The sequence below is a fragment of the Azospirillum sp. Sh1 genome, assembly GCF_008365135.1.
GTDB lineage: Bacteria > Pseudomonadota > Alphaproteobacteria > Azospirillales > Azospirillaceae > Azospirillum > Azospirillum oryzae.
On the sequence record NZ_VTTK01000006.1, the window covers coordinates 57,341 to 115,011 of the forward strand.

Here is a 57,671-nt window from a genome sequence, read left to right on the forward strand (position 1 = left end):
ATGGCGGCGGTCATCGAGCCCTACATCCTTCCGCACGATCTGAAGAACTGCAAGATCGCCAAGACGGTGGACCTGATCGAGAAGGGCAACTGGAAGCTCACGATGGAGAACAATCGTGAATGCTACCACTGCGTCAGCAACCATCCGGAACTGACCATCCCGCTGTTCGAATACGGCTTCGGCTTCGCCCCCGACGGCACCAACCCGAAGCGGATGGAGCATGCCGCCAAGTACGACGCGCTGGTACAGTCCTGCCACACCAGCTGGGAAGCCGCCGGTTTTCCCAGCCGCGAGGTCGACCGCCTGACCGACACCACCGGCTTCCGCGCCGAGCGCCTGCCGCTGGACGGCGCCGGCGAGGCCCACACCAAGGACACCCGCAGCGCTTCCAAAAAACTGCTGGGCTCGATCACCGAGCGCAAGCTGGGCGCCCTGTCCTTCTGGACCCAGCCGAACTCGTGGAACCACTTCATGAGCGACCACATCGTCACCTTCTCGGTGTTCCCGATCGGTCCCGACCGCAATCTGCTGCGCACCCGCTGGCTGGTCCACAAGGACGCGGTCGAGGGTGTCGACTATGACCTGAACCGTCTGACGGAGGTTTGGGAGGCGACCAACCAGCAGGATGCCGATCTGGTCGAGATCTCGCACAACGGCGCCCTCAGCCCCGCCTACGAGCCGGGTCCCTATTCGCCCTACACCGAGCCGCTGGTGGAGAAGTTCACGGAATGGTACGTCGGCCGCATGTCCGAGCATCTGCTGGGCAAGCAGGCGCCGGTGGGCGTCGCGGCCGAATGATGTGACACAGTGGCGATCCCGGCCGGCAAGCCGCCGGGATCGCCCGCTGGTCAAGATTCAGGGCTCAAGGCCCAGGGTTCAGGGCTCAAGGTTCAGGGCTCAAGGAGAGAGATGACGATGCAGCAGGATTCGGCTCCGCCTCCGGTCCGGGATTGGGATCCCGAAATCGACGACACGCTGGTGTGCCGGGCGGTGCGGGACGAGACGCATGACGTGAGGACCTTCGTCTTCGCGCCGCGGAACCCCTGCCTGTTCCGATTCAAGCCGGGTCAGTTCATCACGCTGGAACTGCCCATCGGCGGCGAAACCATTCACCGCAGCTACACCGTCTCCTCCTCCGCCGCGCGGCCGCATCGGCTTTCGATCACCGTCAAGCGCGTGCCCGGCGGTCCGGTGTCGAACTGGCTGCACGACACGCTGAAGCCGGGCGACACGATCCGCGCGGTCGGTCCGCTCGGCGAATTCACGCCGGGGGAGTCCGAGACTCCGCGCAAGTTCCTGTTCCTGTCCGGCGGCAGCGGCATCACGCCCCTGATGTCGATGACCCGGACCTTCGACGATCTGGGCGAGGATCACGACATCGTCTTCGTCCATGCCGCCCGGACGCCTGCCGACATCGTCTTTCGCCGCGAACTGGACGCGCTGACCGGTCCCGGCCGCCGCCTGCGCGTCGCCCATGTGTGCGAGGGCATCGGCACCGAGGCGCATTGGGCCGGCTTCACCGGCCGGCTGTCCCTGCCGATGCTCGGGCTGATCGCTCCCGACTTCAAGGAGCGGGAGGTCTATGTCTGCGGCCCCGGCCCCTTCATGAAGGCGGTGCGCGCCTTCCTGGAGGAGGGTGGCTTCGACATGAGCCGCTATCATCAGGAAAGCTTCAATTTCGAGGAACTGACGGCTGAGCTTGCCGCGGGAGAGCCGCCGGCACCATCCGCACCGGCCCAGTCGGCAGCGCCCACGGACGGCTTCCGTGTTGAGTTCGCGAAAAGCGGCAGGGTGTTCGCCTGTCCGCCGGAGATGGCCGTGGCCGATGCGGCATCGGCCGCCGACATCCGGGTTCCGACCTCCTGCTCGCGCGGGATGTGCGGAACCTGCAAGACGAGGTTGATCTCCGGCACTGTGGAAATGAACCATACCGGCGGCATCCGCAAACGTGAAATCGACCAGGGGTTGATCCTGCTCTGCTGCAGCCACCCGACCAGTGATCTGGTGATAGAGCGTTAGAATCATCGCCAATGAATTGTCTTCCGGGGGCAGGCCGCTGACGCTAGCATTCCGAAGGACGGAAGATGGCCGCCAGACCGGGGCCGTCGGACTGGGAGGGTGTCCTGGTGGGGAAGACAGTGGAATATCGCCGTTTCGGCGGTAGCGGTCCCGCACCCCGGCAGGAGGAACGCGCGTTGTTGTCGGTCGGGTTCATCCTGACCAACAATTTCACACTGACGGCACTTGCCCCCTTCATCGACGCCCTGCGGCTGGCGGCCGACGAGGGCGACCGGTCACGGCAGATCCGGTGCCGCTGGACCATCATGGGATCTCGGGCGGAACCGGTGATGTCGAGTTGCGGCATCGGCGTCGCACGCTGGGAACCGCTGACCGATCCCCGCCGCTTCGACTATGTGGTCGTGGTGGGCGGACTGCTGCACGCCGGCCCGCAGCTGGACGACGAGACGCTGGCCTATCTGCGCGCCGCGGCATCCTATGGCGTGACCCTGGTCGGCGTGTGCACCGGCAGCTTCGTGCTAAGCCGCATCGGCCTGATGAAGAACCGGCGCTGCTGCGTCAGCTGGTACCATCATCGCGATTTCATCGAGGAATTTCCCGATCTGGTGCCGGTGGCCGACCAGCTCTACGTGGTGGACCGCGACCGCATCACCTGTTCGGGCGGCGCCGGGGTGGCCGATCTGGCCGCCTTCCTGATCGAGCGCCATCTGGGCCGCGCCACCGCCCAGAAAACCATGCACATCCTGCTGATCGACAAGGCGCGCCCCGCCAGCCAGTCGCAACCGCAGCCGCCGACGGTCGCGGAGATCACCAACGACCGCGTCCGCCGCGCCCTGCTGCTGATGGAGCAGCACATCAGCGATCCGCTGTCGGTGGAGGAGATGGTCCGCCGCCTGAACGTCAGCACCCGCCAATTCGAACGGCTGTTCCGGCTGGCCGTCGGCACCAGCCCGGCCACCTACTACCGCAGCTTGCGCCTGCGCTACGGCCACTGGCTGCTGCGCAACACCAAGCGTTCGGTCACCGCCATCGCGAACGAGGCCGGCTTCGCCGACTGCGCCCATTTCTCCCGCCAGTTCCGCGAACTGTTCGGCATATCGCCGTCGGAGGTGCGCCGCACCGCCGAGCCGGATGCGGAGGCCGATCCGCATCTCTCGCCTCTCGCCGCTTTCCGGCGCACGAACGGCAACTCCCTGCTGCCCGACCGCCGCCTGTTCGAAGACCCGGCGCCGATGGTCCGGGACAGTGTGGCGACGGACTGAAGGGGGTGCCACCACTCCCAATTCGCCTAAAGAATTCAGATATTTGACGGACCCGCACCGCATCGTTCCGCTCCTGTCGCAAAAAGGTAATTCGCGGTCGCGGGGGGCAACGCGACAATCGCGCCGATGGTGAATTCTTGGCAGGCTCAATACTGGGGATCGTTCCTGCCATGTCCTCACCCGCCGAAGCCCTTCTGAAGCCTCTGCAGATCAAGCATTTGACGATCCGTAACCGCGTGATGAGCACCAGCCACGCGCCGGGTTACGGTTCCGAAGGCAAGCCGAAGGAACGCTACCAGCTCTATCACGAGGAAAAGGCCAAAGGCGGCATCGGCCTGACGATGTTCGGCGGCTCCTCCTCCGTCGCGGTGGACAGCCCGGCGGCGCCGTGGAACCAGATTTCCGTCGCCGACGACAGCGTCATTCCCTTCTTCCGCGAATTCTCCGACCGGGTGCACCGCCATGGCGCGGCGCTGATGATCCAGTTGACCCACATGGGCCGGCGCACCCGATGGGACACCGAGAACTGGCTGCCCACCGTCTCCGCCTCGGCCACCCGCGAACCGGCGCACCGCAACACGCCGAAGGAGATGGAGGATTTCGACTTCAAGCGGATCATCGCCGACTATGCCGCCGCCGCCCGCCGCTGCAAGGAAGGCGGGCTGGACGGCTTCGAGCTGTCGGCCGCCCACGGCCACCTGATCGACCAGTTCTGGAGCCCCTCGGTCAACCGGCGCACCGACAAGTACGGCGGCAGCCTGGAAAACCGCATGCGCTTCGGCATCGAGGTGTTCGAGGCGATCCGCGCCGAGGTCGGCGACGACTACATCGTCGGCATGCGCATGTCGGGCGACGAGCTGATCGACGACGGGCTCAGCCACGAGGACTGCATCGCCATCGCCCGCACCTACGCGGAACGCGGGCTGATCGATTTCGTCAACGTGCTGGGCGGACAGGCGCGCGATCATCTGGCGCACGCCATCTCGCTGCCCAACATGTCCTTCCCGGTTGCCCCCTTCCTGCATCTGGCCAGCGGCATCAAACGCGAGGCGGGCATCCCCGTCTTCCACGCGCAGCGCGTGACCGACCTCGCCACCGCCGCCCGCGCGGTGGAGGAAGGCCATGTCGACATGGTCGCCATGACCCGCGCCCACATCGCCGACCCGCATCTGGTGCGCAAGCTGATGGAAGGGCGGCTGGACGACGTGCGGCAGTGCGTCGGCGCCGGCTATTGCATCGACCGCATCTATGTCGGCGGCGACGCGCTGTGCATCCAGAACGCCGCGACGGGGCGCGAAAGCACCATGCCGCATGTGATCCCGAAGGCGGAACGCAAGCGCCGCGTTGTCGTGGTCGGCGGTGGTCCCGGCGGCCTGGAAGCCGCCCGCGTCTGCGCCGAGCGCGGCCATTCGGTCGTGCTGCTCGAACGCAACACCGCGCCTGGCGGCCAGATCGGCATCGCCGCCAAGGCGACCTGGCGCGAGGCGATGAGCGGCATCACCCGCTGGCTGTCGCAGCAGGTCACCAAGCTGGGCGTCGATGTCCGCCTTGGGGTGGAGGCCGACCGCGCGACCGTCGAGGCCGAGACACCCGACGTGGTGATCCTCGCCACCGGCGGCCGCCCCAACCGCGGCGATTTCAAGGGCGCCGATCTGGCGGTGTCGACTTGGGACATCCTGACCGGCGCGGTCGAGCCGACCGGAACCGTCCTGATGTATGACGGCACCGGCCAGCATCACGGCGCGTCCTGCGCCGAATTCATGGCCAAGCGCGGCGCGCTGGTGGAGATCGCCACCCCCGACCGCATGGTCGCGGAAGAGGTCGGCACCACCAACCAGCCGATCCACCTGCGGGAGCTGTACAAGCTGAACGTGGTGATGACCACCAACCACCAGCTCGTGGAGATCTACCAGGAGGGCAACCGCCGCGTCGCCGTCCTGCGCAACGAATACACCCACGAGGAGGAGGAGCGGCTGGTCGACCAGATCGTGGTGGAGTTGGGCACCCTGCCCAACGACGGCCTCTATTTCGATCTGAAGGACCACTCGCTGAACCACGGCCAGACCGATCTCGACAGCCTGATCGCCGGCCGGCCGCAGCCGGTGCAGGCCAACGGCCATGGCGGCTACACGCTGCACCGCATCGGCGACGCGGTGGCCGGCCGCAACATCCATGCCGCCATCTACGACGCGGCGCGTCTCTGCAAGGACATCTGACACCCCCACCCCCGCCCAGTGCCTCCAGCCAAGCGACAGGAGCCGTCCGACGTGATCGCCACCGCTCTTACCACCGTCGTCCTTGCCGTCCTCGCCATCGGCGCGGCATTGGCCGCCTGGCAGTCACGGCGTTGGCTGGCCGGCCGGCCGGCGGAGGTCGGTGTGGTCGCCGGACTGCGCGCCCTGCCCGGCCGCTATCTGGTCGATGTCCACCATGTGGTGGGGCGGACGCCGTTCAATGCCCGCTTCCACGCGCTGGTGGCCGGCGGCTTCCTTGCGGCGGTCGTGCTGCTGGTGGCGATGGGCGTCGGCATCGCTGGTTCCTGGGCCGGATCGCGCATCGTCTGGCTGCTGCTGGCCGTGGTGCTGGCGGCGATGCTGGCGGGAGCGCTGATGGTCCGGCATCGCCGCCGGGTGGTCCGCCCGCGCGAGCTGTCGCAGGGCCGCTTCGCCCGCCTTCCGCTGTCGCTTCTGGGATTCTCCGGCTGCCTGCTGGTGGTGTCCCTCGACCAGTCGCTGGGCGGCGTGATGCCGGAGGCGCTGGCCCTGATCCTGGTCGCGATCGCCGGGCTGGCGATGGCCGATCTGGTGTGGGGGGTGTGGAAGGGGCCGCTGAAGCACGCGGTGCATGGGGCGCTGCATCTGGCCTTCCACCCGCGCCCGGCCCGCTTCCACGACGGCAAGGGGCGCGACACCGGGCTGAAGCCGCTGCTGCTCGCGCCGTCGGAGGATGCCGGCACCGTCGAGCCGGGCACTCTGGGTGTGGAGCGTCCAGTCGACTTCGCCTGGAACCGGCTGCTCGGCTTCGACGCCTGCGTCCAGTGCGGGCGATGCGAGACGGCCTGCCCCGCCTATGCCGCCGGTCTGCCGCTGAACCCGAAGAAGCTGGTGCAGGATTTCGTCGCCGCCATGGAGGCCGAGGCCAGCGACGCCGCCTATGCCGGCAACCCCCATCCCGGCCGCGGCGTGGGCAAGGCCCATGGCGGCGCGGCTCTGCCGCTGATCGGGCCGGATGCGATGATCCATCCCGACACGCTGTGGTCCTGCACCACCTGCCGCGCCTGCGTGCAGGAATGCCCGATGATGATCGAGCATGTGGACGCCGTCGTCGACCTCCGCCGCTTCCAGACGCTGGAGCTGGGCGCCACCCCCGGCAAGGCCGCCGTCATGTTGGAGGAGCTGCGCGCCACCGACAATCCCGGCGGCCGTGCGCTCTCCCGGCGCTGGGACTGGGCGTCCGACCTGTCGCTGCCACGGCTGCCGGCCGGCGGGTCCTGCGACACGCTGCTGTGGGTCGGCGACGGTGCCTTCGACCTGCGGGTCCAGCGCTCGCTACGGGCGCTCGTCCTGCTGCTGCGCCGCGCCGGGGTGGACTTCGCCGTGCTTGGCGACGAGGAGCTGGATTGCGGCGACGTCGCCCGCCGGCTGGGCGACGAAGCGACCTTCCAGTCGCTGGCGACCCGCAACGTGGCGACCCTGAACGCCCGCCGCTTCAACCGCATCGCCACCGCCGATCCGCACGCGCTGCACACGCTGCGCAACGAATATCCGGCCTTCGGCGGCAGTTGGACCGTCGTCCATCACACCGCCCTGCTGCTGGAGCTGATCACCACTGGCGCTCTGACCGTGACCAAGCCGGTCGGGCGCAGCGTCACCTTCCACGACCCCTGCTATCTCGGCCGCTACAATGGCGAGATCGAGGCGCCGCGCGCCCTGCTGGATGCCATCGGCGTCGAACGCCGGGAAATGCTGCGTTCCGGCCTGCGGTCGAGCTGTTGCGGTGGCGGCGGCGGCGCCCCGCTGACCGACGTGTCGGGAGAACGCCGCATTCCCGACGTCCGCATGGAGCATGTCCGGGAAACCGGCGCCTCGCTGGTCGCCGTCGCCTGCCCCAACTGCGCCCTGATGCTGGAAGGCGTCGTCGGTCCCCGGCCGGAGGTGGCGGAGATCGCCGAACTGGTGCTCGCCGCGACGGAGACCGCCCGATGACCCATCCCTCGCCAATCCGCCGCCGTGTCGATCCCCGCGCCGAGCGCGCAGCCCGCACGATCCTGACCGGCCAGCGTCCGCGCCTGCTGCGCCAGCCGGTCGCCGTCGCAGTCAACGAGCGCCGCCGCGACCCGCGCGCCCTTCGGGCTGCCGCATTGGTCCAGATTCAGCCGCGCCCGCGCTATGACTGGGCCCGCGACGCGGCCTCGGCCGGCGCTGCCGCGGCTGTGGGGATCGCCGTTTCCGCCACGCCCGCAATCCCGCTGCAGGTGATCGCCGAGCCGGCCTACCTGATCCTCGCCATGCTCGACCGCCCCGGCGGCGAGGTCAGCGAGCATGACCGGCAGGTGATCGCCGCCGCCCGCCTGCTGGCCGATGCCGGCGGCGGTGCCGTGGTGACCGTCTCCACCGGTTCGGGACAGGCGCTGACCGAGGCCGGATCCGACCGCCATGTCGCCCTGCCGGACGGCTGGGCCGACGACTACGTGCCGGAACGGCGCGCCGCCGCCGCTTCGGCGCTGATGGAGGCGCTGTCTCCCCGCCACATCCTGTTCCCGGACAGCCCGGACGGCGGCGACGTGGCGCGGCGGGTCGCGGCGGCGGCAGGAGAGCGGCTGTTCGCCGGCGTGCAGAGCCTCGGCCCCGAACGGGCGACCCGCCAGTCGGCCGGCGGATCGCTGGAAACCGGACACCGCCCCACCCGGCTGATGACGGTCGCGGTGGACGCCTTCGCCCCGCTCGACGGCGTGCGGCACGAGGCCCGGCCGCTGGACCTCGCCGCTCCGCTGACAGCCGCGGAACAGCTTCCGCCCCGCCTGGGCGGCGTCCGCCGGCTGGCCGTCGATCCCGACGCCCTGTCGCTGTCGGAGACCGACTTCATCCTCAGCGCCGGCAATGGCGTGACCGACTGGGGGAGCTTCGCCGAGCTGGGCGAGGCGCTGGGTGCCACCCGCGCCGGCAGCCGCGTGGTCTGCGATGCCGGCCATCTGCCGCGCGAACGGCAGGTCGGCGCCTCCGGCACGGTGGTCAGCGCCCGCTGCTACCTCGCCTTCGGTATTGCCGGCGCGCCGCAGCACCTTCAGGGCATCACCGGCGTCAAGCATGTCATCGCCGTCAACACCGACCTCCACGCCGAAATGATCAAGCGGGCCGACCTGTCCATCGTCGCCGATGCGCAGGCCGTCATGCCCGCCCTGATCCGGCTCATCCGGGAGCGCCGCCATGCTTGATGTCGCCGTCCTGCTGTCCATCGGCCGCCATCCGGTTTCCGGCCGCGCCCGTCGTGCCGCCACCGATGCGCAGGCACTGGAGATGGCGCTGGCGCTCCGCCCGCGGCGGTTGACGGCGATCCATGCCGGCCCGGCCACCGACGGCGAGGCGCTGCGCGCGTATCTCGGCATGGGGCTGGAACGGCTGACTCATCTGGTCCTGCCGGAGGGGGCCGATCCCGTCGAACCGCTGATCGCCCATCTGCGCCGGTTCGACCCGTCGCTGGTCCTGACCGGACGGCAGGCGGAGGATGGCGAGGGCAGCGGCATGCTGCCTTATCTGATCGCCCGCGGCCTCGATGCCGCCGTCGTTCCCGATGTGGTGCGGATCGGCCCTGCCGTTGCACCGGACTCCATTCCGGGCGCGGCGGACCTCGTTCAGGCGCTGCCGCGCGGACAGCGGCGGGCATTGACCGCCACCGGCCGTTTTGTGGCGACCATCCATCCCTCCGCCCCGCCCGCCCGCGCCTCGGCCTATGGCCCGGCCAGGCGGGGCGTCATCGAGCCGGTGGCGGCCCAGGCGACCGCCGACCTCTTCCTGTCGGACTGTGAGCATCGTCCATGGCGGCCAAAGCCCAAGCTGATGCGTGTGAAGCGCGGCGGCTCGGCGCTGGACCGGCTGAAGGCGGCGACCGAGAGCAAGAGCGGAAAAGGCCAAATGCTGGTCAACCCGACACCTGAAGCGGGAGCGCTGGCCATTTACGACAGCCTAGTCGAACAGGGAATGCTTCCATGAACATGCACCACGATCCTCTCAGTCCCACGGGTCACGCCGTCGCGCAATCAGGGGGGGCCTGTCGATGAACACGATGATGCGAAGCGCGGTTTCGGTCGGTGGACCGGCCAGCCTGGGCTTTCCCCGCGGAGCCGCCAGGACGAGCATCGGCGACGACGCGGCGGTTCGCCTGGAGGTGCGGAACGTCTACAAGGTCTTCGCCGCCGATCCAAAGCCCGCCCTGTCGATGCTGCGCCAGGGCGCCAGCAAGGCAGAGGTCCTGGAAAAGCTGAACGTCAATGTCGGCGTGCTGGATGCCAGCTTTCAGGTCCGCGCCGGCGAGATCTTCGTCATCATGGGGCTGTCGGGATCCGGCAAATCCACCATGATCCGCCTGCTGAACCGGCTGATCGAACCCAGCAGCGGCGAGATCCTGCTCGACGGCAAGGATCTGGTCAGCATGTCCAAGGCGGATCTGATCCAGGCCCGCCGCCGCAACATGGGGATGGTCTTCCAGTCCTTCGCCCTGATGCCGCACTTGAGCGCGCTGGACAACGCCGCCTTCGGCCTTGAAATCTCCGGTGTGTCCAAGGCCGAGCGCCACAAGGCGGCGCAGCAGGCGCTGGAGCAGGTGGGGCTTGGCACCTACGCCAGCCGCTACCCGCGCGAGATGTCCGGCGGCATGCAGCAGCGCGTCGGCCTCGCCCGCGCGCTGGCCAACGATCCCACCATCCTGCTGATGGACGAGGCCTTCTCCGCCCTCGATCCGCTGATCCGCACCGAAATGCAGGACGAACTGCTGCGCCTGCAGCGCGAGCAGCAGCGCACCATCGTCTTCATCTCCCACGACCTGGACGAGGCGATGCGCATCGGCGACCGCATCGCCATCATGGAAGGCGGCCGCATCGTACAGGTCGGCACGCCCTATGAAATCCTCAGCCGCCCGGCCGACGACTACGTCCGCTCCTTCTTCCGCAACGTCGATGCCTCCAAGGTGCTGCGGGCCGGCGACGTGGCACGCTACGAGGCGACCAACACGGTCATCCGCCTGCCCGGCGAACTGGCCCCCGCCCTGCAGCAGCTGCGCGAGAACCACCACAACTTCGGCTATGTGCGCACCCAGGACGGACGCTTCGAAGGCGTCGTTTCGCAGACGACGCTGGAACGCGAACTGAAGGGGCCGCAGCCGCGCTTCATCAACGCCTTCCTGCCCGACGTCCGCACGGTCAACGCCGCGACGCCCGTCCACGCCCTGCTCGCCCTCGTCGCCGACACCGAATGGCCGGTGCCCGTCGTCGACGACGACCACAACTTCCTCGGCGCCATTTCACGCGCCCTCATGCTCCACACCTTGGTTCGGGGGGATTGACCGATGGATTCCGAAATCAGAATCGGCAAGTGGGTCGAGGAGCTGGTCAGCTTCATGCTCGACCATTTCCAATCGACGTTCGACGCGATTGCGACGGTGGTGAACGGCTTCGGCGGCGCCATCGACTATGTGCTGGTCGGGGCGCCGGCCTGGCTGCTGATCGGGCTCATCGTCGCCATCTCCCTCTGGCGCGTCGGCGTCGGCTTCGCCGTCTTCACGGTCGCCGCCCTGCTGCTGATCGCCGGCATGGGGCTGTGGACGGAGACCGCCTCCACCCTGGGTCTGGTGCTGACCGCCACCCTGCTCAGCCTGCTGGTCGGCGTGCCGCTGGGCGTCTGGATGGCGCGCAGCCGGGTGGTCGAAAGCATCGTCCGCACCACGCTGGACTTCATGCAGACCATGCCGGCCTTCGTCTATCTGATCCCCGCCGTGATGTTCTTCGGCCTGGGCCGGGTGCCGGGCATTCTCGCCACCGTGATCTTCGCCATGCCGCCGGCGGTGCGCCTGACCTCGCTGGGCATCCAGCAGGTGCCGGCCGAAATCGTCGAGGCCGGAAAGGCCTTCGGCTGCCATGACCGCCAGCTTCTGTTCAAGGTGCAGTTGCCGAACGCCCTGCCCTCGATCATGGCGGGCGTGAACCAGACCATGATGATGGCGCTGTCGATGATCGTCATCGCCTCCATGATCGGCGCCGGCGGCCTGGGCAACGTGGTGCTGCAGGGCATCCAGCGTCTGGACATCGCGCTCGGCTTCGAAAGCGGCCTCAGCGTCGTGCTGCTGGCGATCGTTCTCGACCGCATCACGCAGAGCTTCGGCCGGACCGCTTCCGTGCCACGCCCGGCACGCTTCGCGTTCCTGCGGCGGTTCCTGCCGGTGCCGGCGCGGTGAGCGCAGGGGCTCTTCCGGAAGGGGGCTTCGCCGCCGCTCTTCCGGCGCGGCCCGTGCCGCCCCACGGGCCGCGGCTGCAGGGTGACAATGGGGGCGGCCTACGGGTGGAGCGGCTGACCGGCGCCGCCCTGGCCGACCGGGTAGAGGAGTTGGCGGTCCTGCGTCTGGCGGTGCTGGGCGAGTTCCCCTATCTCTATTCCGGTTCGGCCGCGTACGAGGAACGCTATCTGTCCGATCTTGCCGGTCTGCCGGGCGGGCTCATCCTGGCTGCCTTCGAGCGCAACCGCATGGTCGCGGCCGTCACCGGCGCACCGCTCGACCAGGAGCTGGACGCCTTGCGCGACCCATTCACCCATGCAGGCTGCGACCCGCGCTCGATCTTCTATTTCGGCGAGGTGGTGGTCCTTCCCTCCCATCGCGGGCGCGGGATCGGGACCGCCCTGTTGGAAATCGGCGAATCCCACATACACGCAACCGGTCGCTTCGCGTCCATTGCCTTCGGCGAGATCGTGCGATCCATCGACCATCCCCGCCGCCCGAATGCGTACCGGACGCCCGATGCCGCGTGGCGGCGGCTGGGCTACAGGCTGGAGCCCGAGATCGGCGGAACCCTGTCCTGGTGCGACGCCTGCGACCGGGAGGAGACCGCCAAACCCCTTCGCTTCTGGGTCAAGTCCCTCGCCACCAGCATCGGAGCATGACGCATGCCGCAGGACGGCCTGGTCTTCGATATTCCGGCCGGGGAGAGGGCGGGCGACGGGTGTCCGCTGGTGATCCGCGAGATTCCCTACCGCGATCCGGTCGCCGCCTTCGCTCCCTGGTCCGGCCAGCCATTCGCCACCCTTCTGCACAGCGCCGCGGAAGGTGGCGGCCGGGGCCGGTGGAGCATCGTCGCCGTTGAGCCCTTCCGCACCATCGAGGCGCGCGGCGGCTCCGTCACGGTGGACGGCCATGCGTTTGCCGGCGATCCCTTCACGGTGCTGGAGCAGCAGGTGGATGCCCACCGACTGACCATTCCCGCCGACCTGCCCGTTCCCTTCGCCGGCGGTGCCGTCGGCTTCCTCGGTTATGAGCTGGGACAGGTGCTGGAGCGGCTGCCGGCGCGCCATGGCGACGACACCGGCCTGCCCGACTTGGCCTTTGGGCTCTACGACACCGTCATCGTCTTCGATGAACTGGAACGGCGCGGCTGGATCCTGTCCAGCGGCTTTCCCGAGAGTGGCCCGGTCGGGCGCCGCCTCCGCGCTGCCAACCGTCTGCAATCAATTGCCGAGCGCCTGGAAGCGGCGCCCACCGTCCTGCCGCCGCCCCACACCGCGACCACGTCCTGGCAGCCGGAGATCGCGCGGGACGATTATTGCCGGCGGGTGGAGCGGGTGCTGGAGTACATCCGCGCGGGCGACATCTTCCAGGCCAACTTCACCGGGCGCTTCCTGGCCGACCGGCCGGCCGGGCTGTCTGTATTCGACCTGTACCGCCGCCTGCTGGCGCTCAGCCCCGCCCCCTTCGCGGCCTGCCTGACGCTGCCCGGCGGGTACGGTCTCGCCAGCGCCTCGCCCGAGCGCTTCATCCGACTCCATGCCGACGGCCGCATGGAAACCCGCCCGATCAAGGGCACCCGCCCGCGCGGCGCCAATGCGGAGGAAGACGACGCCCTGGCCGAAGAGCTTGAGCACAGCGTCAAGGACCGGGCCGAGAACCTGATGATCACCGATCTGCTGCGCAACGACATCGGCCGCGTGGCGCGCATCGGCAGCGTCAAGGTGCCGGTCCTGTGCGGGGTGGAGCGCTTCGCCTCCGTCCACCATCTGGTGTCGGTGATCGAGGGGCAATTGAAGCCGTGGCTGGGTCCGGTCGATTTGCTGCGCGCCACCTTCCCCGGCGGATCCATCACCGGCGCGCCCAAGATCCGCGCCATGGAGATCATCGACGAGTTGGAGGTCTCACGGCGCGGCGCCTATTGCGGGTCGGTCGCCTGGATCGGGTTCGACGGGGCGATGGACAGCAGCATCGTCATCCGCACCCTGACCGTCACGCCCGACCGCGTCATCGCCCAGGCCGGCGGCGGCATCGTCGCCGATTCCGATCCCGGCCGCGAGCATGACGAGATGATGGTGAAGATCGGCCCGCAGCTGCGGGCGCTGGATGGCGGGTGAGGACCAGGATCAGGACGCCGACACCGAACGAAGGGTAAGCGACAGCGGGCCGTTCCGGCGTGGCCATTCGACCACGTCCCCGGCCCGTCCACCCATCAGCGCCTCGCCCAACGGGGATTGCCAACTGATCCGGCCGGCGGCGGGATCGGCCTCCTCGCCGCCCACCAGCGTGAATGTCCATCGGCGCCCGTTCTCATCCTCGGCGACGACGACGGAGCCGAAGCCGGCCTCCTCCACCGAGCCGGCCGGACGCACCACCACGGCGGCGGCCAGTCGGGCGCGGAGCAGGTCGGCGCGCCGCTTGGCGCTGCTCATCGCCTGCCGGTCCTCCGGCGCCTCGGAGCCGCGCAGTTGTGCAATCTCGGCATCGGCCGCGGCAAGCTCCTCCTGCCAGGCGGCGACGGTGGCGGCGGACACGTGCAGGGGACCGTTGATCTGCGGCAGCGGCCCCTCGGTTTCAGCGTCACTTTCCTTGACGAAGGCGCGGCTCATGTCGGCGCCCTCACCCGAGCAACGCCATGGCGGCGGCGGGGGCACAACTGGCGACCCAGTCCTGACCGGGAGCACCCACCACATCGCAGAATTCCCGATAGGGACGGCCCAGCCGGACGGCCACCTCCTTCACGACGGCACGCCCGACGCCGGCCCCGACCACGGTCGCATCGACGGGCAGGAGCGGCACACCAACCGACAGCACGCGGCAGGCGGCATCGTGGATGCGGCGCAGCTGGCGTTCGGTCAGATCGGCGGCCATCGCCCGCCACACCGCCGGATCGTAATCGCCGGCATCATGCCCGACCATGCGGGCCAGACGGCGCAGGCTGGCCTCGACCGTCTTCGCCCCGTTGTCGGCGGCGGGATGCTGGTCCGCGGCCTCGTCCAGCCGGCCCAGCACGCGGTAGAGGTCGGCGCTGGTGGCGAAATATTCGGCCATCATCGGCAGGCGCTCGCCGGCGACCAGCGCGGTGCGCTCCATCGCCATCACCGCCGTGCGGGTCAATCCGGTATAGACCAGTTCCTCCACCGCCATCCGCTCGTGATCGGTGACGCCGCGCGCCACCACGGCGCCGTCCCGCACCGGCACGATGTCGGTGGTGGTGCTGCCCATGTCAATCAGCAGCGCCGCCGGCAGGCACCGGGCAACCACCGCGGCGGTCGCCATCCAGTTGGCGGAGGCGACATCCATCACCTGTCCTCGCGCCTCCGGCGGCGACAGCAGCCCGCGCCGGCCGGCATAGACGCGCAGCCGCCCCTGCGGCAGGGCAGCAGCCATCCGGTCGATCAGCGCGTGCACGCCCTGGGCGCGGTCGTCGAACAGGTCGACCAGTTCGCCGGTCATCGTCACCACATGGTCGGCATCGGCCGGCAGGCGGTCCAGCACCGTGGTCAGCGCCGCATCCAGCTCTCCCATCCCCTGCCAAAGCCGGCAAGGCACCTGCACAGCGTCACGCAGCTGGCCATCCACCGCCCAGGCGGCCTTCAGGTGGGCGCCGCCGATGTCCCAGCCGATCACGGTCGAACCATGGATGTCAGGCATGTGCGTCCTCCCGGCCGGTGTCGGCCGATCTCGGTTTGAACAGAGTCAGGATGTCGCCCGCCGGATTCCAGCCCAACGCCCGCGACAACCCGGAATAACCGACGGACAGTCGCGGGTTCACCTCCACAACCACCGTGCCATCCCACTCTGTGCCAATCGGCCGGTCGATGAGGTCGACGGCGACATAGCCGCGCAGGCCCGGAATCGCGGCGGCGATGGCGCGGGCCAGCGGCTCCCAGGCGGCGCGGCGGTGCTCCATCGCCCCGACCTCCACGCCATGGAAGGAGAAGCGGCCGTTCCCGCGCTCCACCGTCTGACGATTGCAGCCGAGCAGCCGCACCCCGCCGGCATCGTCGACCAGCATGGACAGGCTGCACGCCTCGCCCTCGACCAGCGGCTGGACGATCCAGCGGCCGGCATGCGGCGGCGTCCAGGCGGCGATGTCGTCGACGATGAAGGTGTCGAGGCAACCGGCGCCGTCGTCCGGCTTCACCACATGGCGGGCGGCGGGCGGCGGCGGCGCGCCTAAGGGAACGGTGGGAATGGCCGCGATGCCGTGGGTGGCCAGCCAGGCCGCCGTCGCCGTCTTCGAAGACGCAAGAGCGATGGCCTCGGGGGCGCAGGCGACCACCGGCCGGCCGGTGTCGCGGAAAAGAGCGGCGACGTGGCCCAGCAGCCCGTCGCTTTCCGGCGCGATTGGCCAGACCACGTCGCACAGGGCGGCGGCATCGCGCCAGCGCGCCTCATGATCCTCGCCAGGCGCCACCGGGAACAGGGCGACCCGGTCGGCCGGGAAGGACGGCGGGGGAAGGCGGTTGTCCCAGCACAGCGTGACGTGTATTCCATCCAGCGCGACCAGATCGCCGACCAGGGCCGCGACCATCGCGTTGGCCTCATCCATCAGGTCCGTCGGAAGCGGCCCGTTGCACAGCGCGCCGCCAGTGACATACTCGCAGACCAGAACCCGACGAAGGCTGTTCTCCATGGACATCGTTCCCGTCATCGACCTGCTGGGCGAGCAGGTGGTTCATGCCAAGCGGGGGGAGCGCGACCGCTACCGCCCCATCGAAAGCGCGCTGACCGCAGGATCGGCACCACAGGATATCGTGGCCGCGCTGCTGACGCTGCAACCCTTCCGCGCCTGCTATGTCGCCGATCTCGACGCGATCAGGGGAAATGGCGACCATCGCTCCGCCGTCGCGGCGCTGCAGGACCGCTGGCCGGAGGTGGCGTTCTGGGTCGATGCCGGGCTGGCGACGCCCGACGACTGCCGCCGCTGGCTCGACGCCGGGATCCGCCATCTGGTGATCGGCAGCGAAAGCCAGACGGACGGCGCGACGCTGGACGCGGCGCTGGCGCTGGCCGGAGAGGACCGGGTGGCGCTGTCGCTTGACGTCCGGCAGGGAGTGCCGCTGGGACCGGCGGCGCTGCACGAGGATGCCGGCCGCTGGCCCGCGCGGGTGATCGCCATGACGCTGGACCGGGTCGGTTCAGGCGAGGGGCCGGATCTGGACCGGATCGCCACGCTGGCGGCCCGACGCCCGGGGGTTCGGGTATGGGGGGCCGGCGGCGTGCGGAACGCGGCGGATTTGGATGCGCTGGCCACGCACGGCACCGATGCCGTGCTGGTGGCCAGCGCGCTCCACGACCGGCGCCTGGACGCCGGGACGCTCGCCCGCTTCGCTTCCGGTCAGTTGGCGGCGAACGGGTGAACCGCGGCGGCCATGCCGTCCAGCATCTCCTGGGCGGTCGGGCTGCCGGCGATCGCACGCTTCAGCGCCAGCTTGGTGGCTTCGTGGTTGTAGTCCTGGATCTTGCGGTCGTCCTCCGCCTGCCAGTGGATGAAGACGCCGACGGAGATGAACAGGTCGTCGGCCTCGTCCGCCGGGATGGTGCCGTCCTCGACGCATTCGGCGACGGCCAGGGCGACGGCGCGCTGGGCCGGGCCGAACATCTGCACCGCCTGCTTGGCGTTCTTGATCGTCACCTTGTTGAACATGACGGTGGAGGGCTTGACCATCAGGTTCGGCGCCAGCACGGCCAGCAGGCCGTTCACGCCTTCCTTCTGGTTGGTCAGGGTCTGGCAGAAGGCGGTCTCGGCGGCACTGCCGCGCGGACCGATGATGAGATCGATGTGAGCGACTTCGTTGCCGTCGCCCACCAGAGCTTCGCCGACCATAACCTTGTCGATCTTAGGCATTGCGCATCCCCTACGCTGGTTGGTTTGATAAGGCTCCGCCGGTTGTCGCCCGGCGGCCACGGTCCGGCGGGCAACTCGCCAGCCAGCCGAAGCACGAACAGGCAGGCCACCGTCAGGTCGGCGGACGTGCCCGGATTGAGGCCGCGACGCTTCAGCGCGCGGTCGAAAGCGAGAAGGCGGCGGGCCGCTCCGGCCTGATGGCCCGAATGGCCTCCGAAAGCGGGATTGACGACAAGGCGCCGTTCCAACCGGAAGGCCTGGTCCCGCACCCGTTCCGCCACCGCCGCGCCATGCTTGCGGGCGATGTGTGTGTCGGGGTGCAGCGCCATGAAGCCCAGATGGATGGCGCTCGCCGCCTCCGCCGCACCGGCGCCGCGACGCAGCGCCGAACGGCCGCGGGCCACGCCGAAGGTGAAGACGTCGGCGAAGGCGGTGGCGTATTGCCGGGCAATCAGGTCGCGGTCCGCGGCGGCAGCCATGGCAGCCCGCAGATCGACGCGGGGAGCCTCGGCGACGTCATGCTGCGGGGTCTCTCCCAGCCCGGCGGGCAGCGCCAGGCGGATGGCCGCGAACGCGTCGGCGGCGTCGATGACGCTCAGCGTGTCGAGCACCCGCGCGAGCCTCATCCGCAGCGGCTCGCCCTTATCGCGACACAGCGCCGCGGCGGCGAGCGGCGCCAGCAGCAGCACGATCCCGAGATTGGTGTTGCAGCCGGCGACAGTCCGCGTCGCCTCCACCGCATGCAGGATCGCCTCCCCCACCCGGCGGCCCGGCGTGGCGAGGATCGGGGCGATGGCGGCGGCGCTGTCCAGGAACTGAGGCACGCTCATGCCATGGCCTTCGGCATGGATGTGGACATTGCCGGGCTTCAACGCCATCAGCTCCAGACGGCAGGCGGTGAACACCGCCTCCTCCACCAGGGCCCGGCAATCCTGTCCCGATATTGATCCGGGAGTGGGCAGCAGGGTGCTCATCCCGCCCTCCGCGCGTCTGCCGACGCAGGCGAGGCGGCGGCCAGGCGGGCCAGGACCAGATCGGCCAGCGCCTGCGCCACGTCCGCCGGCGCCACCGCCTGCAGGCCGCGCCATGCCGGCATGCTGTTGACCTCCAGCACCAGGAACCGGCCGTCGGGGGCGCGGATCACGTCCACCCCGGCATAATCGGCGCCGACGGCGGCGGCGGCGGCCAGCGCCAGATCGCCCAGCACGCCGGCCGGACTGGCAGGATGGCAGCGGGCGCCCTGCTTGACGTTGGTGATCCAGTGGTCGCCCTGACGGACCATGGCGGCCAGCGGACGTCCGTCCACCACGAAGACGCGCCAGTCGAACCAGCCGCCATCCGCCGCGCCAACATACTCCTGCAGGTGGTAGACGCCGGCGACCTCGGCGGGGTCCGGCAGAGCCATGCCGGGATCGAGCCGACGCAGCCCCTTGCCCTGCGACCCGAACAGCGGCTTCAGCACCGCCGACCGGCCCTCGGCATGGAGAGCGGCGAGGATGGCGGACGCCTGGACGGGATCGGCGACCGTCCAGGTCCGCGGGGTCGGCACGCGAGCGGCGGCCAGCCGAAAGGCGGTGGCGCTCTTGTCGACGCAGCGTTCGATGGCCGCCGGATTGTTGGCGACCGGCACCCCGCCATGGCTCAGCGCATGCAGCACGCCCAGCCGCAGCGTCACCTGTTCGAAACTGCCGGCGGAAATGGTGCGGACCAAGCAGGCATCGGGCAGCCCGCCGTCGAAGCCTGCAATCATCGGCCCCTCCGGACCGAAACCGCAGGCGCTGAGCGACACCGGGACCGCTGTCGCGCCACGCCGGGCGAAGGCGGCGGTCAGCCTCCGGGTGTGCCAGTCGGCGCCATCCACGAAGATAGCGATGCGGGTCCGTCCCATCGTCCGGCCCCCTATCCGTCGATGCCGAAGGAGCGGTCGAGCAGCGCCGGAGCCAGCGCCCCGGCGGTGAAGCTCCGCCCGCTCTCGAACGCTGTGACGATCACGCGGGCCGGGCTGAACAGCATCGGGTCGATTTTGAAGAAGTCGTAGCCGCTCGCCGCGAACAGGTCGGCGAATGGGCGGCCATAATCGGCGGAGGCCGAGCTGGGCAGGCGCGCCGCGAGGTCGGCCGCGTCGTCGTCCGGCCCGTCGACCAGCAGATGGACACTGCCACCGAACAGGATGGCGTCGTTGGTCCGGCCCATCGCCTGGACGAAGTCGCGGCCCGGCGGCGGCAGCGGCGCGCAGCCGACGCCGTCGCGCACCCGCTCCAGCGGGAAATGAAGGGCGTGCAGCTTGTGCAGCCCCACCTCCAGCACGCGGGCGACGATCTGGACGATGCCGGCCGGGCTGCGGGTCGGCGTCAGGATCAGGGTCACGCGCTCCACCGGAACGCCGCAATCGCGCGCCACCTTCTCCACCACCGAGGCCGGCGGCCGCTTGTCGGTCTCCAGCACCAGCACGGCGCGGTCGGCCATGTCGCGATAGCCGAGTTCGGCGTACAGCGGCTCCTTCACCGCCAGGGCGCGGCCGGGGCCGGATCCCAGGGCCGAGAATTTCTCGCCCGACAGGCTCCAGCCGGCATATTGGCTGCCCAGGCAGGCGAGCACCGGATCGGCGGCGCCGACCGTCACCTGCGCCGGCCAGCGGGCGAAGGGCGAATCCATGGCGATGCGCACGCTACCGGCGCCACCCATGCAGATCTCGGCGATGCGGCGCCCGGCCTCCAGGCTGCCGGGCCGGTCGATGCCGGCATCGATCACGGTGCAGCCGGCGGGATGCTGCTCCACGCCGATCCGCAGCATGGCGGCATCCGCCACCAGCGCGTGCACCAAGGGGGCGGCAAGCCGGTTAACACTGAAGGGAAGGGACGACATCGCCGGTTTTCTCCATAGGGCCGGTTTTCTCCACAAGACAACCCCGCCGCGCGCAGTCGGCGACGATGCGTTCGATCCGGCGGGACAGGCGGCGCCGCGCCTCCTCCTCATCCCCGCCCCAGGCGGTGACGCTGCACAGGGGCTGTCCGCCTTCGATGGTGCTGCCGGCGCGCGGCAGGTCGGCGCACCAGGGGGGCCAGGCGAAACCTGCGGGCATCGTCAGCGTTGCGGCGGCGTAGGCCACCGCGCCGGCGATCACGCCTGGGCGCGGGGGCCCAAGGCTCCAACCGCGTCCGGCCGCCGCGTCGAGATGGGCGCGCATCACCCCGCCGAGCCGGTGGCGTTCGAGCAGGTCGAGCGTGGCGCCCGGACGCGGGTTGACCTCCAGCACCGATACCGCGTTCCCGTCGACCAGCAGGTCCAGGCTGTTCAGCCCGACCAGCCCAAAGGCCGCCGCGATGCGCCGCGCCGCCTCCGCCAGCCGGTCGGCCAGCAACTGCGGCACCGCCGCCGGCAGCACCGCCCCGCCGTAACGGAAGGGTGCGTCGGGCGCCGGATCGGCCCATTGACGGCTGATCACCACCAGTTCGCACTTGCCGGAGCGGTTGGCGATGAAGGCGACGGAGACCGCAAGGCCCGCCGCCCGCCGTTGCAGGTAATGCCCACCCGGCAGCGAACCGCCGTTCCAGGGGAGGATATGCCCGCCCCCGGCCGCTCCCGTCCGCTTGATCAGCCACTCTCCCGGAACGGCATCGTCGGGGCTCTCGGTCCGTGTCTCCGGGTGCGTAACGCCCAACTTCTTGAGTCCCAGCGTCGCCAGCCGTGCAGCGAAACCGGCTGGATCCTTGACCGCCCGCACCACCTCCGGCCCATTGCCGAGCAGATTGTAGGGACCAGCCCCCAGCAGGGCAGCCAGCAAGTCCGGCGCCTGTTCGAACCCCGATCCGACAACCAAGCCGCTGCCCGGCGGAGCCAGCGCACGCGCGGCGGCGATCAGCGCCTCACCATCGAAGCCCGCGACCGGATCGCCCGCCACGTGGCGGGCGGGTGCCGGCACATCGGCGTCGCCGAACTGGTCCAGCGTCGCCACCATGGCGCCGGTGCGCGCCACCGCCTGGGCAATGGCGCGGCCGGACCGGGCGGCGACCAGGATCAGGCCGCTTTGCGGCATTGGGCGCGGGCCAGGGTGAAGGCATCGTCGAAGGCCAGATAGACCGGCTTGGTCGCCTCGCGCATCGCCTTGAACAGGCCGTGCTGAGTCTTGAACTTCACGTTTCCGATGGCGAGCGCACCGATGCCGACCGCATCCGTTCCCTCGATGGGCGCGCCATCGCTGAAGGCATCCACCCCTTCCACGCCGGCCGGCGGAACGGCATTGACGTCGGCCACCACCCGCACGGACGGGGCGGCGGCGATCTGTGCGCGGCTCAGCACCTGCACGCCGGCGCGGGCGACCGCCAACACGACGTCGGTCTCCGCCAGGACGGCGGCCTTGTGCGCGTCGGTCGAACCGTCCACCGCGCCCAGCGTCACGTCGAACCGCTGCAGGTAGGACGCCGCCCGCTCCGCGACGGACGCGGCGCCGTCATGGCCGACCAGCCGCACCGACGCGCCGACACGCGCCGCCAGCACCGCCGCGATTCCGCCGACCGGTCCCTTGCCACCGAACACCGCGACCCGCGCGCCGGCCAGACCCATCCCGGCCTTTTCAAGCTGGGCTTCGACCTTCGCGATCATCGCTGCGGCGGTGGTGTAGGCGCCGGACGGATCGGCGAAGACCGAGATTTCAAACGGCGGCACCATGGCGCCGCGCGCCGCCTCCAGCATGTCCAGCGCCTTCAGGACGTCGCGGCCGGCGATGAACAGGCCGGTCCGCTTGGCGTCGCCCGGCGCGCGGGAGAAGATCATGTCCTGGACAAGACCCGGAACTTCACCAGTCTCGACATTGGTATAAGGCGCAATGATACCATAGCCGGCATCACAATCCATGTTGATGTCGAATGGACTGACCGCCTTTGCCGGAGTAATGGCGTGCAGGATATAGGGCTTTTCCATGAAACGAAGTCCTTGGTTCGCTTCATGGCACTGTCTTTCACCTTACATGATCACGCTGTCTTTTTTGCGACTGTTTCATATCCGGCAGCGACCGCGCTGTGTCCGGTTAAAGTCTCCACCACCGCGCCGCGATTCCGTCCCCGGCAGACGACGAAACGCAGATTGGCCTGCAGCCGCCAGCGCGCCCTTGCCCCCTCGGCGGCCCGTTCCGCCGATCCGGCATCGCCGAAGATCGCGAAGCCGGTCGGCCCCCAGGAACTCTGCCCGACCCCAGTAGCGCCGACCGACGGCAGCCATCGCAGCACCTCGGCCACATCGGGACTGCTGAAGCGGCCGCCCTGTGCCGGAGCGAAATGGTCGCCGACCACGCTCTGCAGTTCCGTGACCGCGGCACCGAACCGCATCGCATCCCCTTCCGCCAGCGCCGGCAGCCCGACCATCAGCGCCATCCGGCACAGATAGGCCGCCTTGTCCGCCGGAAAGGACGGCAGATCGCGGAAGGCGACCGTCTCGGCCGTCCCGGACAGGCCACGGTTGGCATCGTCGAACACCAGCAGCATCCGCCATGTTTCCGGCAGGGCCATCCGGCTGATGACCGGCGGCGGCTCGTCCAATGCACCCTTGCCGCCATCGAGGATGACGCCGCCCTGCTCGAAGGCGCCGACCCCGATTCCCGACCGGGCGCCCCGGTCCAACAGGCTGGCGACGCGGCGCGGCGGCAGCGGCCGGCCGGTCATTGCCGACAGGGCGGCCCCGACGGCCAGCGCCAGCTGGGTGCCCGACCCCAGTCCGGAATGGGAGGGGATCGTCCGGCCCAGGCGCAGGGAAAATCGGTTCTCCACGTCCAACGCAGCGCACAGCCGGTCGAGATACCCCCTCGCCCGGCAGGCGGGACGGTCGGCGGCATCGCCCGCCGGGCCGCCCCGGAGCAGCGTCAATTCCGTTCCCAGCCCGTCGAGGGTCAGGCCCAGACTGCCGAAGCGCCGGCCCAGCCCGCCCTCCATGTCGAGAAACCCCAGATGCAGCCGGGCGGGCACCTCCACCCGCACCGCGTCGACCATCGGTCGCTGTTCGCCGCAAATCATGGCCTACCTGTCGCAAAAGCCAAGGCGACCAGCCGCCTTTCAGACATAATAAAATCGATGGCGATAAAATCAATGGAAACGACGATAAAAAGTCTCATAATCCAAGTAAATTCAAAATCAACAATCCTGCTCTTCTCGTTTCTTTATAAGAAACTGAGCGCGATTGCGCACGCCTTATTCTTTGCAGAACTCGCCACATCCGATATCACGAGCGGGGTTTAGGATATGGACAACGAACTCGGCGGGACCGATCTCCCGCCACCGATGAGCGATGTCGTTTGCCCGTTCTGCGCAATGGCCTGTGACGACCTTACGGTTGCACATGATCGGGGCGGCCGGCTCAGGGTGATCGGCAACGGCTGCGCACGCGCTCGCACCCTGTTCGCCCTTCCGGCATTGCCGGCCCATTGCTTCATAAAGGGCCGTGCCGTACCGCTCGACGCGGCGCTGGACGCGGCGGCGGCACTGCTGCGGAACGCCGCCTTTCCAGCCGTCGGCGGGCTGGCCGCCGACACCGAAGGGATCTCCGCGGCGCTGGCGCTGGCGGAACGGCTGGGTGCGGTGGTCGACCACGCCGCGTCCGACAGCCTGTTCCACGGCCTGCGCGCCCTGCAGGTGACCGGCGCCATGACCGCCACCTTCGGTGAAGTGCGCAACCGTGCCGACCTGTTCGTGCTGTTCGGCGCAGAGTTCGACCGCCACGCCCCCCGGCTGTTCGACCGGCTGGTCCGTCCGCCGACCGCCCTGTTCCGCGACGCGGGTGCCCCGCGCGGCTTTCTCATCGGTCCCAGCGACGCCCCGCCGCCGGAGGGGTTCGAACGTCTGACCGCCGATCTGCGCCACGCTCCCGCCATCGCCGCCGCCCTGTCGCAGCTGGTGGCCGGCGAAACCCCGCATGGCGACCGGGTGGGCGGCATCGCGATGGCCGATCTCGCGCGTGTCGCCACGGCGTTGCGCGACGCACGCTTCGGCGTCGTCGGCTGGATCGCCGCCACGCTGGACCCGGCGGCCGGCGATGTCGCGGTCGAGGCCTTCAACCGGCTGGTCGTGACCGTCAACGCCTCCACCCGTTGCGCCGGACTGTCGCTGGGCGGCAAGGGCAACGCGCTGGGCGCCAATTACGTGTGCGCCTGGCAATATGGCGTGCCGCTGCGCTCCCGCTTCGGCGCCGGCCCGCCGGAGCACGATCCGCTCCGCTACCGGCTGAAAAGCCTGTTGGCCGAGGACGGGATCGATGCGCTGCTCTGGCTTTCGGCGCTGAACGGGGCGGAAGTGCCGGACACCCGCACCCCGACGATCGTGCTGGCCCGTCCCGGACAGCCGCTGCCCCACGACCCGGAGGTGCTGATCCCAGTCGCCGTCCCCGGCCTCGACCATGCCGGCAGCATCCACCGCGGCGACGGCGTCGCCGCCCTGCCGCTGCGCCGGCTGCGGCTTCCCAGATCGTCCGACACATCGTCCGCCGCCACCTTGCCGACGGCCGCAGCGGTGCTGAGCGCCCTGCTCGAACGGCTTCCCGCCTCCCCTCTTCCCGTCCTGATCCGGGAGACAGCGCATGTCTGACGCCTACACCCTGCTGCGCGGTGGCCGCGTCTGCGACCCCACCGGGTCCGCGGACGGCACCGCCCTGCAAGGCCCGCCGCGCGACCTGTATCTGAAGGACGGCCGCATCGCCGCGACGCCGCCTGAGGATGCCCGCATCGGGGAGGTGGTCGATCTGGACGGCCGCATCGTCATGGCCGGCGCCATCGACATCCACAGCCACATCGGCGGCGGCAAGGTCAACCTCGCCCGCCTGCTGTTGCCGGAGGAGCATCGCGAGCACGGCAGCGGCCCGGATGGCCTGCGCCGGTCGGGCAGCGGCCTGTTCACCCCCTCCAGCTTCGTCACCGGCTATCGCTATGCCGAGATGGGCTACACGGCGGCGTTCGAACCGGCGATGCTGCCGTCCAACGCCCGGCACACCCATCTGGAACTGGCGGACGTCCCGATCATCGACAAGGGCTGCTACGCCGTCCTCGGCAACGACGACTTCCTGCTGGAGCGGCTGGCTGCCGGTGCGACGCAGTCGGAGGTCAACGACTATGTCGCCTGGATACTGCACGCGACCCAGGCGGTCGGCGTCAAGGTGGTGAACCCCGGCGGCATCAGCGCCTTCAAGTTCAACCAGCGCCGCCTGGACCTGGACGAGGCGCATCCCCATTACGGGATCACACCGCGCCGCATCCTGACCACGTTGGCCACCGCGCTGTCCGACCTTGGGGTGCCGCATCCGCTGCACGTCCACTGCAACAATCTGGGCATCCCCGGCAACGAATCGGTGACGCGCGACACCATCGCGGCGCTCGACGGGCTGCCCGCCCACCTGACCCATCTGCAATTCCACAGCTATGGGACGGAGGGCGACCGCCGCTTCTCCTCGGCCGCCGCCGAGATCGCGGAATCGGTGAACCGCAGCCCGAACATCTCGGTCGATGTCGGCCAGATCATCTTCGGCCAGACCATCACCGCGTCGGCCGACATCATGTCGCAGTTCCGCAACAGCGGCCATGCCAGCCCGCGCAAGTGGGTGTGCAGCGACATCGAATGCGACGGCGGCTGCGGGCTGGTGCCGTTCCGCTACCGCCACAAGGCCTTCGTCAACGCCCTGCAATGGGCGATCGGGCTGGAGCTGTTCCTGCTGATCGAGGATCCGTGGCGGGTCTATCTGACCACCGACCACCCGAACGGCGGCCCCTTCACCAGCTATCCCCACCTGATCCGCCTGCTGATGGACCGCAGCTTCCGCAACGAGCAGTTGGCGCGGATCAATCCCGATGTGGCGGCGCACAGCCGGCTCGGCTCCATCGACCGCGAATACACGCTGGAGGAGATCGCCATCATGACCCGCGCCGGCCCCGCCCGCGTGCTGGGGCTGCGCGACCGCGGACATCTGCGCTCCGGCGCTGTCGCCGACGTGGTGGTGTACGACGACTTGCCCGACCGCGAGGCGATGTTCGCCGCCCCCGCGCTGGTGTTCAAGAACGGCCGGCTGGTGGCGCGGCACGGACAGCTGACCGCCACAGGCTGGGGCGACACCATCGTCGTCCGGCCGGAGTTCGATACCGCCATCGAACGGCGGCTGAAGCCGTGGTTCGAGGATCACCAGACCGTGCGGCTCGGCAACTTCCGCATCGCCGACGGGGAGATCCTCGACCATGGCCGCGGCGGCCTGTTCATCGTTCCGACCCTGACGGCGTCCGACCCATGCTTCTGAACGGCATCCACATCGAGAACACCTATGCCGAGGCCTTCGACATGAAGGCGACCCGGCTGATCGTGACCGCCGACACGCCGGCCTGGGCGCGCCATGCCGGGATGGCGGCGACGGGATTCGCCACCTCGGTCATCGCCTGCGGCTGCGAGGCGGGAATCGAGCGGGAATTGGCGCCGGAGGAAACCCCGGATGGGCGCCCCGGCGTGTCCCTGCTGTTCTTCGCCACCGGGCGCAGCGTGCTGGGCAAGCAGGTGGAAACCCGCCTCGGCCAATGCATCCTGACCTGTCCCGGCACCGCCTGCTTCTCCGGCGTGCCGCGCGGCGCCAGGGAGGATCTGATCCCGATGGGTCAGAAGCTGCGCTATTTCGGCGACGGCCAGCAGATGTCGAAGCTGGTGGGCGACCGGCGCTATTGGCGCATCCCGGTGATGGACGGCGAGTTCCTGTGCGAGGAAACGAGCTGGAGCGTCCCGGCCGTCGGCGGCGGAAACCTGCTGATCCTTGCCGACGCCCGGATGGCGGCGTTGGAGGCGGCGGAAGCGGCGGCGGACGCCATGCGCGCCGTGCCCAACGTGGTGCTGCCGTTCCCGGGCGGAGTCGTGCGCTCCGGCTCCAAGGTGGGGGCGAAGTACAAGGGAATGCCGGCCTCCACCAACGACGCCTATTGCCCGACGCTGCGCGGCCTGCCCCGCTCCCGCCTGCCGGCGGAGGTGGAATCGGTGCTGGAGATCGTCATCGACGGGCTGACCGCGGCCGATGTCGCGGCAGCCACCACCGCCGGGCTGAAATGCCTGATAGAGCGGGGTCGGGATTCCGGCATTTGGGGCGTCACCGCCGGCAATTACGGCGGCAAGCTGGGCCGCCACCACTTCCACCTTCACGAGCTGCTGCCATGAGCGTGCTGAGCTTCCGCCTGAAAGGTCCGTTGACCGGCCGCGTCGACGCCTCTCCCCTGCTGCCGCACCGGTTGGCGGAGATGGACGTGACGGAGATCGCCGCCTTGCCGTTGCGGCTCGGCCGGGGCCGGATCGCCGTGGGCGACCTGTTCGCCCTGTCGGGCAGCCCCGGCGACACCGTCGAACTGGAGGGCGACGAGCGCCTCGACTTCGTCGGGGCGGGTCAGTCCAGCGGCACCATCCGCGTCGCCGGAGCGGTCGGCCATCGCGCCGGCACCGGCATGAGCGGCGGAGTCCTGGTGGTGGAGGGGTCGGCGGGGCTGGCGGCGGGTGCCGCCATGCGCGGCGGCGTGCTGACCATCGGCGGCGATGCAGGCAACGAACTGGGCGGCGCGCTGCCCGGTGAACGGACGGGGATGATGGGCGGACGAATCCTGGTCCGGGGCAATTGCGGCGATCGCGTCGGCGAACGCATGCGGCGCGGACTGATCGCCGTCGGCGGCGATGCCGGCGCCTATGCCGCCCTGCACATGAATGCCGGCAGCCTGCTGATCGGCGGCAGGCCGGGCGCCGCCACGGGCCACGGCATGCGGACCGGCACCATCCTGTTCCGCGGCGAGATCGATGCGCTGCCGGGATTCGCCGACTGCGGCCTCAACCAACTGCCCTTCCTGTCGCTTCTGGACAATCATCTGTCCGAACTGGACGGGGTTCCACCCGCCTGCCGGGGCCTGACCGGACGGGCACGCCGCTGGCTGGGCGACCGCGGATTCGGCGGACGCGGCGAACTGCTGTCCTGCCTTTGAAAAATCCCCGCCCAATGATCATTCGGATTCAGCCGTTTGGAGGGTATGGGACTACCCCGCCGGGTGATATTATCGTTCGCAAGCCCGGATGATTTGCATGAAAAACAATCCCGACTCGATCAACGTCGCGCTCCTTCAAGGATAATGTCCGCTTTGTTCAATGTCGCCAGGCCGCAACCTGCGTAGGCTGCTTGTCATAAAAAACTTGATGGTGCGGAGAAGGATCGTCCTCCCGCCCGTCCGAACGTGGCCATCCAAGCAAACAAGGCCGCGGGAAAGCAGCGTGTTCGCCGACCATTCGCGACCCACGACGATACGAACAGGAATGCGGAAGAGGGGCACGGGACAATGAAGTGCATTGAACAGCAGTCCGGCGGTTCCAAGGTCGATACGATCGGTTTTCTCCTGGTTCCCGATTTCTCCATGATCGCCTTCACCGCGGCGGTGGAGCCTCTCCGCCTTGCCAACCACATCAGCGGCAAGGAGCTGTATCGCTGGGTGCTGCTCTCCCCGAACGGCGGTGTCGAGCGGGCCAGCAACGGCATCCGGATCTGCGTCGACCACGCCATCGCCGACGCCCCTGCGCTGTCCACCGTGATGGTGTGCAGCGGCGTCGGAGGCCACTGGTACGAGGATCGGGCGATGTTCTCGTGGATGCGGCGGTCGGCCGCACAGGGGATCGCCTTCGGCGCCCTGTGCACGGCCAGCCATATCCTGGCCCGGGCCGGCCTGCTGAACGGCTACCGCTGCACCATCCATTGGGAGAATATGGCGGGCTTCGCCGAGACCTTCCCGGAGATCGAGGCGACGGGGGAGCTGTTCACCATCGACCGCAACCGCTTCACCTGCGCGGGCGGCACCGCCGCCACCGACATGATGCTGCACCTGATCGCCGCCCGGCATGGCGAAAAGCTGGCGATGGACATCGCCGAACAGCTTCTGCACACCAAGATCCGTGCCGGCAGCATCCGCCAGCAGGAAGAACTGCATGCCAATCCGGTGCTGGATCACGAAGATCTCAACGCCGCCGTGGCGGTGATGCAGGCCAACATCGAGGAACCGCTGGACCTGCTGACGCTCGCCGCGGAGCTGGGCCAGTCCCGCCGGAATCTGGAGCGCCTGTTCCGCAAATACATGAACTGCTCGCCGGCGAAATACTATCTCGGCCTCCGGATGAAGCGGGCGCGGCAGCTGCTGTGCCAGACCCGCATGTCGGTGATGGAGGTGTCGATCAGCTGCGGCTTCATTTCCGCCACCCATTTCAGCAAATGCTACCGCGATCACTTCGGCGTCGCCCCGCGCAACGACCGCCAGAGCCACCGGCACAGCCCGCTCGCCGCCGCGCACGAGTTCGCCGGCCTGACCTGATGCCGCACCGGGTACCCCACCGGCTATCGGGATGCGGGTCGGGACCGGCTCAGGGGAAAACAGGCGGGCGGCGGCGGGAATCGTCAATTCGGTGTCGCATTCGAACACATATCCTCCTGCGGTCGCCGATAAGGTACAAATCGGCCTGCCCGGCACCCGATCCGCGTCAGGCCCCGCCGGACAACTGCAAGGAGGACGGCACCGATGCTCGAAACGATCCTTTCCGCCCAATGCGCGCGCGGCTCGGCCACGGCCGACGCGCAGCTGTCCTCCATCCCGGCCGGCCTCTACGAGCTGTTCCTGGAGAACGTCGTCCTGCCCTGCCGGATCGGCGTCTTCGATTACGAGCGCGGTGCTCCTCAGCGGGTGCGCATCGACCTTCTGCTGCAGGTGCGCCAGGACGGAGCCCAATTCTCCGACGATATCGGCGACGTGCTGTCCTACGACGATCTGCTGTCCGGGCTGAAGCGGATCCTGATGGACGAGCACACCAATCTGGTCGAGATGCTGGCGGAAAAGATCGCCCGCATGTGTCTGGCCCACGAACAGGTGCAGTCGGCCCGCGTGTCGGTGGCGAAGCTGGACATTTACGACGGGGTCGCGGTTCCGGGCATCCGGCTGGAGCGGACGCGCGACCAGATGCCGGGTTCCTCCCTGCCGGCGTCACACCGCCTGATGGTCATGGCCGACCGGCGGATCTGATCCGATGACGGCCAAAGCATCGCCGAAAGACGGATCGGCAGCCGACAGATCGACAGACGCCGCAGCGCGGCCCTGGGTGATCAAGATCGGCGGCAGCCTGTCGGACTGGCATCGGCTGGGGACGTGGTTGGACCTGATCGCCCGTCCCGGCCATCTCCACCCTCTGGTCATCGTGCCGGGCGGCGGCCCCTTTGCCGATGCCGTGCGCGACGCCCAGGACAATTGGCGCTTCGACGACCGCCTCGCCCATCGCATGGCCCTGCTGGCGATGGAGCAGTTCGGGCTGATGCTGCACGGCATCTGCCCGGCCCTGCAGACGGCGGCGACGCACGATCGGCTGCGGTCGCTGATCCGGGCACGGATGCCGGCGGTGTGGCTGCCGTCCGCCATGGTGCTGGACCATCCCGAGATCGCCGAAAGCTGGGAGGTCACCTCCGACAGCCTCGCGGCGTGGCTGGCGGTGGAGCTGGACGCGGCGGCGCTGGTGCTGGTCAAGTCGGGGCCCTGCCCCTGCGCGGCGACCGATGCGGCGGCACTGGCGCGCGACGGGCTGGTCGACGCGGCCTTCCCGCACTGGCGCGCGCGCTTTTCCGGCGAGAGCTGGTGCATCCATCGCGACAACCACATCCTGATGGAAGAGGCGCTTGTCGGCCGCGCGTCTCCCGGCTGCCCCCTGCTGCGCAGTCCGGACGCGGAGCTTCTGCCGGGCGTGCGGGCATGAACGAGATGTCGACCCCACCCGCTCTGCCGAGGCTGGCCTGGGCGCTGACCGGATCCGGCCACTACATCAAGGAGACGCTCGACCTGATGGCGCGGCTGGCGCCGCTCGACGTCTTCCTCAGCAAGGCGGCGGAGGAGGTCATGCGCATGTACCGCCGCCGCGACGGCAACTTCCCGCCGGGCACCCGCCTGTTCCGCGACCGTGCCGCCAGCGCGCCGCAGATCGGACGGTTCTATTTCGGCGAATACCACACGCTGGTGGTGGGACCGGCCACCTCGAACACGGTTGCCAAATGCGTGCAGGGAATCTCCGACACCTTGCCGACCAACGCCTTCGCCCAGGCCGGCAAATGCCGGGTGCCCTGCATCGTCTTCGCCTGCGACACCGCGCCGGAAATGATGACGGAGGCGCCGCACGGCATGGTGCCGGTCTATCCGCGGCGCATCGATCTGGAAAACGTCGACCGGCTGCGCGGGTTCGAGGCGACCACCGTCGTCGAAACCGTTCCCGAACTCGAAGCGGCGCTGAAAGCGCGTCTTGAATGTCTGACCACCTCGTCTTCGTGACCGGAAAGCTGGCGGAGCCGCGCCTGCGGGCGGTGCTCGACGGGATGGGGTCCTCCCCCTTCAGCTTCGACGTGGTGCAGATCGGCGTCAGCGTCGCCGCCCTGATGACGGAGGAACTGATCAGGCGACGCCTTCCGCCCCCTCCACCCGGTGCCCGGGTGATCCTGCCCGGCCGGACCCGTTGCGACCTGACGGCGTTGTCGGGGCATTTCGGCGTCGCCTTCGAACGCGGGCCGGAAGAGCTGCGCGACATCCCCGCCTATCTCGGCGGGCGGGCGGCGCGGGCCGACCTGTCCCGTCACGGGGTGACGATCTTCGCCGAGATCATCGACGCTCCACACCGCTCCATCGACAATTTGCTGGAGACCGCCGCGAAGCTTCGCCGCGACGGCGCCGACGTCATCGACCTCGGCTGCCACCCCGGCGAACGGTTCGACGGGCTGGAGCGTGCGGTCGCCGCCCTGGTCGCCGCCGGCCACACCGTCAGCGTCGACAGCGCCGACCCCGAGGAACTGCTGCGCGGCGCCGCGGCCGGCGCCTCCTATATGCTGAGCCTGAGCGAGGATACGCTGTGGGTGCTGGACCGGACGGCGGCGACGCCGATCCTGATTCCGTGTAAGGCGCGCGACCTCGACTCGCTGTGCCGCGCCGTCGACCGGCTGCGGGCCGCCGGCCGGCGCTTCCTCGCCGATCCGGTGCTGGATCCCATCCATTACGGCTTCACGGACTCGGTGGTGCGCTATCACGACCTGCGCCGCCGCTATCTCGACATCGAGATTCTGATGGGCATCGGCAACCTGACCGAACTGACCGACGCCGACACGACGGGCACGACGGCGCTGCTGATGGGCATGGTGTCGGAACTGTCGATCGGCGCCGTCCTCACCCTCCAGGTCAGCCCGCATGCCCGCACCGCGGTGCGCGAGGCCGACCGGGCGCGGCGGATCATGCATGCCGCCTCGGAAAGCGGCAGCCCGCCCAAGGGCATCGACGACGGGCTGATGGCTCTGCGCGACCGCCGCCCCTTCGCCGGCACCCCGGCCGAGATCGCCGAGACCGCCCGCAACATCCGCGACCCCTCCTTCCGGGTGGAGGTGGCGGAGGACGGCGTCCACGTCTACAACCGCGACGGCCACCATGTGGCGACCGATCCCTACCACCTCTATCCGCTGCTCAGGCTGGCCGAGGATGGCGGACACGCCTTCTACATGGGGGTGGAACTGCACAAGGCCTTCCTCGCCTGGCAGCTTGGCAAGCGCTATGTCCAGGACGAAGATCTCTCCTGGGGCTGTGCCGTCGAGGCTGCGGCCGATCCGGACAGCGGCGCCCATGGCTTCAAGGCGGCGGGCACGACCCTGCAGGAGCGCCGCCGTGCCTGCGGAAAGGCATCATGATCCTCGAAACCATCGTCACCACGCTGGGCGCCGACGGCACCCCGCACATCGCCCCCTTCGGCGTGACCCGCGACGGCGACGATCTGGTGATCGCCCCCTTCCGCCCCTCCGTCACGCTCGCCGCGCTGGAGGCCACCGGACGGGCAGTGATCAATCTCACCGACGACGCACGGCTGTTCGCCGGCTGCCTGACCGGACGGCGGGACTGGCCGCTGGCTCCCGCAAGCGTCATCGCCGGCGTGCGTCTGGCCGACAGCCTCACCCACTGGGAGGTGGAGGTGGTCCGGATGGAGGACGACCCGGTGCGCCCGCGCTTCCATTGCCGGAGCGTCCATGAAGAGGCGCATCGCCCGTTCGCCGGCCACAACCGGGCCGCCGCCGCCGTGATCGAAGCGGCGATCCTGTGCAGCCGCCTGCATATGCTGCCGTGGGAGAAGGTGGAGCGTGAAATGGCCTATCTCGCCATCGCCGTGGAGAAGACCGCCGGGGAGCGGGAGCGGGAGGCCTGGGGATGGCTGTGCGACCGCGTGGCCGCTTTCCGCGCCGAGATGCGCTCTCCCGACACGACCAAGCCGCAGGTGCACTCATGATCCGCATGCTCGCCAGCGTGACCAATCCCGAGGAAGCCGAGATCGCGGTGAGGGCCGGGGCCGACCTGATCGACCTGAAGAACCCGAAGGACGGCGCCCTGGGCGCCTTGCCGGCCGGCACGATCCGTGCCTGTCTCGCGGCCGTTGCCGGGCGGAGACCGGTCAGCGCCACCATCGGCGACCTGCCGATGGAACCCGACGGCGTGGCGACCGCCGTTGCCGGCACCGCGGCCACCGGCGTGGACATCGTCAAGATGGGAATCTGCGCCGGCGGCGATCCGCATGCCTGCATCGCCGCGGCGGCGAAGGCGCGCGGCACCGCGGCGCTGGTCGGCGTCATCCTGGCCGACATGACAAGCCCCACCCCGGATCTGGTCGACGCCATGGCCGATGCCGGCTTCATCGGCGTGATGCTGGACACCGGCCTGAAGGATGGCCGCACGCTACGCGATCATCTGCCGGACGATGCGCTGGCGGAGTTCATCGGACGGGCGCGCGATGCCGGGCTGTGGGCGGGGCTGGCGGGGTCGCTGAGGCTTGCCGACATCGCTCCGCTGGCGATGCTGGGTCCGTCGATCCTGGGATTTCGCGGCGCCCTGTGCCGGGGCGGCGCACGGGGCGATGTGATCGACCCGGACAGGGTTGCCGAGGTCGTCCGAAGCGTCACCGCGTCCGGCCGCGCGCCGGTCGGCACAGCCACGTGACCGTGGCGCTGACGGCGAGCGCACCCGCCGTCAGCGCCAGCACCCAGAGCAGGATGCCGAAGCCGGCGCCGTCCCGGTGCACAGCCGCGGACAGGGCCGCCGCCATGCACAGCGCCGCGGCACAGCGCAGGCGGAGCACCGTCCGCCGCGGCAGGGCCCGCCGGGAATCGACCAGATCGCGCCAATGCCGCTCCACTGTCAGGGCAAGCGCCCCGAAGGCTAGGTAGCAGAGGCCGAAGATCGCTGGAAAGGACAGGACATCAGGCATGGTCGGTCAGCCTCGACAGGGTGGACGGCTCGGGCCGCGCACGGCGGGCCAGACGCCTGGAGACGCGCCAGGCACCGGCCGCCGTCAGCGCCAGCACGGCGTCGACGCCGACCACCGCCCAGTCGCCGGCCGACGCCGCCCGGACGGGATGCTCCCCGGTGGTGATCCAGTTCAACACCACGCACGCCGCGGCCAGCAGGGCGACGGCGGCGCACTGGCCGCTCCAGGGCGGATCCAGCCGGGTGCGGACCGCGGCATGAACGGCGCTGGCGATCCAGGTCAGGAAGAAGACGCCCACCTCGACCAACTCGCGTGACGGCACCCCCGACGGCAGCAGGCGGTTGGCCGTCATCATCGCCAGCGTGGCGATCAGCAGCCCGGTGGTGGTGCCGCAGGTCAGCGCGGCGACGCTGCGCCAGCCGACGCCGGGCAGGCCATGGACGACGCGCCGCTTTTCCATCCAGTGCAGCATGCCGGTGCCGATCAGCACGCAGCCGGCCAAGCCGAACAGGAAATAGAGCCAGCGCAGCGGCCAATGCTCGAAGGCGGCGAAGTGCAGCCCCGACATCACCCGGTGCGCCGCCACCATCGGTCCCCGCGGCTGGTACTTCAGCAGCGCGCCGGTCACGCCGTCGAAGAAGACCGGCTGGACATCCAGGCTGATGCGGTCGCCGGTGTCACGGTTGATGCGGACCACCGATGCCGCATCGCCCGCATTGTAGACGAAGACCACGGCGGGCTCGCCGCCGCCCCACAAGCGTCTGGCCTCGGCCAGCATCGGGTCGAGCGGTGCCGCCGCCGCCGGGATGCCGGCGCGCGGCCGGCTGTAGTTGCCGAGCGCGTCGTCGTAGAAGCGTTGCACATTGCCGCCATAGAGCGCCTGGACGCCCGCCGGCAGCACGATCGGCAGGATGATGACGATCCCGGTGAAGGTGATCATCAGGTGGAAGGGCAGCACCAGCACCCCGGTCAGATTGTGCAGGTCGAGCAGCGAGCGGCGAAGCTGGCCCCAGCTGCGGAATGTGAAGAAGTCCTTGAAGATCCGCGCATGGATGATGACGCCGGAGATCAGCCCGGCCAGCATCGCCACCGACGCGAAGGACACGATCCAGTAGCCGACGAATCCGGCCCGCAGATGCAGGCTGTAATGGAGCGGATAGAAGAAGGAACTGGCACCCAGCGTCCCCACCGGCGGCAGCAGCGTGCCGCCGGCGGTCGCCATGCCGCCGGCATTGCCGCTTTCCGTGCGCACCCGCAGGGCCATCACCGGACGCCGCTCGTCCGGCAGCTGCACATACCAGTCACGGACAGCCCGGCCGGCGGCGAGCCGCTCCACCAGCGGCACCACCGTCCGGTCCAGCGAAACCGCCGCATCCGGCGCCTCCACCGCACCGATCCGGGTGTCCGGCATCATCCAGCGGTCGATCTCGGAGGCGAAGACCGCCAGCGAGCCCATGAAGAAGATCAGCATCAGCAACCCGCCGAGCGTCACGCCTGCCCAGGTGTGCGGCCACAGCATCGCGGCGCGCAGCGCCGGGTTGATCAGCTTGCGCTTTGCCGCCGTCATGGCGCCGTGATCCCGACAAGCCGCGACGCGGCGATCATCACGACCGCACCGCCGCCCAGCACCGCCCAGCCGACGCCGGCCCGCGGCACCGCGAAGGCCCACAGCGACACCGCCGGCAGCACCAGGAGCGCCAGCAGGCTGGCCGCGGTCACCGCCTCGGCCGGGGCCATGCCGGCCAGCGTCCCGAGTTCCGCCCCGAAGGCGGCGATGCCCCAGGCGAAGCCATAGGCGCCGAAGACCGCCGCCGTCACCCGCGCGGCGGTGCGGAGGCGCGATGGCCTCCGCTTGGAACCGTTGCCGGCAACGGTCCGCTGCCGCGGGGCCTTCGCCTCCGTCACAGCTTCGCCCGCAGGGTCAGCAGCACGGTGCGCGGCTCGCCGTAGATGTTGCCCGACTGCGGCGTGCCGACGCGCTGGTAATAGGTGCGGTCGAACAGGTTCTTGACGTTGACCGCCGCCGTCACCTTCTCCGTCACGTCATAGGCGATGCGGGCGTCCACCGTCGCATAGCCGCCCTGGGTCAGGCGGGCGTAGTTCAGCGACGGGAACTCGTTGTACATCGAGGTCTGGGCGGTGACGCCGCCGCCGACGCTCAGCCGGTCGTCGATGGTCTCGGGCAGGCGGTAGTTGGTCCACAGCTTCACCTGATGCATCGGCGCGATGGCCGTGAAGGCGCTCGCGGCGTTGGCGCTGCTGTCCAGGCTCTTGGCGCGGGTGAAGGTGTAGCCGGCATAGACGTCCCAGCCCGGCAGGATCTCGCCGGAGACGTCCAGTTCGAAGCCGCGGCTTTGCGCCTTGCCGCCGGAGACATAGATGGACTGGTTGGGGAAGCGCGGGTCGGACTGCGGCCGGTTCTCCTCTTCGATGTGGAAGACGGAGGCGGTGGCGTGCAGGCGGCCCCCGAAGTAATCGGCCTTGATGCCGGCCTCATACTGCCGCCCCTTCAACGGTTCCAGCACCTTGCCGGACGCATCGACGTAGGATTGCGGCTCGTACACCTGGGAGACGCTGGTGTAGAGGGCGTAGGTGGAGTTGACGTCGTAGACGAGGCCGGCATAGGGCGTGACCTTGCCGCGGACGGACGCGCTGCTTTCAGCGGTGCCGGCGAGCGCATCGGCATCGACCTTGGTCTGCCACCAGTTCATCCGCCCGCCGACGATCAGCTTCAGCGGCTCGGCCAGCTTCAGGCGCAGGACGCCGTAGGTGCCCCAGCTGTCGGTGGTGGTCTTGGTGTCCTTTTGCCAGTCGCGCCAGGCCGGCTCGGCCGCCGAGGCGTCGGGCGAGAAGATGTTCTGCGTCACCGACCAGCTGCCGACCGGATTGGCCGCGCGGTGGCGGAAGGTCGTCCGCTCGTAATTCGCGCCGACAGCCACCTCGTGGGTCAGGCCGAACAACCCGAAATTGCCGGTGGTCGACAGGTCGGCCCCCATTTGCTCCTGGTCGTAGCGGACCTTCTGGGCGAACAGTGTCGTCCGGTTCACCCCCGGCGTGACCGGCGCGTAGGCATACGCCATCTTCCGGTCCATCTCGTTGTCGATGTAATGGGTGGCCAGCTTCACCGCCCAGCCATTGTCGAACCGGTGCTCGAGGTCGGCGAAGCCGCCCTTGGTGGTGAAGACGTCCTCGTTCCACTTCTCGCCCAGCGAGGTCGAGCGGTCGACGTCGAGCAGGCGCAGCTGCGGCCGCCCGCCCACCACCGACGCATAGGCCGGCAGGTTCCAGGCGCCCTGGTAGCTCATGCGCTGGTACCAGGCGCCGGCCGTCAGGGTGGTGTCGGGCGTCAGGTCGGCGGCGATGCTGCCATAGGCGAGGCCGCGGCGCTGCTCCGTCCAGTCCTGGAAGGCGTTGCGGTCCTGATAGGCGCCGACGAAGCGCCCGCGCAGGCTGCCGGACTCGTTCAGCGGACCGGTGATGTCCCCTTCGCCGCGATAATTAGCATAGGAGCCGGCGGTCAGCTCGCCATAGCCTTCCAGCGTCTTCTTCGGAGTCTTGCGGACCAGATTGACGGCGCCGCCCGGCCCGCCCATGCCGTTCAGCAGGCCGGCCGGCCCCTTCAGCACCTCGACCCGCTCATACATCGCCAGATCGGGCGATGCGAAGATGCGGTCGTCCAGCGTCGTCGGCACGCCGTCGTACTGCAGGTTGGTGATCTCGAAGCCGCGCGAATAGAAGTTCAGGCGGTTGCCGTCGATCGGCTCCACCGTGACGCCGGGCGTCTGCCGCATGGCGTCTTCCAGCGTGATGAGCTTCTGTTCCTCGATACGCTCGCGCGGCACCGTGGTGACGGTCTGCGGCACCTCGCGCGGGGCCGACGGCAGCTTGGAGCCGACGGTGGTCGGCGGGTTGGCGTCGCGCTGGCGGTCGGCGCTGACGTCGATCGTCGGCAGCGTCATCGTCTCGGACGAGGCGTTGCCGGTGTTTTGCGCCCCATTCTGGACCGCATTCTGGGCCAGTGCGACGGCCGGCAGCAGCAGGGCTGCCGCCGCGACCGACCCCAGCAGGCGGACGCGCCCCCTGTCATTTCCCCAACGGCGTCCGGGCTGCCCGATGGTCTTCATTCTTAAAGTCCCCCATTCGTCACTGTGCTGATGTCGTTTTGCGGATTTGTTGGCCCCGGCCCCGGTCGGCGTCCGCCGTCAGGGCCGTGGCGATTTCCTGCGCGCGGATCGGCAGGATCGAGAGCAGGGTGTCGCTGAGGCCGTGCGTCGCCTCGCAGCAGCCCTGCAGATACAGGCCGGCGGTGCAGCCGGGGACGGTCGGCAGGCGGTAGTCGCGCCCGACCTCGCCGCCGGCCAGCCAGCGCTCCATCGGCTGCAGCAACTCCTCGTGGATGCGGCGGCGATAGCCGGTGGCCAGCACCACGGCGCCATAGCGCCGTTCGTGGCGCCCGCCGCCGTCCAGGCTGGCGAGGTCGAGCACCGGGCCGCCGCCACCGCCGCCGTTACTGCCGCTACGGGCCGCCACCACCTCGTGCCGGGTCAGTATCGCGTGGCGCGCCGTCCCCTCGACCTTCTGCTGATAGAAGATGCCGTAGACGGCATCGATGAGATCTGGGTCGACGACGGCATAGTTGGTGTTGTGGAAGGCGCGCAGCAGGTCGGCACGTTCGGCCGGGGGAAGGCCGTAGAGGTAATTGGTGTAGCCGGCGTCGAAGACCTGATTGGCGAAGGGGCTGCTGTCGGCCGGCCGCATCGCCGGTCCGCGCCCGATGATGTCCACCGCGACGCCGCGTCCATGCAGGTCGAGGAAAATCTCGGCGGCGCTCTGCCCCAGCCCGACCACCGCGACCCGGCCAGCCCGTGCCAGCTCCTCGGCCACGGCCAGATAGTCGTTGGAATGGACCACCAGCGGATCAGCCCCGGCCCCGCCACCCCGGCGCACGAGGCCGTCGAAGGCGTCGGGAATCCGCGGCGTCGCCCCGGCCCCGATCACCACGTTGCGGGCAAGCCAGCTCCGTTCGCGGCCGGCCCGGTCACGGGCATGGACGCGGACATGCGGCACCGCCTCCCCTACCCGCGCCGGCTCGATGGCCGTCGCCTCCAGCCCGTAGTCGCAGAGATCGTCGAAGTCGGCGGCGACCCAGGCGAGATAGTCGTTGAACTCGCGCCGGCTGGGATAGAAGGTCCGCAGGTTGATGAAGTCCTGCAGCCGGCCTCGGCCGTGCAGGTAGCTGAGGAAGCTGTAGCGGCTGGTCGGGTTGCGCAGCGAGACCAGATCCTTCAGGAACGAGATCTGCATCCGGCTGCCGTCCAGCAGCATGTTGCCGTGCCAGACGAAGCTTTCGCGCTTTTCCAGGAAGCGGCAGGCCAGACCGGCCCCCGCCTCGCGCAACGCCACCGCCAGCGCGAGGTTCGATGGCCCGAAGCCGACGCCGACGAGGTCCTGGACGCGTCCGCCGTCACCGATGAGGGAGGGGATGCCATGCATCGCTCAGCCCCCCTGCTTCGTCGTGGCCGGGTCGGCGCGCGGCACCCACAGACGGTCGGCGAAATAGCGTTCGCGCAGCAGCATGACCAGCATCGCCCGCTTGTGCGGGAAGTCGAACTCCTTGACCTTGGCGAAGCCGGATCGGTCGAGGTTGCGGATCTGCTGGTGATGATCCGCCCGCGGTTCGCCGACGATGCGCTGGGTGCGCGGGTCGTCCAGGAACATGAAATGCACCAGCGACGGCAGCCACGCGCTGACATAGGCCCGCCCGCGCACATGCTCCTCGCCGATCAGCACATGCCAGCCGCGGTCGTAATCCTGCGCATCGTAGAAGGCGCCGATCCGGTTCTCCTTGGCCCAATAGACTTCGAAATAGCCGAAGGGCGCGCCATCCAGGCTGGCGATCAGCGGCATGGTGTGGGGATCGGCGAGCTGAGCCTCCAGATAGGCGCGGTGCTTGGCCAGATCGCCCTCCTCCTGCCAGAAGAAGGCGACGCGCGGGTCGTTCTGCCAGCGATGGAAACGCTCCAGATCCATGCCGATGTCGGCGACCCGGAAGGACAGCGTCTGCTCCAGCCAGGGAATGTGGCGGGCGTAGAGCATGCCCTGCGGCTTGGGCGGCCGGCGCGGGTGGTAGCGGCCGTTCGAGACGATGTGCGCCTGGGGATATCCGCCGGAACCCGGCCCCAGAAGCCACAAGTCGGGCCGCTGGTACAGGGTCCCGGCTGTCGCCAGCTGGGTGCCGCCGGCATCCTCCACCACGACGCCGTCCAGGCGCAGCGCCTCGGCGATGCGGTCGGGAGCCGTCAGCCGCAGGGTCGCGGGATCGTCGGCGCGGATGAAGGCGGCGTCGAGCGCGGCGAATGCTGCCAGACGGCGGAACTCGTCGCCGTCCGCCGCCGGCACCGCATCCTCCACCAGGGTCAGTTCGGCCGCCGCGGCACTGCCGGACAGCCGCCAGCGCTGCCGCACCTCGCCGTCCAGCCGGACGGTCAGGTCGGCTCCGTCCCACAGGGTGCGGAGCGGGCGGCCGAGCGCGCGGCAGGGCACCGGAACACCGCCGGACGCGGTCAGGGTGTCGGAATCGGCGGTCATCGAAGGCGCCTCCTCATGTCCGGCCGCGCGACGCGCGGCGACAGGCGTTTGGGAAAGGGATGGGGGTTCGGCCGACGGCCGCCCGGTGATCATTGCGCCGCATGCGCCGGCTGGACCGGCACCTCGCTCCAGGGCGACAGCACCCCGGCATCGCAGCGCAGCACCCGGTCGGCGAGATGGAAGAAGCGGTCGTCGTGACTGACGGCGATGATGGTGCGGCCGCCGCGTTTGAGTTCCGGCAGCAGCTCCTCATAGAAGAAGCGGCGGAACAGCGGGTCCTGGTCGGCCGCCCATTCGTCGAGCAGCAGGATCGGCCGTTCCTCCACCACCGCGGCCAGCAGGGCGATGCGCTTGCGCTGTCCTTGCGACAGCCGGATGTCGGAGAGGCGGTCGCCGGCCAGCGCCACCTTGCGGTCCATCCGCAGCCGGCGCAGGAACGCCTGGGCAAGCTCCTCGTCCAGCCGCCCGTCGGGACCGACCAGCCGGTCGAACAGGTGGGGGGTGGAGAACACGGCGCTGATCTGCTCGCGATGCCAGCCGCGACGTTCCTCGGTCACCTCCAGCCCGCCCAGCCGGATGGTGCCGGCAGCCGGCCGGCGCAGGCCGGCCAGCAGGGTCAGCAGGGTCGACTTGCCGCCGCCGTTGCCGCCGACGATGAACAGCGTCTCCCCCACCTCGACCGTCAGTTCGACGGGGCCGAGGTGGAAACCGGGCTCGTCGCCCTGGGCGGGATGGTCGTAGACAACGCCGGACAGGCTGAGCAGCGGCCCCTTGGCGGGTAGCGCCACGCAGGCCGGCTCCGGGCGGTCGAAGTCCGGGCGGTGCGCTTCCAGGCGCAGCGCCTCGACCTTCGCCAGCGCCACCTTGCCGGACAGCAGGATGGGCAGCGTGCCGACCAGATCGTTCAGCGGCATGCGCAGGAACATCAGCACCAGCACGAAGCCGGCGGTGTGCGGTCGCGGCAGGCCCAGCGCCTCGCCGGCGGCGAAGATGCCGGCGATCAGGCCGAGGATGACCAGGGCGGTCCAGCTCAGGCTCAGCACCCAATAGCGGTCGGCGCGGGTCTCGGTGTCGCGGGCATGCTCCGCCGCCGCCGCCACGTCGTGGCGGTGGAACACGCGCTTGCGCACCGTGTTCAGCGCCAGCTCGTTGCGGCCCTCGATCGCGCCGCGATAGCCGGCCAGCAGGCGGTCGTCGGTTTCGCGCACCTCGACCATCAGCCGGCGCATCGCCGATACCCAGCCATAGGCCACCCCCACCCCCAGCCCGATCACCGCGGCGCTGAGCAGGAAGAGTTGCCAGGACAGCCAGGCGAGATAGAGGAAGCCGCCCAGCACCAGCACGCCGTTGCAGAAGACGAAGGGCAGCCGGTTGAAGGCCTGGCCGACCGTGGCAATGTCCTTGGTGAGGGTGGCGTAGAGCGCCGGGGCGCCGATGGTCTCCAGCCGTTCCACGTCGGTGTCGAGCAGCCGCTTCACCGTCGCCGTGCGCATCTCGCACACCACCCGGTGGCCGAGCGCCGTCAGGATCGCCTGCGCGCCGAAGCCGAAGCCGAACACCGCCGCCAGCAGCACGGCGATCAGCGCGAAGGTCGCGGCGTCGGGCGCAGCGCTGCCGGCGATCAACCGGTTGACCAGCGCGATCACCCACAGACCGGCCAACGCCCCGGCGGCGCCGAGACCCAGCGCCAGCGGCATGCGCCAGCGGAAGCGGCGCAAGAGGGAGAGCAGCAGGCTCATGGCGCACTGCCCGGTTCGGCCGTCCCTTCGTCGGCCAGCAGGCCGGCCATGAAGGCGAGGTCGTCCGCCTCGTCCCGGCTGCCGCAGGAGTCGATCACGGCGGCCATGGCGCGGACGGTCGGGGCACGGAACAGCTCGGCCAGCGGCAGGTCGAGCCCGAAGACGCCGCGGATGCGCGTCTGCAGCCGGACCAGCCGCAGCGAATGCCCGCCCAGCCGGAAGAAATCGTCGGCGACGCCGAGCCCCGGCCGTTCCAGCACCTCCTCCCACAGCGCGGCCAACCGTGCCTCGGTGTCGGTGGCCGGCGGCTCGAACCCGTCGGACGCGACCGGCGCGTCGGGCGGCGGCAGCGCCATGCGGTCGATCTTGCCGTTGGCGTTCAGTGGCAGCCGGTCCAGCACCACGCAGACCGACGGCAGCATGTAGGCGGGCAGGCGGGCGGCGAGATGGGCATGCAGGTCCGGCGGCTCCGTCCCGTCGGCCGTCACCAGATAGGCGCAGAGCAGCGCATCGCCGGCGGTCGGCATATGGGCGGCGACCACGGAGTGGCGCACCTGCGGATGGCTGTCGAGCGCCGCCTCCACCTCCGCCGCCTCGATGCGGAAGCCGCGAATCTTCATCTGATGGTCGCGGCGTCCCAAAAACTCGATGGCCCCGTCGGTGCGCCGCCGGGCGCGGTCGCCGGTGCGGTAGAGGCGGCTGCCGGAACCGGCGCCGGGTGCGCCGTCCTCGGGAAACGGGTTCGGCAGGAAGCAGCCCGCGGTCAGGCCCGGTTGCCCGCCATAGCCGCGTGCTAGCCCCAGGCCGCCGATCCACAGGTCGCCGGCGACGCCGCTTGGTACCGGCTCCAGCCGGCCGTCCAGGATGTGAAGGCGGTTGTTGGCGACGGCATGGCCGATGGGAACCGTGCCGTCGCCATCCCCGGCCCGCTCCACCGGCCAGGCGGCGGACCAGACGGTGGTTTCGGTCGGGCCGTAGACGTTCAGCAGCCGCAAGCCGCGCGTCAGCAGGCGACGGGCCAGCCCCACGCCCAGCGCCTCGCCGCCGCACACCGCGCGCAGGCCCGGCCACGACCGTTCGGTGGCGTCCAGCAGCATGCGCCATGTCGCCGGCGTCGCCTGCAGGACGGTGATGCCCTGGCTTTCGATCAGCCCGGCGAGGGCTTGCGGATCCTGGGCCTGCTCGCGCGTGGCGAGGATGACGCGGGCACCGGCGACCAGCGGCAGGAACAGCTCCAGCCCGGCGATGTCGAAGCCCAGCGTCGTCACCGCCAGCAGCCGGTCGTCGGCGACGAGGCCGATCTGCGCCTGCATGGCGTACAGGAAGCTGGCGAAGGCTTGCCGGTCGATCTGCACGCCCTTCGGCACGCCGGTCGATCCCGAGGTGTAGAGCGTGTAGGCGAGTTGGCGCGGATGCACCGGGCGGCCGAGATTCCCGTCCGCCAATTCCTCGTATCCGGCGGCGAATTCCGCCAGCGGCGCGTCGATCACCAGCACCGGCCGGGCATGGGCCAGGATGTGGGCATTGCGCGCCGCCGGCTGGTCGGGGTCGAGCGGCAGATAGGCGCCGCCCGCTTTCTGGATCGCCAGCAGCGCGACCGGCAGATCGACCCCGCGCGGCAGCGCCACCGCCACCAGACTGTCGGCACCGACCCCGCGGGAGGCGAGCCAGCGGGCGAGGCGGTTGGCCCGTGCGTTCAACGCGCGGTAGGTCAACGTGGTTTCGCCGCAGACCAGGGCGATGCAGTCCGGCAGGTCGGCGGCGGTGCGTTCCACCATCGCCACGAGGTCTTCCGCCGGATCCAGCGCCAGACCGGTGTCGTTCCAGCGCGTCAGCTCCTCCGCCCGCGCCGCCGGCGTCATCAGCGGCAGGTCGACCAGTTCAGCCTCCGGATCGGCCAGCATTCCGGCCAACAGGGCGCGGAAGCCGTCAGCCAGACGCGCTGCCGTCTCGGCATCGAACAGGTCGGTGGCATAGTCGATCGCGCAGACCGCCCCCGCCTCCCCCACCGCAACGTCAAGTGCCAGATCCAGCTTTGCCGTGGTCTCTGGCACCGGGAGCGCAGTCACGGTCAGGCCCGGCAGCCGCAAGGCAGCGGGGGCATCCATCCGCAGGTTCAGCAGGGTCTGGAACAGTGGCGTCCGGCTGCCGTCCCGCACCGGATCGAGCCGCTCCAGCAGGCGCTCGATGGGGGCGGCGCCATCGCTCAGCGCCGCCAGCGCCTCCGTACGCAGCAGCCGGCATAGGGCGCGGCCGGTCAGGCCAGGGGTCAGGCGGGCCCGGAAGACCTGGGTTTCGACGAAGAAGCCGACCAGCGGTTCCAGTTCCTCGTCGTTCCGTCCGGCGTCCGGCACGCCGACGGCGAAATCATCCTGCCCGGACCAGCGGCCGAGCAGGGCCTGCCACGCCGCCAGCAGCGGGATGAAGGGTGTGCAGGATTCCGCCCGCGCCAGAGCGCGCAACGCGGAAACCGTCTCATCCGCCAGGGCGAACTCGACCCGCGCCCCGGCGCTGCCGCGAACGCTCGGGCGCGGCCGGTCGGTGGGCAGTTCCAGGACCGGGATGCCGGTGCCGAGCCGCTCGACGGCCCGCTCGACCGCCCGCTCGATGCGCGCCTTCGCCGCCTCGCCGCGCTGTGCCCGCGCATGATCGGCGTATTGCAGGGCCAGCGGAGGCAGCAGAACCGCCGGGTCGGCCCCCGGATCGGCCAGGGCGGCGACATAGGCGGTCATCAGGTCGCGTGCCAGGATCGGGTTGGACGGGCCATCTGACAGGATGTGGTGCATCGCCAGCAGCAGCACCGCCCCTCCGCCGGCCAGCGGCAGCAGCGTCGCACGGATCGGCGGGCCGGCGGACAGGTCGAATGGCCGTTGCGTCTCCTCGCGGATGCGCTCCGCCAGCGCCGCCTCGTCGGGCTGGACGGCTTCGGGCTGGACGGCTTCGGGCTGGACGGCTTCCCGCGTCAATCGCAGGGACGGGCGGGGCAGCACGACCTGCTGCGGCGCCCCGTCCCGCTCCTCGAACCGCGTCCGCAGGATGGCGTGCCTCCAGGCCAGCGCCCCCAGCGCCCGCTCCAGGGCCGCGGCGTCCAGCGCCCCGTCCAGACGGAAGGCGCGCGTCAGGTTGTAGGCGGCGTCCGTCGGGTTCAAGCGGTGGAGCAACCACAAGCGCTCCTGCGCAAGCGACAGCGGCGCCAGCCAATCCGTGCGATTAATAGCTACTTGCATCTATTGGCCCGCCTATTCCGCCGCGAGGCTGGTGGAGGCCGCGCCCGCCGCCCGGTCGGCCAATGCGGCCCGCAGAGCGGTCCGGAAGCGGTCGGCGATTTCATCGATCTCGGCGGCGCTGACGATCAGCGGCGGCAGGAACCGCACCACCGCGCCATGGCGCCCGCCCAGTTCCAGGATCAAGCCCTGTTCCAGGCAACGGCGCTGAAGCGACCGGGCAAGCTCGCCATCGGCCGGCCGGGCGCCCAGCCGCAGGGGAGGCCGGCGCTCGTCCACGATCTCGACGCCGATCATCAGGCCCGGTCCCCGCACGTCGCCCAGGCAGGGATGGTCGGCCTGGATCGCCCGCAGATGGCCGGTCAGCCGCGCGCCCATGGCGGCGGCATGCTCGTCCAGGCGGTCGGCGCGGATTCGGTGCAGGGTCGCCGACCCCGCCGCCATCGCCAACTGGTTGCCGCGGAAGGTGCCGGCGTGAGCCCCCGGCGCCCAGCAGTCGAGACCGGCGTTGTAGACCACCACCGACAGCGGCAGGCTGCCGCCGATCGCCTTGGACAGCACCAGGATGTCGGGCTCGATCCCGGCATGTTCGAAGGCGAACAGCCGGCCGGTGCGGCCCAGCCCGGTCTGCACCTCGTCAATGACCAGCGGGACGCCATGGGCACGGGTCAGCCGCCGAAGCCCCTGCAGCCAGCGCACCGGCGCCGGCACCACGCCGCCTTCGCCCTGCACCACCTCAACCACCACGGCCGCGGGCGTCACGACGCCCGATTCCGGATCGCTCAGCAGCTGCTCGATCATCGACAGGCCGGCATCCACCCCGGCCTCGCCGCCAAGCCCGAAGGGGCAGCGGTAGTCGTAGGGATAGGGCAGCATGTGGGCGTCGCCGGTCCCGCCGCCCAGCGGCCGCTTCGGCCCCAGATTGCCCATGATCGCCAGCGTGCCATGGGTCATTCCATGGTAGCCGCCGGAGAAGCCGACGATGGTGCGCCGCCCGGTGGCGGTGCGGGCCAGCTTCATCGCCGCCTCGATCCCGTCCGCGCCGGTGGGGCCGCAGAACTGGATTCGGGCATCGCGGGCGAAGGCCGGCGGCAGGGCCGCGAACAGATCCTCGACGAACCGGTCCTTGACCGGAGTGGTCAGGTCCAGCGTGTGCAGCGGCAACCCGCTGTCCAGCGTCGCGCGGAGCGCCGCAACGATGTCAGGGTGGTTGTGCCCCAGCGCCAGCGTTCCGGCGCCGGCGAGGCAGTCGATGAACAGCTGACCCGCGCTGTCGCGCAGATAGATGCCACGGCCTTCGGTCAGCACCAGCGGAATGCGCCGCGGATAGGAACGCGCGTTCGATTCGCGCGCCTCCTGTCGGCGAAGCATCGGATCGTCGCCGAGGCGGATCGCCGGCTGGGAACGGAAACCGTCCAGGCCCAATGGCGCTGCGATGGTTGGCACCGTGATGGTCGCGGTCATGGGCACATCTCCCTCGTCGGGAAAACGGGATCGGGCACGGCCGGTCAGGCCGCATCGCCCAGGGCGCGGCGCAGGCTGAGCGGACGCATGTCGGTCCACACCCGCTCGATGTGGGCGAGGCAGTCCTCCTTGGGCCCGCCGACGCCGACCGTGCGCCAACCGGCGGGAACCGGCTTGTGGTCGGGCCAGATCGAGTACTGCTCCTCGTCATTCACCACGACGTGAAATCGCGTGTCCGGGCTGTCCCAGCTCATGCCGAAGCTCCTTCAGGTCAGGGTGCGGAAGAGATGATCGTGTTCGGGGAATGCGCGTTCGGAAGATCGCGTCATGTCTTCTTGCATAATGCGAATGATTCTCGTTTGCAAGTCGATTTGCAGTGCGCTAACGTTCGTCCCGGCTGCAGGGTCCGGCGGGATTACCCGCAGGATATGTGTTGTTTATCCGATCCCTGCGCCGAAGCCGTTCCACGCACGGCTCAAAACCAGCTGCGATTGCTGCCCCACCTGCCGGCAGGAGCAACGCTCTGTCCCACTATGAGAACGATTCTCACTCGCAGTAAAGACGTTTCTGTCGACCTGCCCGCAATTGGACGGACCGATCACCCCATGGACCAGCGCATTTTCGATCCGAGCCCGGCCGCAAGCCCCGAAACGCTGGCCGTGCACCCGCTGCTTCCCGGCGCCGACCTGCCGCTGCTGGTGACGCCGAAGGACGGCGCGCTGGACGACGGTGGATGGCGGAAATTGCTGCCGGACATCCACGCGGTGGTGCGCGACCGGCTGCCCGTTGCCGGCGGATTGCTGTTCCGCGGCTTCGGGCTGCATGGCGACGCCCCCTTCCGCGCCTTTGCCGAGAGCTTCGGACGGCCGCTGCTCGACTATGATTTCGGCTCCACCCCGCGCTCCGCGGTGGACAAGGGCGTCTACACCTCCACCGAATATCCGGCCCACCAGTCGATCCCGCTGCACAACGAGCAGGCCTATACCCTGCAGTGGCCGCAGACGATCTGGTTCCACTGCGTGACCGCCGCCGCCACCGGCGGGGCGACGCCGATCGCCGACAGCCGGCTGGTCGCCCGGCGCATCGATCCGGCGATCCGCGCCCGCTTCGCCGCCAAGCGCCTGATGTATGTGCGCAATTACGGGAACGGGCTCGACCTTCCCTGGCAGCGCGCCTTCAACACCGACGATCCGGCGGAGGTCGAGCGTTTCTGCCGCGCCAACGCCATCGCCTGGGAGTGGACCGAGGACGGCGAACTGCGCACCCGCCAAGTCTGTCAGGCGGTGGCCCGGCATCCCGTGACCGGCGAGGAGGTCTGGTTCAATCAGGCCCACCTGTTCCACGTCTCCAACCTGCCGCCCGCGGTGCGCGACAGCCTGCTGGCGGTGGTGGAGGACGAGTCCGAGCTTCCCCGACATGTCTTCTACGGCGACGGCACGCCGATCGAGGACGAGTCGCTGGACCATATCCGCGCCGTCCTGGACGACTGCACCCGCAGTTTTCCCTGGCAGGAAGGGGACGTGATGATGCTCGACAACATGCTGGCGGCCCATGGGCGGGAGCCCTTCACCGGCAAGCGCAAGGTCGTGGTCGCCATGGCCGACCCGGTGCGCTCCCCCGACCTTCCCGCCGCCTGAGGATCCGGCCATGGACAGCATCGCGACCGCACCCGCCCCAACCTCCGCTGCCATTGCCGCCGGCGAGGAACAGCGCGCCCTGTGGACAGCCTGGCATCTGGCGCCGGAGGATCCGGCCTACAACATGACCTATGCGGTGGAGCTTGCGCCCGGCATCGACCCGCAACGGCTGGCCGCCGCCTTCGCCCAGGTCATCGCCGGGCACGAGGCGCTGTCCAGCCACTACCGCGAGGATGCCGATGGCCGCCTCGTCATGGAACGGCAGCCCGGATTCACTGCCGATGTCGCCGTCCACACCACCGTGGCAATGACCGATACCGACCGCCTGCGCTGGCTCGAGCACGAGGCCGACCTGCCGTTGCCGCTCGACCGTGCCGTCGCCTGCCGCGTGCGGCTGCTGGCCGAGCCGGGCGGGCTGGTGCACCTGCTGGTCGTCCTGCACCACATCGCCGGCGATTACCTGTCCTTCGAGATCCTCTGCGAACAGGCCTTCACCGCTTACGAGGAACCGCCGGTCGCGGGTTCAGCGACCGGCAGCCGCTACTTCGACTGGCTGGAACGGCAGCGAGCGCTGCAATCGGGACCCGAGTTCGCGCGGCTGGAGGCCTTCTGGCGCAAGCTCGTGACGGACGCGGCACCGCCGCCGGAGCTTCCGGCCGACCGCATCGACCGACCGGGCCCGCCGAATGAGACCGACCTTCGGCTCGATGCCGCCATGACGGCGCGCGTGCGCGCGGCGGCCGACCGGGCCGGCGTCGGTGTCTTCCCACTGCTGACCGCCGTCTTCCAGATTTTCCTGCATCGCTGGAGCGGCCAGGAGCGCTTCATGGTCGGAACGCCGGTGTCCGGACGGCAGGGCGCCGCCGACCGCGCGATGATCGGCTACACCTTGAACGCCCTGCCCTGGCCCGCCGACCTGTCCGGCAACCCCACCGTCGCCGACCTCGCGCGCACCGCACAACGGACGCTGATGGCACTGCTGCGTCACCGCCGCCTGCCGCTCGCCCGCATCACCGCGCTGGCCGGCGGCAACGGGCCGCTGTTCCGCCACATGACCACCTATGTCCCGGTGGGCGAGCGCGCCGCCATCAACCGCGCCGTCCGGCGGGAGCTGTTCGCCCAGCAGCGCGGCGCCGCCAACGAGCTGAACCTGCGCTGGGTCGACGACGGCGAGCGGCTGACCGGCCAATGGCGCGCAGACCCGGCGGTGTTCGCGCCGGAGACCTCGGCCCGTATGCGGCGCGGCTTCCTTGCCCTGCTCGACCGCGCGATCACCGATCCCGATGTTCCGGTCGCCACGCTGGAGGCGACCGCGGACGACGCCGACCGTTCGCTACGCCGGGGACCCGCCGCCGGCACGCCGACCCCCGCCCTTGCGCTGTTCGAGGCCGCCGTCGCCCGTCATCCCGGCCGCGCTGCCGTGGAGGACGGCGACCGGACCCTGACCTACGCCGACCTCGACGCCGCGGCCGGCCGGCTGGCGCGGCGGCTGGCTGCCGCCGGGGTACGGCCGGGCGACCACGTCGGACTGTGGCTGCCGCGCGGCGCGGCGTTGGCCGTCGGCATGATCGCGGCCTGGAAGGCGGGAGCGGCCTATCTCTGTCTGGATCCGGCGCTGCCCGACGCGCGCCTCGCCTTCCTGGCGACGGACAGCGGCGCGCGCGCCGTCGTCGGCCACGGCGCGGCACCCGGCTGGCTTGGCGGAGCGGCGTGGCTGGAGTTCGACGGCCGGTCGGATGATTCCGCACCCGGCGCCATCCCGGCCAGCCCCGACCTGCCGGCCTACCTGATCTACACCTCCGGCTCGACCGGCACGCCCAAGGGGGTGGTGGTCACCCAGGGCAACCTCGCCCAGTATGCCCAAGGCGTGCTTGCGGCGATGGATTTGCCGGAGGAGGCCACGCTTGCCACGCTGGCGTCGGTGACCGCCGACCTCGGCTACACCGCTTGGTTCGGGGCATTGCTCGGCGGACGCACTTTGCGGGTGATCCCGCCGGCGCTCGCCGACGACCCCGACGCGCTGGCCCGCCATTTCGCCGGCCGGCCGGTCGACGCGTTGAAGATCGTGCCCTCGCATCTCGCCGCGCTGATGGCGGTGGCCGATCCGGCCCGGCTGCTGCCGCGCCGCTGCCTCGTCCTCGGCGGCGAGGCGCTGGAGGGCGGCTTCGTCGCCCGGCTCCGGGCGCTCGCCCCCGGCTGCCGGGTGCTGAACCATTATGGACCGACCGAGACCACCGTCGGCTGCCTGACCGCCCCCGCCCCTCGAGACCCGAGCATTCCGGTTCCCATCGGCGCCCCGCTGGCCGGCGTTCATGCCGCGGTGCTCGACCGCCACGGCGACCCGGTGCCGCTTGGCGTCGTCGGCGAACTCGCCATCGGCGGCTGCGGTGTCGCCGCCGGCTATCTCGGCCGGCCGGCCCTGACCGCCGAGCGATTCGTGCCCGATCCGTGGCGCAGCGGCGGCCGGCTGTACCGCACCGGCGACCGCGTGCGCCTCACCGCCGCCGGCCTCCTGGAATTCCTTGGCCGCGCCGACGATCAGGTGAAGATCCGGGGCTTCCGCGTCGAACTGGGCGAGGTCGAATCCTGGCTGCGCCGCCAGCCCGGCGTGGTGGAGGCGGCCGTCCTCGCCCGTCCGGCGACCTCTGGCGGCGGGTCCGGCTTGCGCCTGGCGGCCTTCGTCGCCCCGGCGACGCTCGACGCCGACGCCCTGCGAACCGCCATGGCCGCCGCCCTGCCGGACGCGATGGTGCCGTCGGCGCTGCATGCCCTGCCGGCGCTGCCCCGCCTGCCGAACGGCAAGATCGACCGCAAGTCACTGCCGGACGACGAAGCCGCCGCCCCGACCGCCCCCTCTGCCGGCCGGCCCCTGACGGATGCCGAGCAGACGCTCGCCGCCATCTGGGCGGAGGTGCTGGGACGCCCGTCGGTCGGGGTCGAGGAGGACTTCTTCTCCATCGGCGGCGATTCGATCCTGGCGCTTCAGGTCATCGCCAAGGCGCGGCCGAAGGGCCTTGCCCTGAAGCCGAAGCTGTTCTTCCAGAAGCGCACCATTGGCGCCATTGCCGCCGCCATCACCGCCGCCGCCCCACGGCCGCAGGCGCCGGCCGAGAGCAAGCCCGCCCCGGTGGAGCGCGCTCCCTTCGCCCTCAGCGGCCTCGACGCCAAGGCGGTGGCGGCGCTGCACGCCGAGCGTCCTGGACTGGAGGACGCCTATCCGCTGTCGTCGCTGCAGCAGGGACTGCTGTTCCACGGCCTGATCGACCCGGCCGGCGGCGCCTACGTCAACCAGCTGGTGATCGAGGCGGAAGGCCCCTTCGACGCCGACGCCTTCACCGCCGCCTGGCAGGACGCCGTCGCCGCCAACCCCATCCTGCGGACCGCCTTCCGCTGGGACGGGGTGGACCGTCCCCTGCAGCTGGTGGAGCGCACGGCCACGCTTTCCGTCGCCCGCCGCGACTGGAGCGACTTGTCCGACGACGGTCGCGAAGCGGCCCTTGCCGCCCTCCTGGCAGAGGACCGGGCGCGCGGCTTCGCGCTGGACCGGGCTCCGCTGATGCGGCTTGCGCTGATCCGCTGCGGCAGTGGGCGCTGGTGGCTGCTGTGGAGCCGCCATCATCTGGTGGTCGACGGCTGGTGTTCGATCCTGCTGGTGGACGAGGTGCTGGAACGCTACCGCGCCCGTCTGGCGGACGAGTCCCCGGCCCTGCCCGCCCGCCGTCCGTTCCGCGACCACATCGCCTGGGTCCTGCGCCAGGACGACCGCAGCGCCGCCGGCTTCTGGCGGACCTTCCTGGCCGGCGTGGAGGGCGCTACTCCGCTGCCGATGCTGTCCCCGGCGCCCGAATCAGGCAGCGTGGTTCCGCTCAGCCAGTCCCACCTGCTGGACGAAGCGGAAACCGCCCGTCTGGCCGCCGCGGCCCGCGGGCTGGGCGTCACTCTGAACACGCTGGTGCAAGGCGCCTGGGGCCTCGTTCTGGCCGCCCGGTCGGGACGCAACGACGTGCTGTTCGGCGTCACGTCCTCCGGCCGGCCGGCCGAACTGGACGGGGCGGAGCACATGCTGGGCGTCTTCATCAACACGCTGCCCTTGCGGGTGCGCGTACCCGGCCAGCGCCGCCTCGGCGATTACCTGCGCGGCATCCAGGCCGACAATGCCGCGATGCGCGAGCATGAGCACAGCGCCCTTGCCGACATCCAGGCCCAGGCCGGCGTCGGGCCGCTGTTCGACACGCTGCTGGTCTTCCAGAATCTGCCGATGCTGGAGGGACGGCGGCGCCGCGTCGGTGCGCTCGACCTGCGCCAGCGCGACAATGTGGAGCACACGCACTACGCCCTGACGGTGGAGGTGTTCCCCGGTGACCGGCTCGCGGTCGCCATTGACGCCGATGGCCGCCGGATCGACGCCGCCACCCTCGCCCGGATCGCCGACGGCTTCCGCGCCGCCCTGCTGTCGTTGACCCGTGGTGCCGGAACCGCGTTGGCGGCGCTGCCGCGGATGGGCGAGGCCGAGGCGCAAACCTTGCGCGGCTGGAGCGCCGGCCCGGCCTCCCCCCGCCTGTCGCCGGACTGGGTGGAGCGGGTCGCCGCCCGCGCCGAGGCCCATCCGGACCGCATCGCCGCCCGGTGCGAGGGCTCCAGCCTGACCTATGGCGAGCTTTGGCAGCGTTCGGAACGGCTGGCCCGCGGCCTCGATGCGGCGGGACTTCGCCCCGATGAACTGGTGGCCCTGCTCGCCCCCCGTGGCCTCGAGCTGCTGTGCCTGATGGTGGCGGTGCTGCGGGCCGGGGGCGCGTGGCTGCCGCTCGACCCCGCCCATCCGCCGGCCCGCTGGGCCCAGGTGATGGAGCAGGCCGGCCATCCGCTGCTGATCCGTGACGAGGCGGTTCCCTGCGGCCTGCCCGCCCTCACCATCGCCGATCTGCTGGCCCGCGCCGGGGACGGCCGCCTGCCGGCGGCGCCGCCCCGCGGCGACCAGCGCGCCTATGTGCTGTTCACCTCCGGCTCCACCGGAACGCCTAAGGGAGCGATGGTCACCCGCGACGGCATGCTGAACAACATGCTGGCGAAGGTCGATCCGCTGCAACTCGGCGAACAGGACGTCATTGCCCAGACCGCCCCCTCCTGCTTCGACATCTCTGTCTGGCAGACCCTGACCGCTCCCCTCCTGGGCGCGGTGGTGGAGATCATCCCGGACGGCGTGGTGCGCGACCCCGACGCCCTGCTCGACCGGTTGGCGCAGGCGGGTGTCACCCTGTTCGAGCCGGTGCCGTCGCTGATGCGCACCCTGGCAGAGACGCGCGATGCCGGCGGGCGCCCACGGCCGCTGCCGGCGCTGCGCTGGGTCCTGCCGACGGGAGAGGCGCTGTCCGCCGCCGATGCCGGGGCGTGGTTCGACGCCTATCCCGCCATCCCGTTGATGAACGCCTACGGCCCGGCCGAGTGCGCCGACGACGTCGCCTTCCATCCGCTGCACGCGGCACCGGCCCCCGGCACCACCATCCCCATCGGCCGTCCGACCGCCGGTGCGGAGCTGCGCATCGTCGACGGCGACCTCGCCGCGGTCCCGATGGGAACCGTCGGCGAGATCGCCATCGGCGGCATCGGGGTCGGCCGCGGCTATCTGGGCGACCCGCGCCGGACCGCCTTGTCCTTCATCCCCGACCCGGACGCCGCACCGGGCGCCCGGCTCTACCGCACCGGCGATCTCGGCCGCTGGTCGGCTCAGGGCGTCATCGAATGGGCCGGGCGCGGCGACTTCCAGATGAAGCTGCGCGGCTTCCGCATCGAGGCCGGCGAGGTCGAGGCCACGCTGGAACGCCATCCGGCCGTCCGCCGTGCGGTCGTCCAGGTCCGCGCCGACCATCTGACCGCATGGTGGGAACCCGCAGAGCCCCACGCCGCAGAACCCCACGCGGAGGTTCTTGCCGAGACCCTCGCCGCCCATGCCGCCGAAACGCTGCCGTCCTATATGGTGCCGACCCGCTGGGTCCGGATGACCGCCTGGCCGCGCAACGCCAACGGCAAGCTCGACCGCAAGGCGTTGCCCGATGCCGAAACCGCATCGTCCGCCACGGCGGACGAGCCACCGGCCACCGAAACCGAACGCCGGCTCGCGCAGCTCTGGCAGGAGTTGATGCCGGGAAGCGCCGTCGGCCGCAACGCCGACTTCTTCGCCCTCGGCGGCCATTCCCTGCTCGCCGCCCGCCTGATCGCCCGCCTGCGCCGGGACGGCTGGCCCGGACTGCCCCTGCGCACGGTGTTCGAGGCTTCGGAACTCCGCGCCCTCGCCGCCCGGCTCGACGCCTTGGCCGGCGCGGGAGACGACGATACCCCGCCGCTGCGTCCGGTGGAACGGCGGGAGGCGATGCCGCTGTCCCCTGCCCAGCAACGCTTGTGGCTGGTCGACCGGCTGTCTGGCGGCGGCACCGCCTATCTGATGGCGGCCCGACTGGACCTTTCCGGCGATCTCGACGCCGCGGCGCTGGAAACGGCCCTCAACGCCGTCGTCGCCCGCCACGAGATCCTGCGCACCGCCTATCCGGAGCGCGACGAGGAGCCTGCCGCCATCGCCGCCCCCGCCCTGTCGATACCGCTGCCGCTGGAGGATCTGTCCGGGCTGCCGCCGGAGGAGCGGGAGTCCTGCGCCCGGGCGCGGGAGGAGGAGCACGCGCGCACCCCCTTTGACCTCGCGGCCGGCCCGCTGCTGCGCGCCCGTCTCCTGCGGATGGACGCCGACACCCATCGGCTGCTGTTCGCCATGCACCACATGATCGCCGACGGCTGGTCGGTCGGCGTGCTGTGCCGCGACCTCGCCGCCGCTTACCGCGCGGCACGGGCCGGAGAGGCTCCCGACTGGCCGCCGCTGCCGGTCCAATATGCGGATTACGCGGTCTGGCAACGCACCCTGTTGTCGGGCGAGCGGCTGGCGCGCGAGATCGCCTTCTGGCGCGACGGCCTTGCCGGGGCGCCGACCGTGCTTGCCCTGCCGACCGACCGGCCGCGCCCGGCCATCGCCTCCACGCGCGGCGACTCCCTGCGCCTGCGCCTGGATGCGGGCCTGCTGGCCCGGGTGGAGGATTGGGCGCGCCGTCGCGGCGCCACGCCCTTCATGGCCCTGCTCGCCGCCTTCAATGCCATGCTGCATCGGGAAACCGGCGCCAACGACCTGCTGGTCGGCACCGACACCGCCGGCCGGCCGGATCGCGCCCTGGAGGGTCTGATCGGCTTCTTCGTCAATGTCGTGCCGCTGCGCTCCCGCCTGGAGCCGGGGGTCAGCTTCGACGCGCTGCTCGACCGCACCCGGCAGACGGCCCTCGACGCCTTCGATCATGACGCCCTGCCCTTCGACCGCATCGTCGAGGCGGTCGGGGTGCCGCGCGACCGCGGGCGCAATCCGCTGGTCCAGGTCCTGTTCGTGCTGCAGAACGTGCCCGGCGGGCCGCTGGAGCTGCCGGACCTCGTCATCGCCGAAGCCCCGCCCGCCGAACGCCAGTCGAAGTTCGACATGGCCCTGTTCCTGGAGCCGGTAGGCGGCGGCAGCGGCGACGGCCCCGGCGGCCCGGCCCTGGCCGCCGACTGGGTGTTCGCCAGTTCCCTGTTCGATCCCACGACCGTGCGCCGGTTCCACGACGCCTGGGTCGCGCTGCTGGAACGCGCGGTCGCCGACCCGTCCCAGCCCGTCCTTCCCCCCTTCCCCGCCCCTTCTGCCGGTCAGGAGTTCCCACCCATGGACCAGACCCGGCGCGCCAGCGCCAAGCTCTCCCGTCTCGGCGGGCCGGCGGCCCCCTGCCGTCCGGCCCGGTTGCAAGCCGCCGATCCCATCCGCCGCTCGTTCCTGACGCCGGGCTCGGACTTTCCGATCATGCTGGAGCCGGCAACGCCCGACCTCGACCCGGTCGCCTGGGCTGAGGGCAACCGCGGGCTGATCGACGATCTGCTGCTGCGCCACGGTGCCATCCTGTTCCGCGGCTTCGCCCTGCCCGATCCGCAAGCCTTCGAATGCTTCGCCGAGGCGATGGAGCCGACCGGGCTGTTCGGTTCCTACGGCGACCTGCCGAAGAAGGAGGGCGGGCGCAACACCTACCGTTCCACGCCGTATCCTGAGCGGCAGATGATCCTCTA

The 57,671-nt window shown here is 70.3% G+C and carries 45 protein-coding genes (2 of these 45 running past the window's edge); 25 read left to right on the forward strand and 20 right to left on the reverse strand.

Translation table 11 applies throughout. The features are described 5' to 3' along the window. From FZ029_RS08565 to pabB, 11 genes are all read left to right on the forward strand, one after another. Positions 1-798 carry the 3' portion of an aromatic ring-hydroxylating dioxygenase subunit alpha gene (locus FZ029_RS08565; RefSeq protein WP_149268875.1) on the forward strand. The gene continues 483 nt to the left of window position 1, outside the view, so 798 of the gene's 1,281 nt are visible here — the last part of the coding sequence; its start codon lies off the left edge, out of view; its stop codon occupies positions 796-798. 117 nt (positions 799-915) lie between these two features. Next, the gene (locus FZ029_RS08570; RefSeq protein ID WP_149268972.1) at positions 916-2,019 is read left to right on the forward strand and encodes a hybrid-cluster NAD(P)-dependent oxidoreductase; all 1,104 of its coding nucleotides are present in this window, start codon (positions 916-918) and stop codon (positions 2,017-2,019) included. A 65-nt stretch (positions 2,020-2,084) separates the two neighbouring features. Then, a complete protein-coding gene (locus FZ029_RS08575) occupies positions 2,085-3,281 on the forward strand; it encodes a GlxA family transcriptional regulator (RefSeq protein WP_247892211.1) in 1,197 nt (398 codons plus the stop codon). A gap of 170 nt (positions 3,282-3,451) precedes the next feature. Then, positions 3,452-5,497: an NADH:flavin oxidoreductase gene (locus tag FZ029_RS08580; RefSeq protein ID WP_149268876.1), complete on the forward strand. Its 2,046-nt coding sequence runs from the start codon at positions 3,452-3,454 to the stop codon at positions 5,495-5,497. A gap of 51 nt (positions 5,498-5,548) precedes the next feature. Continuing rightward, entirely contained in the window at positions 5,549-7,486 is a 1,938-nt protein-coding gene (locus tag FZ029_RS08585) for a (Fe-S)-binding protein (RefSeq protein WP_149268877.1), read from the forward strand. After that, a complete protein-coding gene (locus FZ029_RS08590; protein WP_149268878.1) occupies positions 7,483-8,715 on the forward strand; it encodes an electron transfer flavoprotein subunit alpha/FixB family protein in 1,233 nt (410 codons plus the stop codon). The genes FZ029_RS08585 and FZ029_RS08590 overlap by 4 nt, the downstream gene beginning before the upstream one ends. Then, a complete protein-coding gene (locus FZ029_RS08595) occupies positions 8,708-9,490 on the forward strand; it encodes an electron transfer flavoprotein subunit beta (RefSeq protein WP_149268879.1) in 783 nt (260 codons plus the stop codon). The genes FZ029_RS08590 and FZ029_RS08595 overlap by 8 nt, the downstream gene beginning before the upstream one ends. 64 nt (positions 9,491-9,554) lie before the next feature. Beyond that, positions 9,555-10,838: a glycine betaine/L-proline ABC transporter ATP-binding protein ProV gene (gene proV, locus FZ029_RS08600; protein ID WP_149268880.1), complete on the forward strand. Its 1,284-nt coding sequence runs from the start codon at positions 9,555-9,557 to the stop codon at positions 10,836-10,838. A 3-nt stretch (positions 10,839-10,841) separates the two neighbouring features. Continuing rightward, positions 10,842-11,726: a proline/glycine betaine ABC transporter permease gene (locus FZ029_RS08605; RefSeq protein WP_149268881.1), complete on the forward strand. Its 885-nt coding sequence runs from the start codon at positions 10,842-10,844 to the stop codon at positions 11,724-11,726. Further along, positions 11,723-12,427 carry a GNAT family N-acetyltransferase gene (locus FZ029_RS08610; RefSeq protein ID WP_149268882.1) on the forward strand — a complete coding sequence of 235 codons (705 nt, stop codon included), beginning with the start codon at positions 11,723-11,725 and terminating at the stop codon, positions 12,425-12,427. Before FZ029_RS08605 ends, FZ029_RS08610 begins: the two co-directional genes overlap by 4 nt. A gap of 3 nt (positions 12,428-12,430) precedes the next feature. Continuing rightward, the gene (pabB, locus tag FZ029_RS08615; protein ID WP_149268883.1) at positions 12,431-13,882 is read left to right on the forward strand and encodes an aminodeoxychorismate synthase component I; all 1,452 of its coding nucleotides are present in this window, start codon (positions 12,431-12,433) and stop codon (positions 13,880-13,882) included. 9 nt (positions 13,883-13,891) lie between these two features. On the opposite strand, the gene FZ029_RS08620 is transcribed toward pabB, so the two are convergent. From FZ029_RS08620 to FZ029_RS08630, 3 genes are read right to left on the reverse strand one after another with little or no spacing between them, the layout of a single operon-like run. Further along, positions 13,892-14,374: a GreA/GreB family elongation factor gene (locus FZ029_RS08620; RefSeq protein ID WP_149268884.1), complete on the reverse strand. Its 483-nt coding sequence runs from the start codon at positions 14,372-14,374 to the stop codon at positions 13,892-13,894. 10 nt (positions 14,375-14,384) lie between these two features. Further along, positions 14,385-15,419 (reverse strand): hydantoinase/oxoprolinase family protein, encoded by a 1,035-nt coding sequence (locus tag FZ029_RS08625; RefSeq protein ID WP_149268885.1) that lies wholly within the window; start codon positions 15,417-15,419, stop codon positions 14,385-14,387. Further along, positions 15,412-16,404 (reverse strand): ATP-grasp domain-containing protein, encoded by a 993-nt coding sequence (locus FZ029_RS08630; RefSeq protein ID WP_149268886.1) that lies wholly within the window; start codon positions 16,402-16,404, stop codon positions 15,412-15,414. The genes FZ029_RS08625 and FZ029_RS08630 overlap by 8 nt, the downstream gene beginning before the upstream one ends. Here FZ029_RS08630 and FZ029_RS08635 point away from each other — a divergent pair. Further along, a complete protein-coding gene (locus tag FZ029_RS08635) occupies positions 16,403-17,131 on the forward strand; it encodes a HisA/HisF-related TIM barrel protein (RefSeq protein WP_149268887.1) in 729 nt (242 codons plus the stop codon). The genes FZ029_RS08630 and FZ029_RS08635 overlap by 2 nt on opposite strands. Here the strand turns inward: FZ029_RS08635 and fae are convergent. Genes fae through FZ029_RS08670 form a run of 7 tightly spaced genes read right to left on the reverse strand, consistent with a single transcriptional unit; the run spans position 17,110 to position 23,600 of the window. Next, positions 17,110-17,598, reverse strand: coding sequence for a formaldehyde-activating enzyme (gene fae / locus FZ029_RS08640; protein ID WP_247892212.1), 489 nt, complete (start codon positions 17,596-17,598; stop codon positions 17,110-17,112). The genes FZ029_RS08635 and fae overlap by 22 nt on opposite strands. Next, the gene (locus tag FZ029_RS33560) at positions 17,493-18,593 is read right to left on the reverse strand and encodes a triphosphoribosyl-dephospho-CoA synthase (protein ID WP_247892213.1); all 1,101 of its coding nucleotides are present in this window, start codon (positions 18,591-18,593) and stop codon (positions 17,493-17,495) included. The genes fae and FZ029_RS33560 overlap by 106 nt, the downstream gene beginning before the upstream one ends. Then, the gene (locus FZ029_RS08650) at positions 18,590-19,507 is read right to left on the reverse strand and encodes a RimK family alpha-L-glutamate ligase (protein ID WP_149268889.1); all 918 of its coding nucleotides are present in this window, start codon (positions 19,505-19,507) and stop codon (positions 18,590-18,592) included. Before FZ029_RS08650 ends, FZ029_RS33560 begins: the two co-directional genes overlap by 4 nt. A gap of 11 nt (positions 19,508-19,518) precedes the next feature. After that, positions 19,519-20,484, reverse strand: coding sequence for a methenyltetrahydromethanopterin cyclohydrolase (gene mch / locus FZ029_RS08655; RefSeq protein WP_149199786.1), 966 nt, complete (start codon positions 20,482-20,484; stop codon positions 19,519-19,521). Next, positions 20,459-21,655: an ATP-grasp domain-containing protein gene (locus tag FZ029_RS08660; protein ID WP_149268890.1), complete on the reverse strand. Its 1,197-nt coding sequence runs from the start codon at positions 21,653-21,655 to the stop codon at positions 20,459-20,461. Before FZ029_RS08660 ends, mch begins: the two co-directional genes overlap by 26 nt. Further along, the gene (locus tag FZ029_RS08665; protein WP_149268891.1) at positions 21,637-22,539 is read right to left on the reverse strand and encodes an NAD(P)-dependent methylenetetrahydromethanopterin dehydrogenase; all 903 of its coding nucleotides are present in this window, start codon (positions 22,537-22,539) and stop codon (positions 21,637-21,639) included. Before FZ029_RS08665 ends, FZ029_RS08660 begins: the two co-directional genes overlap by 19 nt. Before the next feature lie 50 nt (positions 22,540-22,589). Beyond that, positions 22,590-23,600 (reverse strand): beta-ribofuranosylaminobenzene 5'-phosphate synthase family protein, encoded by a 1,011-nt coding sequence (locus FZ029_RS08670; RefSeq protein WP_247892214.1) that lies wholly within the window; start codon positions 23,598-23,600, stop codon positions 22,590-22,592. Between the two features lie 288 nt (positions 23,601-23,888). Here FZ029_RS08670 and FZ029_RS08675 point away from each other — a divergent pair, with 288 nt between their 5' ends. From FZ029_RS08675 to FZ029_RS08725, 11 genes are all read left to right on the forward strand, one after another. Then, positions 23,889-25,187 (forward strand): formylmethanofuran dehydrogenase, encoded by a 1,299-nt coding sequence (locus FZ029_RS08675; protein ID WP_247892215.1) that lies wholly within the window; start codon positions 23,889-23,891, stop codon positions 25,185-25,187. After that, positions 25,180-26,880: a formylmethanofuran dehydrogenase subunit A gene (locus FZ029_RS08680; RefSeq protein ID WP_149268894.1), complete on the forward strand. Its 1,701-nt coding sequence runs from the start codon at positions 25,180-25,182 to the stop codon at positions 26,878-26,880. Before FZ029_RS08675 ends, FZ029_RS08680 begins: the two co-directional genes overlap by 8 nt. After that, positions 26,871-27,776, forward strand: a complete 906-nt coding sequence (fhcD, locus tag FZ029_RS08685) for a formylmethanofuran--tetrahydromethanopterin N-formyltransferase (RefSeq protein WP_149268895.1) — start codon at positions 26,871-26,873, stop codon at positions 27,774-27,776. Before FZ029_RS08680 ends, fhcD begins: the two co-directional genes overlap by 10 nt. After that, on the forward strand, positions 27,773-28,582 hold the full coding sequence (locus tag FZ029_RS08690) for a formylmethanofuran dehydrogenase subunit C (protein ID WP_149268896.1): 810 nt from the start codon (positions 27,773-27,775) through the stop codon (positions 28,580-28,582). The genes fhcD and FZ029_RS08690 overlap by 4 nt, the downstream gene beginning before the upstream one ends. Positions 28,583-28,930: 348 nt before the next feature. Next, on the forward strand, positions 28,931-29,950 hold the full coding sequence (locus FZ029_RS08695) for a GlxA family transcriptional regulator (RefSeq protein ID WP_149268897.1): 1,020 nt from the start codon (positions 28,931-28,933) through the stop codon (positions 29,948-29,950). A gap of 204 nt (positions 29,951-30,154) precedes the next feature. Further along, positions 30,155-30,652 carry a dihydroneopterin aldolase gene (locus FZ029_RS08700; protein WP_149268898.1) on the forward strand — a complete coding sequence of 166 codons (498 nt, stop codon included), beginning with the start codon at positions 30,155-30,157 and terminating at the stop codon, positions 30,650-30,652. Positions 30,653-30,656: 4 nt separating this feature from the next. Next, a complete protein-coding gene (locus FZ029_RS08705; protein WP_247892216.1) occupies positions 30,657-31,373 on the forward strand; it encodes a uridylate kinase in 717 nt (238 codons plus the stop codon). Further along, positions 31,370-31,939: a flavoprotein gene (locus FZ029_RS08710; RefSeq protein ID WP_211104126.1), complete on the forward strand. Its 570-nt coding sequence runs from the start codon at positions 31,370-31,372 to the stop codon at positions 31,937-31,939. The genes FZ029_RS08705 and FZ029_RS08710 overlap by 4 nt, the downstream gene beginning before the upstream one ends. After that, positions 31,915-33,333 (forward strand): DUF6513 domain-containing protein, encoded by a 1,419-nt coding sequence (locus tag FZ029_RS08715; RefSeq protein ID WP_149268899.1) that lies wholly within the window; start codon positions 31,915-31,917, stop codon positions 33,331-33,333. Before FZ029_RS08710 ends, FZ029_RS08715 begins: the two co-directional genes overlap by 25 nt. Continuing rightward, positions 33,330-33,923 carry a DUF447 domain-containing protein gene (locus FZ029_RS08720; RefSeq protein WP_149268900.1) on the forward strand — a complete coding sequence of 198 codons (594 nt, stop codon included), beginning with the start codon at positions 33,330-33,332 and terminating at the stop codon, positions 33,921-33,923. The genes FZ029_RS08715 and FZ029_RS08720 overlap by 4 nt, the downstream gene beginning before the upstream one ends. After that, positions 33,920-34,627, forward strand: a complete 708-nt coding sequence (locus tag FZ029_RS08725; RefSeq protein WP_149268901.1) for a (5-formylfuran-3-yl)methyl phosphate synthase — start codon at positions 33,920-33,922, stop codon at positions 34,625-34,627. The genes FZ029_RS08720 and FZ029_RS08725 overlap by 4 nt, the downstream gene beginning before the upstream one ends. On the opposite strand, the gene FZ029_RS08730 is transcribed toward FZ029_RS08725, so the two are convergent. The 10 genes from FZ029_RS08730 to FZ029_RS08775 form a co-directional block, all read right to left on the reverse strand. Continuing rightward, complete coding sequence (locus FZ029_RS08730; RefSeq protein ID WP_149268902.1) at positions 34,587-34,895, reverse strand: DUF3325 domain-containing protein; 309 nt, start codon at positions 34,893-34,895, stop codon at positions 34,587-34,589. The two genes, FZ029_RS08725 and FZ029_RS08730, sit on opposite strands and share 41 nt — an antisense overlap. Continuing rightward, on the reverse strand, positions 34,888-36,462 hold the full coding sequence (locus FZ029_RS08735) for a PepSY-associated TM helix domain-containing protein (RefSeq protein WP_149268903.1): 1,575 nt from the start codon (positions 36,460-36,462) through the stop codon (positions 34,888-34,890). The genes FZ029_RS08730 and FZ029_RS08735 overlap by 8 nt, the downstream gene beginning before the upstream one ends. Next, positions 36,459-36,800, reverse strand: coding sequence for an iron uptake protein (locus tag FZ029_RS08740; protein ID WP_149268904.1), 342 nt, complete (start codon positions 36,798-36,800; stop codon positions 36,459-36,461). The genes FZ029_RS08735 and FZ029_RS08740 overlap by 4 nt, the downstream gene beginning before the upstream one ends. Then, entirely contained in the window at positions 36,797-39,019 is a 2,223-nt protein-coding gene (locus FZ029_RS08745) for a TonB-dependent siderophore receptor (protein WP_149268905.1), read from the reverse strand. Before FZ029_RS08745 ends, FZ029_RS08740 begins: the two co-directional genes overlap by 4 nt. Before the next feature lie 19 nt (positions 39,020-39,038). Continuing rightward, complete coding sequence (locus FZ029_RS08750) at positions 39,039-40,388, reverse strand: lysine N(6)-hydroxylase/L-ornithine N(5)-oxygenase family protein (RefSeq protein WP_149268906.1); 1,350 nt, start codon at positions 40,386-40,388, stop codon at positions 39,039-39,041. A 3-nt stretch (positions 40,389-40,391) separates the two neighbouring features. Next, a complete protein-coding gene (locus FZ029_RS33565; RefSeq protein ID WP_149268907.1) occupies positions 40,392-41,483 on the reverse strand; it encodes a GNAT family N-acetyltransferase in 1,092 nt (363 codons plus the stop codon). A gap of 89 nt (positions 41,484-41,572) precedes the next feature. Further along, entirely contained in the window at positions 41,573-43,222 is a 1,650-nt protein-coding gene (locus FZ029_RS08760) for a cyclic peptide export ABC transporter (protein ID WP_149268908.1), read from the reverse strand. Next, positions 43,219-46,449, reverse strand: coding sequence for a non-ribosomal peptide synthetase (locus FZ029_RS08765; RefSeq protein WP_149268909.1), 3,231 nt, complete (start codon positions 46,447-46,449; stop codon positions 43,219-43,221). The genes FZ029_RS08760 and FZ029_RS08765 overlap by 4 nt, the downstream gene beginning before the upstream one ends. Positions 46,450-46,461: 12 nt before the next feature. Next, positions 46,462-47,910 (reverse strand): diaminobutyrate--2-oxoglutarate transaminase, encoded by a 1,449-nt coding sequence (locus FZ029_RS08770; protein ID WP_149268910.1) that lies wholly within the window; start codon positions 47,908-47,910, stop codon positions 46,462-46,464. Between the two features lie 44 nt (positions 47,911-47,954). Further along, complete coding sequence (locus FZ029_RS08775; protein WP_149268911.1) at positions 47,955-48,164, reverse strand: MbtH family NRPS accessory protein; 210 nt, start codon at positions 48,162-48,164, stop codon at positions 47,955-47,957. A gap of 351 nt (positions 48,165-48,515) precedes the next feature. On the opposite strand from FZ029_RS08775, the gene FZ029_RS08780 reads away from it, so the two are divergent. Continuing rightward, positions 48,516-49,547: a TauD/TfdA family dioxygenase gene (locus tag FZ029_RS08780; protein ID WP_149268912.1), complete on the forward strand. Its 1,032-nt coding sequence runs from the start codon at positions 48,516-48,518 to the stop codon at positions 49,545-49,547. A 10-nt stretch (positions 49,548-49,557) separates the two neighbouring features. Further along, a protein-coding gene (locus FZ029_RS08785) for a non-ribosomal peptide synthetase (RefSeq protein ID WP_188051873.1) crosses the window boundary here: on the forward strand, positions 49,558-57,671 show its 5' portion. 670 nt of this gene lie beyond the right edge of the window; 8,114 of the gene's 8,784 nt are visible here — the first part of the coding sequence; it begins with the start codon at positions 49,558-49,560; its stop codon lies beyond the right edge, outside the window.

What these genes read in the sequence shown, in the direction of transcription:
- fae (WP_247892212.1), bottom strand. Translation starts at nt 17,598, where the DNA reads ATGGTCGGCGAAGCTCTGGTGGGCGACGGCAACGAAGTCGCTCACATC.
- FZ029_RS08725 (WP_149268901.1), top strand. Translation starts at nt 33,920, where the DNA reads ATGATCCGCATGCTCGCCAGCGTGACCAATCCCGAGGAAGCCGAGATC.
- FZ029_RS08720 (WP_149268900.1), top strand. Translation starts at nt 33,330, where the DNA reads ATGATCCTCGAAACCATCGTCACCACGCTGGGCGCCGACGGCACCCCG.
- FZ029_RS08770 (WP_149268910.1), bottom strand. Translation starts at nt 47,910, where the DNA reads ATGACCGCGACCATCACGGTGCCAACCATCGCAGCGCCATTGGGCCTG.
- FZ029_RS08670 (WP_247892214.1), bottom strand. Translation starts at nt 23,600, where the DNA reads ATGGTCGACGCGGTGCGGGTGGAGGTGCCCGCCCGGCTGCATCTGGGG.
- FZ029_RS08595 (WP_149268879.1), top strand. Translation starts at nt 8,708, where the DNA reads ATGCTTGATGTCGCCGTCCTGCTGTCCATCGGCCGCCATCCGGTTTCC.
- FZ029_RS08760 (WP_149268908.1), bottom strand. Translation starts at nt 43,222, where the DNA reads ATGAGCCTGCTGCTCTCCCTCTTGCGCCGCTTCCGCTGGCGCATGCCG.
- FZ029_RS08575 (WP_247892211.1), top strand. Translation starts at nt 2,085, where the DNA reads ATGGCCGCCAGACCGGGGCCGTCGGACTGGGAGGGTGTCCTGGTGGGG.
- FZ029_RS33565 (WP_149268907.1), bottom strand. Translation starts at nt 41,483, where the DNA reads ATGACCGCCGATTCCGACACCCTGACCGCGTCCGGCGGTGTTCCGGTG.
- FZ029_RS08705 (WP_247892216.1), top strand. Translation starts at nt 30,657, where the DNA reads ATGACGGCCAAAGCATCGCCGAAAGACGGATCGGCAGCCGACAGATCG.
- FZ029_RS08690 (WP_149268896.1), top strand. Translation starts at nt 27,773, where the DNA reads ATGAGCGTGCTGAGCTTCCGCCTGAAAGGTCCGTTGACCGGCCGCGTC.
- FZ029_RS08630 (WP_149268886.1), bottom strand. Translation starts at nt 16,404, where the DNA reads ATGGAGAACAGCCTTCGTCGGGTTCTGGTCTGCGAGTATGTCACTGGC.
- FZ029_RS08570 (WP_149268972.1), top strand. Translation starts at nt 916, where the DNA reads ATGCAGCAGGATTCGGCTCCGCCTCCGGTCCGGGATTGGGATCCCGAA.
- pabB (WP_149268883.1), top strand. Translation starts at nt 12,431, where the DNA reads ATGCCGCAGGACGGCCTGGTCTTCGATATTCCGGCCGGGGAGAGGGCG.
- FZ029_RS08700 (WP_149268898.1), top strand. Translation starts at nt 30,155, where the DNA reads ATGCTCGAAACGATCCTTTCCGCCCAATGCGCGCGCGGCTCGGCCACG.
- FZ029_RS08730 (WP_149268902.1), bottom strand. Translation starts at nt 34,895, where the DNA reads ATGCCTGATGTCCTGTCCTTTCCAGCGATCTTCGGCCTCTGCTACCTA.
- FZ029_RS08580 (WP_149268876.1), top strand. Translation starts at nt 3,452, where the DNA reads ATGTCCTCACCCGCCGAAGCCCTTCTGAAGCCTCTGCAGATCAAGCAT.
- FZ029_RS08735 (WP_149268903.1), bottom strand. Translation starts at nt 36,462, where the DNA reads ATGACGGCGGCAAAGCGCAAGCTGATCAACCCGGCGCTGCGCGCCGCG.
- FZ029_RS08660 (WP_149268890.1), bottom strand. Translation starts at nt 21,655, where the DNA reads ATGCCGCAAAGCGGCCTGATCCTGGTCGCCGCCCGGTCCGGCCGCGCC.
- FZ029_RS08745 (WP_149268905.1), bottom strand. Translation starts at nt 39,019, where the DNA reads ATGAAGACCATCGGGCAGCCCGGACGCCGTTGGGGAAATGACAGGGGG.
- FZ029_RS08650 (WP_149268889.1), bottom strand. Translation starts at nt 19,507, where the DNA reads ATGGGACGGACCCGCATCGCTATCTTCGTGGATGGCGCCGACTGGCAC.
- FZ029_RS08665 (WP_149268891.1), bottom strand. Translation starts at nt 22,539, where the DNA reads ATGGAAAAGCCCTATATCCTGCACGCCATTACTCCGGCAAAGGCGGTC.
- FZ029_RS33560 (WP_247892213.1), bottom strand. Translation starts at nt 18,593, where the DNA reads ATGAGCACCCTGCTGCCCACTCCCGGATCAATATCGGGACAGGATTGC.
- FZ029_RS08715 (WP_149268899.1), top strand. Translation starts at nt 31,915, where the DNA reads ATGTCTGACCACCTCGTCTTCGTGACCGGAAAGCTGGCGGAGCCGCGC.
- FZ029_RS08775 (WP_149268911.1), bottom strand. Translation starts at nt 48,164, where the DNA reads ATGAGCTGGGACAGCCCGGACACGCGATTTCACGTCGTGGTGAATGAC.
- fhcD (WP_149268895.1), top strand. Translation starts at nt 26,871, where the DNA reads ATGCTTCTGAACGGCATCCACATCGAGAACACCTATGCCGAGGCCTTC.
- FZ029_RS08590 (WP_149268878.1), top strand. Translation starts at nt 7,483, where the DNA reads ATGACCCATCCCTCGCCAATCCGCCGCCGTGTCGATCCCCGCGCCGAG.
- FZ029_RS08780 (WP_149268912.1), top strand. Translation starts at nt 48,516, where the DNA reads ATGGACCAGCGCATTTTCGATCCGAGCCCGGCCGCAAGCCCCGAAACG.
- FZ029_RS08620 (WP_149268884.1), bottom strand. Translation starts at nt 14,374, where the DNA reads ATGAGCCGCGCCTTCGTCAAGGAAAGTGACGCTGAAACCGAGGGGCCG.
- FZ029_RS08625 (WP_149268885.1), bottom strand. Translation starts at nt 15,419, where the DNA reads ATGCCTGACATCCATGGTTCGACCGTGATCGGCTGGGACATCGGCGGC.
- FZ029_RS08605 (WP_149268881.1), top strand. Translation starts at nt 10,842, where the DNA reads ATGGATTCCGAAATCAGAATCGGCAAGTGGGTCGAGGAGCTGGTCAGC.
- proV (WP_149268880.1), top strand. Translation starts at nt 9,555, where the DNA reads ATGAACACGATGATGCGAAGCGCGGTTTCGGTCGGTGGACCGGCCAGC.
- mch (WP_149199786.1), bottom strand. Translation starts at nt 20,484, where the DNA reads ATGTCGTCCCTTCCCTTCAGTGTTAACCGGCTTGCCGCCCCCTTGGTG.
- FZ029_RS08675 (WP_247892215.1), top strand. Translation starts at nt 23,889, where the DNA reads ATGAGCGATGTCGTTTGCCCGTTCTGCGCAATGGCCTGTGACGACCTT.
- FZ029_RS08765 (WP_149268909.1), bottom strand. Translation starts at nt 46,449, where the DNA reads ATGCAAGTAGCTATTAATCGCACGGATTGGCTGGCGCCGCTGTCGCTT.
- FZ029_RS08710 (WP_211104126.1), top strand. Translation starts at nt 31,370, where the DNA reads ATGAACGAGATGTCGACCCCACCCGCTCTGCCGAGGCTGGCCTGGGCG.
- FZ029_RS08680 (WP_149268894.1), top strand. Translation starts at nt 25,180, where the DNA reads ATGTCTGACGCCTACACCCTGCTGCGCGGTGGCCGCGTCTGCGACCCC.
- FZ029_RS08635 (WP_149268887.1), top strand. Translation starts at nt 16,403, where the DNA reads ATGGACATCGTTCCCGTCATCGACCTGCTGGGCGAGCAGGTGGTTCAT.
- FZ029_RS08695 (WP_149268897.1), top strand. Translation starts at nt 28,931, where the DNA reads ATGAAGTGCATTGAACAGCAGTCCGGCGGTTCCAAGGTCGATACGATC.
- FZ029_RS08750 (WP_149268906.1), bottom strand. Translation starts at nt 40,388, where the DNA reads ATGCATGGCATCCCCTCCCTCATCGGTGACGGCGGACGCGTCCAGGAC.